The sequence below is a fragment of the Acidisoma sp. genome, assembly GCF_965199065.1.
GTDB lineage: Bacteria > Pseudomonadota > Alphaproteobacteria > Acetobacterales > Acetobacteraceae > Acidisoma.
The window spans coordinates 1-55,836 of sequence record NZ_CBDAQN010000003.1 but is presented as its reverse complement, the minus strand read 5'-3'; the positions used below and the strand labels follow the sequence as shown (position 1 = coordinate 55,836).

Sequence of the window (55,836 nt, the reverse complement as noted above, 5' to 3'; positions counted from 1 at the left end):
ACTGAAATCCGAATTCAAGCGCGGGTTCGAATATTCCGATTGCTGGGTGGAAGATTCACGTCTCGTCGTACTCAACGCGATGGCGGCGGCCGAACTCGGCGCCACCATCGCACCCCGCACGAACTGCATTTCGGCCGAGCGCCGCGACGGACTATGGAACGTGGTTGTGCGCGATGAGGAGACAGGACAAGCCACCACGATCCAGGCAAGGGCGTTGGTGAATGCGGCGGGTCCCTGGGTCGGGGACGTGGCGCAGGCCGTCATGCGCAGCAACAGCCGTGCGCCCGTCAGGCTGGTTCAAGGCAGCCACATCGTCGTTCCAAAACTATACGACCACGCGGGCTGCTACATTTTCCAGAACGAAGACAAGCGTATCTTCTTTGTAATTCCCTATGAGCAGGATTTCACGCTCATCGGTACGACCGATCAGGACTACAAGGGCGATCCGGCGCTTGTGCATGCGACGGCGGAGGAGGTGGATTACCTCTGCCGTTCCGCGAACGACTATCTGCGTGTCCCGGTCATGCCCGACGCGGTTGTATGGGCCTATTCCGGCGTTCGTCCGCTTTATGATGAAAGCGGTGAAAGCGCGGCGCAGGCCGCCACGCGTGATTATGTGTTGAAGCTGGATGTCGAAGGTGGCGCGCCGCCTCTACTGTCCGTGTTCGGCGGCAAGATCACGACCTACCGGCGTCTCGCGGAAGCGGCGCTCGCGCAGTTGTCTCCGCATCTGCCTGCGGCAACCGGCAAGGCGGCGGGCTGGACCGGCAGAACGCCCCTGCCTGGCGGAGATTTCCCGATGCAAGGGTTCGAGGTGACGCTGAGAGCCGCCGCGGCGCGCTATCCCTTCCTTTCGGAGACCCATCTGCGCCGGTTGCTTCGCGCCTATGGCACGCGCATCCACGGCATGCTTGCCGGGGCTCGGGGCGCGGCCGACCTTGGTCCGGTCTTCGGCGCTGATCTCACCGAAGCCGAACTGCTGTATCTCGTCCGTTCTGAATGGGCTCGCACAACTCAGGACGTGCTTTGGCGGCGCAGCAAACTCGGCCTCCGGCTTTCCAAGGCTGAGGCAAGCCGCGTGGAGGACGCCCTGCGGCGCATCGTGCCGACGCAGGAGCCTGTCTCGTGAGCCTTCAACTCGATCATGTTGGTCTCAAGCTCGGGCAGGATGTCATCATCGATGACGTGACCCTGACCTTCGAGCGCGGCACCATGAACGTGCTGCTCGGCCCCACTCTCTCCGGCAAGACGACGCTGATGCGGCTGATGGCCGGGCTCGACAAGCCAAGCACAGGAGCGATCACGGTGGATGGCGTGAACGTCGGCGGCGTGCCGGTGCGCAAGCGATCCGTGGCGATGGTCTACCAGCAGTTCGTGAACTATCCGTCGCTGACGGTTTACGAAAACATCGCGTCGCCTTTGCGCGTCGCCGGGCTCCCGAAGGCCGAGATCGAGAACCGGGTCCGCGAAGCCTCCCGCGTGCTGCGGCTCGACCCCTATCTAGCCCGGCTGCCTGCCCAGCTTTCGGGCGGCCAGCAACAACGGACGGCGATTGCCCGCGCCCTGGTCAAGCACGCCGATCTGGTGCTGCTCGACGAACCGCTGGCGAACCTCGACTACAAGCTGCGCGAGGAGTTGCGGGAGGAGTTACCCAAGCTCTTTGCGGCGACCGGCACCATCCTTGTCTACGCAACCACCGAGCCGGCCGAGGCTCTGCTGTTGGGCGGCACCACCGCCACGCTGTGGCAGGGCCGGGTGACGCAGATCGGCTCGACGCCCGCCGTCTACCGCCGGCCGGCCAATATCGATGCAGCGCGCGTTTTTTCGGACCCGCCGCTCAACGAGATGGCGGTGACGCTTCAAGGCGGCGAGGCCATCCTCCCTGACGGCCGGCGGATGTCGGCTCATGCGTTGCTCCCCGGCTTGCCCGATGGCTCGTATCGGATCGGCTTCCGTGTCGAGGATGCCAGCCTTGGGCAACCCTCGAGTAATCGCGATGTCTTCGGCGGGAAGGTTGCCGTGACCGAGATCAGCGGCTCCGAGAGCTTCGTGCATCTCGATGTGGGCTTCGCGGTGTGGGTGAGCCTCGTTCTCGGCGTGCACGACTGGCAGCCGGGTGCAGCGGCAGAGATCAGTATCGACCCTCGGCGCCTTTTCGTCTTCGACACCGTCGGAACCCTTGTCCGGGCTCCCGAAAGCTTCGCCGCCCGTCCCTTGACCGCGATGGCCTGAGGAAAACCCGATGGCAAGTATCACTCTCGATCACATCGCCCATGCTTATCCGGGGCCGGCCGGAATGTCGCCTCAGTACGCGCTGAAGCCGATCGATCATGTCTGGCGCCAGGGCCGCGCTTACGCGCTGCTCGGTCCTTCGGGCTGCGGAAAGACCACGCTGCTCAACATTATCTCGGGACTCGTCATCCCATCCGAAGGGCGGCTGCTTTTTGACAATCGGGATGTGACTCAACTCTCGACCGAGAAGCGCAACATCGCTCAGGTCTTCCAGTTCCCGGTCATCTACGACACGATGACGGTCGCCGAGAATCTTGCTTTCCCGCTTAAGAACCGGCGCATGGATCGCGCATCCATCGAGCGGCGCGTGAGCGAAATCGCCGATTTGCTCGATCTCCGGCCGGTGCTGAACCGCCGTGCGCGCGGCCTCACCGCCGACGCGAAGCAGAAGATTTCGCTCGGGCGTGGTCTTGTCCGCGCGGATGTGTCAGCGGTGCTCTTCGACGAGCCGCTGACGGTGATCGATCCGGCGCTGAAGTGGGAACTGCGCTCGAAGCTCAAGGCGGTGCATCAGGCGCTCGACATGCTGATGATCTATGTGACGCATGACCAGGTGGAGGCGCTGACTTTTGCCGATGAGGTGGTCGTCATGAAGGATGGCGCGGTGCTGCAGATCGGCACGCCGGCGGATCTTTTCGAGCGGCCGGCTCACAGCTTCGTCGGCTATTTCATCGGCTCGCCCGGCATGAATTTCCTGCCGGTTGTCGTCTCGGGCAGCCGCGCGGCCGTCGATACCGAAGTGTTCGAGCTCGGTGTCGGGTACGCCATTGCGGCGGCGGGGAAGCGCGTGGAACTCGGCTTCCGGCCTGACTATGCCACGGTTCTGCCCAGCGGCGGAATGCCTGTGCGTATTCTGAAGGTCGAGGATCTCGGTCGCCGCCGACTGGCGCGCGTGGCGCTCGGGGCGCATGAGGCGGTCGCAACGCTGCCGCCGGAGGTCGACCTCGCACCCGGCGAGACAGGCGGCCTGCATGTTCCGCCGGAGCATTTGCACGTCTTTGTCGATGAGGTAAGGGTCGAGGGTCGCGCAGCATGATGGATAAACCTTGGAGCAACCGCGCCTGGTTCTTGGTGATCCCGGTTCTGGTCGTCGTCCTGTTCTCGTCGCTGCTGCCGATGATGACCGTCGTGAATTACTCCGTTCAGGATACGATGGGACAGAACAGCTTTTTCTGGAACGGCGTCGCCTGGTTCCAGAACCTGCTCGATCCTACAACCGACATGGGCGGACGCTTTGCCAGCGCGCTGGTGCGAAACCTCATCTTCTCACTCGTCGTGCTGTTGATCGAATTGCCGCTCGGCATCGCGGTCGCCATTTGCATCCCGCGTCACGGCTGGAAGGTGGGCGCGACACTCGTGCTCATCGCGCTACCGCTGCTGATCCCCTGGACGGTCGTCGGCACGATCTGGGAGATCTTCGCGCGCCAGGATATCGGCCTGTTCGGGGCCGCGCTCAACGGCCTCGGGGTACACTACAACGATACGGAAGATGCCACGTCCGCCTGGGCAACCATCGTCGTCATGGATGTCTGGCACTGGACGGGCATGATCGCGCTTCTCTCCTATGCGGGGCTCAAGGCCATACCCGACGCGTTCTATCAGGCAGCGCGCATCGACGGCGCCAGCCGCTGGTCTGTCTTCCGGAACATCGAACTGCCGAAACTGCAGAAGGTGCTCGTCATCGCAATTCTGCTCCGCTTCATGGAAAGCTTCATGATCTATACCGAGCCATCGGTCGTCACCGGTGGCGGCCCGGGTGAGGCGACGAGCTTCCTCTCACTTGACCTTGTCAAGATTGCACTCGGTCAGGTCGATCTCGGCAATGCGGCGGCGATGTCGATCGTTTATTATCTCATCACGCTCACGATCTGCTACGTCTTCTTCACGATCATGACGCAGCTCGACCAGAGGAAGGGTTTGTGATGCGGTTCCAAGGGCGCAACATCGGGATCGCGGTGTACCTGATCATCTTGTTCTTGCCGATCTACTGGCTCGTGAACATGAGCTTCAAGACCAACTTCGAGATCACGAGCCGGCTGAGCTTCTGGCCGCACCAGTTCACCCTCGGCAACTACGCGCATATTTTCTTCAGCCCGGTTTGGCGCGGCGGGTTCATTCATTCCCTAACCTACACCTGCCTGAACACGGTCATCTCGGTGACGTTGGCGCTACCCGCCGCCTACGCGTTCAGCCGCTACCGCTTCATTGGCGACAAGCATCTGTTCTTCTGGCTGCTGTCCAACCTGATGGCGCCCCCTGCGGTCTTCGCAATGCCGTTCTTCAACCTCTATTACTCGGTCGGCCTGTTCGATACCGTTTGGGCAGTAGCGCTCGCCCATTGCCTGTTCAACGTTCCACTCGCCGTTTGGATTCTCGAGGGTTTCATCTCCGGCATCCCACGGGAGATCGACGAAACGGCGGCGTTGGACGGCTACTCGTTCCCGCGTTTTTTCGTGAAGATCTTCCTGCCTCTTATCGCCAACGGCATCGGCGTGGCGGCCTTCTTCTGCTTCATGTTTTCCTGGGTCGAACAACTGCTGGCGTCCACGCTCACCACGATCAACGCCAAGCCGATCGTCTCGGTAATGACGCAGATTTACTCCGCGGCGGGAGAGGATTGGGGCTTGCTCGCGGCTGCCGGGGTGTTGACGATGATACCCGGCGCCATCGTCATCTGGTTTGTCCGCAACCACATCGCCAAGGGCTTCGCCCTTGGGCGTGTCTGACGAGGGAGACGGACATGTTCGCGTGGATGGCCTGGACATGGGCGACGGCCGGTTTCTTCGCGGTCATTCTGCTGCTTCTGGTGCTGATGACGGTGCTGGCGGTTTATCGGCCGGAAACGCCGAAGCGTGGCGTGCTGGGGTTTCCGACGACGCGTGGCGACCGCCTGTTCGTATCTCTGGTCGGTAGCGGCATCATATTCATTATTTGGATTCGCATAACAGGCGGCGACAACCTGTGGTATCCTACAGGCATCGCGCTTCTCTACGGAGCTGCGATGTTCCGCTTTGCCTGATGATTAGCAGTCCGGTTAAACGATCACGCGTGATGGCACGCGTGGCGCCGGAATTAGGGAGACAAGAAAATAATGAAAAGACGTGATGTAATGAAAGGTGGCGCGGCGGCAGCAGCAAGCGCCGCCATCCTCCTTCACTCCGCTCCCTCTCACGCGCAGCAGGTGGATGCGGCGAAGAAATGGATCGACAACGAGTTCCAGCCGTCGACGCTGAGCAAGGATCAGCAAATGGCGGAAATGGAATGGTTCATCAATGCCGCCAAGCCATACGCGGGCATGACTCTCAATACGGTGTCCGAGATCCTGAATATCCATCAATACGAGTCCTCGGTTCTGACCAAGGCCTTCGCTGAGATCACCGGCATCAAGGTCAATCACGACCTGATGGATGAAGGGCTGCTCGTCGACAAGATCGAGGTCGAGATGCAGTCGGGACACCCGATCTACGATTTCTGGATGAATGACTCGGACTTCATCGGGACCCATCCGCGGTACAACGACATCGTCGATGGTTCCTTGACCGACTTCATGGCGAATAACGGCAAGGACGTCACGAACCCTAACCTGGACCTGAACGATTTCATCGGGCTGTCCTTTGGCAAGTTCACCGACGGCAAGCTCTACCAGCTGCCGGATCAGCAGTTCGCGAACCTCTACTGGTTCCGTTATGACTGGTTCAAGCGTCCCGAGCTCAAGGCGCAGTTCAAGGCCAAGTTCGGCTATGAGCTGGGCGTTCCCGTGAACTGGTCCGCCTACGAGGACATCGCCGACTTCTTCACCAATGACGTAAAGACGCTCGACGGCGTGCGCGTCTATGGCCACATGGATTACGGCAAGAAGGACCCGAGCCTCGGTTGGCGCTTTACGGATGCATGGCTTTCGATGGCTGGTGCCGGTGATCGTGGCCTGCCGAATGGCCTGCCGGTCGATGAGTGGGGTGTTCGCAACGAGGACGGCCGTCCACGCGGTTCCTCCATCACGCGCGGCGGCGACGCGAACGGCCCGGCTGCCGTCTACGCGCTGACGAAGTACGTCGAGTGGCTGAAGAAATATGCCCCGCCTGAAGCTGCCGGCATGGACTTCCTCGAAGCCGGTCCGGTTCCTGGCCAAGGCCACATTGCCCAGCAGATCTTCTGGTACACGACCTTCTCCGCCACCATGAACCAGCCCGGCTCGCCAATGATGAATGCGGACGGCACGCCGAAGTGGCGCATGGCGCCATCACCCCATGGCCCATACTGGAAGCAGGGTATGAAGCTCGGCTACCAGGATTGCGGCTGCTGGACGATGCTGAAGTATGCGCCGATGGAGAAGATCAAGGCCGGCTGGCTCTATGCCCAGTTCAGCGTCTCCAAGACTGTGACACTGAAGAAGTCTTTGCTCACTCAGCATCTCATCCGCGAGAGCGACATCCAGAGCCAGGCGATGACGGATGCGGCGCCGAAGATGGGCGGTCTCGTCGAGTTCTATCGTGGGCCGGCCGTGAAGCAGTGGACGCCGACCGGCGTCAACGTGCCAGACTACGGCAAGATGGCACAGGTCTGGTGGCAGAACGTCTCCAACGCAATCGCGGGCTCCGTGACCCCGCAACAGGCGATGGACGGTCTGGCGCGCGACCAGGATGCGATCATGACGCGCATCCAGCGTTCCGGCGTGCAGGGTGATCGCGGGCCGCTGATGAACAAGCCGCAAAGCGCCGAATACTGGTACCAGCGGGCCGAAAAGGACGGCAATCTGGCACCGCAGCGCAAGCTTGCGAATGAGAAGCCGCAGGGCGAGACAGTGGATTATGACGAGCTGATCAAGAGCTGGTCGGCGCCCACCACCAACAAGACCTGACCGACGCCTGATGACGGGGGCTCGGCGACGGGCCCCCGTCATGACAACCTGAACGGCATCACTCATGGCTTCGCATATACTCGTCATCGACCAAGGCACGACCTCCACCCGCTCCATCGTCTTCGATGAGGCGCTCAAGCCCATCGCCAGCGCCCAGGAGGAGTTTCCTCAAATCTTTCCCCAGCCGGGCTGGGTCGAGCACAATCCTGAAACCCTCTGGGCGACGGCGCTCGGCACAGCGCGCGGGGCGCTGGCCCAGGCTGGACTGGAGGCCGCGGATATCGCCGGCCTTGGCATCGCCAATCAGCGCGAGACCACCCTGATCTGGGAGCGTGCGACCGGTCGGCCCATCTGCAACGCGATCGTCTGGCAGGATCGCCGCACCGCTGATGTCTGCGAGGCGCTGGAGGCAGCTGGCCACGCGGAGATGGTGGCTGAACGCACCGGGCTCCGCCTCGACCCCTATTTCTCCGCCACCAAGATCGGCTGGATGCTGGACCATGTGCCGGGTGCCCGAGCCCGCGCCGAGGCCGGGGCACTGGCCTTCGGGACGGTCGACAGCTTCCTGATTTGGCGCCTGACAGAGGGCGCTGTCCACGCCATCGACGCCACAAATGCCTCCCGCACGCTCCTCTGCGATATCCGAACGGCAACCTGGGATGACGAGTTGCTGCAGCTCTTTCGTGTCCCTGCGTCGCTACTGCCTGAAATCCGTGACTGCGCGGGGGATTTTGGGTCGACCCGCCCCGATCTGCTGGGCGGCGGCATTGCCATTCGCGGCGTCGCAGGGGACCAGCAGGCGGCGCTCATCGGACAGGCCTGTTTCGCGCCTGGCACGGTCAAAGCCACCTACGGCACAGGCGGCTTTGTGCTGCTCAATATAGGGGCGGAGCCCAAACGCTCGCGGCACCGGTTGTTGACGACCATCGCCTGGCAGCGGCGTGGAGAGCGGCGTTATGCGTTGGAGGGCTCGATCTTCTCCGCTGGCGCCAGTGTGCAATGGCTGCGGGACGGGCTTGGCCTCGTCGAGAACTCGGCAGAGACCGGGCGGCTGGCCGAAGCCTCGGACCCGGCCCAGCCGGTTTATCTGGTGCCGGCCTTCACGGGCCTCGGCGCACCCTACTGGAATAGCCACGCCCGCGCCCTCGTCGCCGGTATCACCCGCGGCACGACAAAGAAGGAATTCGCGCGCGCGGTGCTGGAAAGTGTCGGCTATCAGACGCGGGACCTTCTGGAAGCGATGCTGGCCGACCACGGGGAGCCGATCGCGGATCTGGTCTTCCGTGTCGATGGCGGCATGTCCGCAAATGACTGGACCATGCAATTCCTCGCGGACATGCTGGAGGTCACGGTCGAGCGCCCCGCCTTCCGAGAGACAACGGCAATGGGCGCCGGCTATCTTGCGGGCCTCGATGCCGGGCTTTATCCGGAGCCCGAGGATTTTGCGCGCAGCTGGTCGATGGACCGCCGCTTCGAGCCGGCGATGAACGAGCAGACGCGGAACCAGAAATATCGCGGCTGGCAGAGAGCGGTGCGGCTGGCGACGATGCCGGATGAAGGTTGAGCCGGCTACAAGGGCGCGATGCGAATTATTTTCCGCTGCGATCCGGCTCTTTCCGAGTTCATCCCAAAGCCGGTCCCTGCACGGCAGGCCTTGCCCGACTGGTTGCGGTCCATGCCCCGGCACGCCTTCTCCGATGTGCATGGCGAGGATGTGCGGACCGTCAAGCAGTGCCCACCCTTCGTCGATGCCATGGGGCAGGGTTTCATCATTCCGCTTCCGTGCGACGTAACGGTGGATGCCGGCCGGCTAAGCTGGAATTGGGATATTCCTGCGCTGGCCGCCGGGCATCATCCGCGCGCGCCGATCAGCTTCCACGCCCCCGCGCAGGTCGAAGGGACGCCCTTTGCCCGGCCGGATCAGGTCATCGTCAAATTCAACAGTTTCTGGACGATCGAGCTGGAGCCTGGCTGGTCCTTGTTCGTGACGCATCCGGTCAATCGCGACGATCTGCCGTTTCGGCTGCTCAGCGGCCTCGTTGATGCCGACCGCTTCCACGATGTCGGCATTCTGTTTCCCGCCGTCTGGCTCGATGCCGGCTTCTCTGGCACGCTGCCGCGCGGCATGCCCATTGCCCAATGCATTCCCATCCCGCGCCAAGCGCCAAGCTTTGAGTATGCCACCTTCGATGCTGCCGAAGCGCGCCGCTACGACGAGACAGCGAACCGCCTGCTGAGCGGCCCCGGCGTCTACCGCCGCGCGTTCCGAGCGTCGCGCTCAGCGGCGGGTGAGGGCGAGGCGGAGGTCGGAGGGCCGGAGCCATAGCGTTCCGGTGCGGCCGGAGACGAGAGCTTGGGCGATCCGCCCGAAGCTATCCGGTTTCAATCGCAGCGCTTCGGCATAGGCATCCATGGCCGCGTCAATTCGTCCGGCCTCTTGCAGAACAATGCCCCGATTGAAGGCGGCCTCATGAAAAGCGGGGCTGAGACGCAGGGCGTTGTGATACGCTTCGGCGGCCTCCGCGTAATCTCGTAAGTCCTCCAGCGTGAGACCAAGACTATACCAGCCGGCGGCGAAATCCGGGTCAAGCGAGAGCGCTTTCCGAAATGCCATGACCGCCATCGCACTGTCCTGCAGTTCGACAAAGAACTGGCCGATGCGGTGAGCGAGCGCGGCGGAAATGGGCCGTCCTTGTAGCGCACGACCAAGCGCCACAGCGGCGGCATCGCGCCGTCCAGACCGGCACAAGGCATCCCCGATCAAGAGCCAGCCTGGCGCATAATCCGCGTATCGCTCCAATGTCGGAAGCAGGGCCGAGGCCGCCGGGTTTCCCGTCGTCAGATACTGCGCCGCCTGCTTGAAGAGAGCCGATGCCGGGGAGTTAGCCAGGAGGGGCAACGCCTTCTTTGACACAACCTGCAAAGCCTTGCTGTGGACCATGGAAACTTGCGATTTCGCCGGAGGCGACCATCGCTTCCTCAGTTATCTGCGCTCGGCTCAATGGCGCCAACCAGTCGGTAGTCCCTCTAGCGCACTTGCGAGATCAGTGGCGTGTTCAAAGTTTCGGCAGAGGTGTAGCTGAGTGGATGCGCATCCGCAGGGTAGCCGTTGCGCTGCAAGATGTAAGCCATGACGACGGCATAGTTCTCCTTCGTCAGGCTGGCCGGGGCGCCCGCCGGCATCTCGAAGGCGATCACGTTGAACATAATCGAAATAGTCGTGTGGTCGCGGGCTGATCCTAAACTTGGCCCGACCAAGGCCGGGCCGATCTTGCCGCGCAGATCTTCCCCGTGGCAGGCGGCACAGTGCTGTTCAAACACGATGCGCCCTTGATCCGCTTCGCTACTCGTGAAGAGTGTGGGAAGTGCGCTGCTGGAAGTCGTATCCGATGCGGCAGCGGCGGCGGCGAAAGGTGCACAAAGCAACATAAACGTAGCCCCTGCACGAAAGACGATTTGGCGCCCCGCCTGCCGCCGGCTTCTCACGTTGCCAATCAGTGTCATCATGTGCACTTCCATTCAGGGCGTGCGAGACTTACGCCGAAGCAATCACGGCGTTTGTAGCATTATACGCATTTCCGGATACTCGCCATTCTCAAAATGCAATTTGTGCCCGGGAAGCTATCAGGCCTTCTTTCAGCAGCGTAGCGCCGGTGCAAGACGAGCGCATCGACGATCGTCCGGGAGTCTCTCGTGTTCACCAACAGCGAGATCAAAGTCCCGGATGCTCCGGGACTTGGCCTTGAACTGGATGAGGAGGCCTGTGCTCGGCACCCGATCCGGCAGTTCGACCCCAGCTTTACATCCGATCGCCCCGAAGGTGCGACACCGTTTGTGAAAGCGTCCGCGGCAGGCTGCCGGGTACCGGTCAGCTTGCCGCGACAGGCGTAGTCCGTTAGTCGAAGATGCCATATCCTGGCACGGCGTGGCGCCGCACGCCCTCCATGTTCAACTCAACGCCGATGCCTGGAGCGTCAGACAACGCGATATGCCCGTCTTTCACAATTGAGCGGGCACCGTTCGGCGCGCGAACATAGCTGTCCCAAGCCTCACGTTCTTCCAGCGCGTGCCACTCCAGAACAAGGAAGTTAGGGACAGCAGCACAAACATGGCTCGTCGCCATAGTTCCCAGGGGTGTCGACACCAAATGAGGCGCGAAGGGAATGTAGTAGATTTCAGCGAGGTTGGCGATCTTTTTGCTTTCGGCGAGGCCGCCGCATTTCGGGACATCCGGCATGATAACGTCGACGGCCTGTTGCTGGAGCAATTCCCTAAAGCCCCAGCGGAGGTAGAGATTTTCTCCAACGCAAATCGGTGTGCGACTGCGCGCGCGCACTTGTCGGAGAGCGTCCACATTCTCGGCCGGGATCGGCTCTTCCAGCCAGAGAAGGTCGAACGGCTCCATGGCCCAGGCAATCCGACAGGCACTCGGCACATCATAACGGGCGTGGAGATCAATGCAGAGATCAATGCCTGGACCGACCGCGTCCCGGACAGCGGCCACGCGCTCGACCATGGATCGAAGCTCGGCTCCGTTGATCGTGTGGTTGGCGGTGTCGAATTTCTCCGGGTGGCTCAGGTCGTCGATGTCGAATTTGATGGCAGTGAACCCATCGGCGACGACACGACGGGCGCGAGCGACACAACCTTCCGTTGAGCCCGAGGGATCATCGCCATCCCCGCAATCTGCATAAAGCCTGACCTGGTCACGGAACTTGCCGCCCAGCATGCGGTAAAGCGGCTGACCGGCGGCCTTCGCCGCCAGGTCCCACAACGCTATCTCGATACCACTCAAGGCAATGAGGAAGATGCCGCCTTGCGGTCCGGCAAAGACATGGCTACGGCGAAGCTTCTCCCAGCAATGTTCAACATTACGTGGATCCTCTCCTATGAGCCCGTGCTTGAGCTCGGAGATGAGGCCGACGATGGCAGCGGCACCCGCGTCAGGGTTAGCCTCGCCAAATCCCGACAGACCCACATCCGTGTCGATACGCACCAGCGTCGCCTTGCCGTGATAGGCGACCACAGCCGTTTTGATGTCCACGATCTTCATTTTTGTCTCCTACCCTGTTGCGTCCGCGCAGTTCCCGCGCTTCCCATCGCCACCCACTCATGCGACAACTTGTCCGATAAGTATATAAGATGATGAGCGGGAAGTTAAGGGGTATTCGCCACGATCTGCAGTGCGGCTCGCGGGGCTAGAACTACGCGCCGGTTGCAGGGAGGGTTGCCCGTGCAACAGCGTCGCGTCGGCTCATGACCGGTTTCTGTTTCGGAAGTCGGCAGCCCAGGCCACTCTTGAATTAAGCTGTGCCCTGTTCAGGCGCCGTGGGTTCATAGAGTGCGTCGGCTTCGCCAACCTTCGACAGAAGCGTGTTTGCCTTGAGGTGCTCCCGCATGGCTCCCTCGGCACGTTCCGGATCGCGCGCCGCCAGCGCCGAGTAGATCACCCGATGTTGGACGGTGGCGCTTGGCAGCGCTTGGGGCGCTTGGTTGCTTATGCGTCGGCTTGCAGACTGCCACCAACGAGATGAGTACATGAAGCGATCAAGGATGCGATTCCGTGTCGCCCTGCAGATCTCCATGTGAAACTCAAGGTCGAGTTCCAGATAGCGATCCTGATCATGCTCACTGGCCGCCATTGCTTCGACCGTGTTGCATAGGCTGTTCAGGTTCTCGGCCGTGAGGGATTTCGCAGCTTGTGCGGCGATCGCCGGCTCCAGAATGAGCCTGGCGTGATGCAGTTCGGCCAGTAATTGGCGCACCTGATGCGACGGCAACCAGTCGATAAGCAGTGGGTTCATGTAGTCCCACTCGGCCGCCTTCCGGAGCGTGACGCGCCGGCCCTGCGCGATGTCGACCATGTCGAGGGAGCTGAGGATTTTCAGGGCTTCCCGTGCCACGGCGCGCGACACACCAAACTCAACCGTTATCTGCCCCTCAGAGGGTACCAGGCCGTCGGCAAACTCGCCGCACGCAATCCGGCCGGCGAGTGCGCGAGCAACCTGTTTAGGCAAGGTGAAGAGCTTGACTTCCATGTGGGTGCTACATACCATGAGCCTGACTGACAAGTCGACAAGTAGATAAGTGCAGCAAAGCACTTGCGCCCAGCCTGCTCGGGAGGTGGGATACCGATGTTCAGACCGCATTTCGCGACAGTATTGCGCCGCCGCTCTAGCGCGGTTCGACCGCACGAGACTTTATCTATTCTCGTGTTTATGCCAGCGAGCAGCGAAGTTCGCTGAAGCAATCGTAAAGCATTGCCCGCATTCAAATGCGCGTCCGGTGTTAGCACCGCTGTGGATGAAACATCCGCGCCGACATAGTGCACGCCCAGGGTATCGAGAGCGGTCCAACGAAGATGAAAAGACTTGTAAAGAGCAGGTTGAAGAAGGTGAGGCATCCCATCAGCTTTGGTTGCCGCCGGTATGGCCTAGGGTTTCCAATGGCTCCCAACGTTTCGGCGAGTCTTCGCATGACGATAAGCAGCCATCCCATCCTGGGCCGGCGCCTGCCCTGATCCGCGCCCCTAAAATTGCTTGGAGATTAGAATGACCTTCAACTTCGATTACAAGGATATCGCGCGGCCGCCGCGCGAACTGGTGGATGCGCTTGCGAAAATCGGTTCGGCGACGTTGAGCAGTGAGTTGAGCCGACATATGGGGATCCGGGACGCGCACATCCGGGGTCCAAAGCCCCTTAAAAAGGGCCGGACCATTGCCGGGCCTGCCTTGACCCTTCAGTGCATGCCAAAGCGCGAAGATCTTTACGGCGATGCGGAGTATGACAACCCCGAGCAGCAGTTGCATCGTCACGTACTTTATCCGACAAAACCGGGCGACGTTGTGGTTGTCGATGCACGCGGTGACCTTGGCAGCGGCATATTCGGCGAGATGATGCTTACATTCTTTGCCGGACGCGGAGGTGCCGGTGTAGTCATCGACGGCTGCATCAGAGACTCAGCCGCCGCTGCCGAGTTGGACCTCGGTATCTGGGTGAAGGACGTAACGCCCAACTATCACGCGCAGACAAACATCATCCCCTTCGCGGTCAACGTGCCGATCGCTTGTGCGAACGTCCTCGTCATACCCGGCGACATCATCGTAGCAGATGACGACGGCGTCGTGCTGGTGCCGATCGGGCTCGCTCCCAAACTGGTCGAGATTGCCGGAGAGCATGCCGAATGGGAAGTGTTCTCGCGGCTCCGCTTGGCGGAAGGCGGTGATATGCGGAAGTACTACCCGCTGAACGCTGAAGGCGAGGCCGAGTACAAGGTCTGGCAGCAAGCCCGCGGCCGTTCCGCGTGAGGCTGTCCGTCCGCCATACAACAGTGCGTCATCGAGAGGCGCCGTCCAATCCGTTGAATTAACAACTCGTCGAGGCTGTCGTGCCGTGCGGCAACGCAGGAGGTCGTCATTTCTGATACCACAACAGGTTTGTCACCCCGGCGCTGGCTGAGGCTGCTCCCGGCCATCTTCATCACATACAGCATCGCTTATGTTGATCGCGCCAACTACGGCTTCGGCGCCGCCGCTGGCATGGCGCACGACCTGCACATCGGTCCCAGCACCTCGTCGCTGCTGGGGTCGCTGTTCTTCCTCGGCTACTTCCTATCCCAGGTACCCGGCGCTGCCTATGCCGGTCAGCGGAGCGCCAAGCGGCTGATCTTCTGGAGTATGATCGCCTGGGGCGTGCTCGCCGCGGCCACCGGCCTCATCCGAGACGTGCCGCTGCTCTTCGCCGACCGTTTCCTGTTGGGCGTCGTCGAGAGCACGGTCTTTCCTGGGCTGCTGATCCTTCTATCTCATTGGTTCACCGGCCGTGAACGGTCGCGCGCCAACACAATCCTCATCCTGGGCAATCCGATCACTGTGCTGTGGATGTCGATCGTCTCCGGCTACCTGGCCAGCAGCATCGGCTGGCGCGGTATGTTCATCGCCGAGGGGATACCGTCCGTGTTGTGGGCCGTGGTCTGGTGGCGGCTGATCGACGACGCGCCCCGAGACGCGGCTTGGCTCAGCCCGGCCGAGCGGGACGCGATCGAGGCTCGGCTGGCATTGGAACAGCAGCACATCGTGCCGGTACGAAGCTATCGCGAGGCGTTCCTGAGTCGCCCGGTCATCCTGTTGTCCCTGCTGTACCTGTTCGCCAGCATTGGGGGCTACGGCTTTATCCTCTGGCTACCGTCGATGCTGAAAAGCGGCTCGAAGCTCGGCATGGTGGACATCGGGTGGTTGTCGGCCGGACCTTACTGCGCGGCAGTGATCGTGATGCTGATAGTCTCGTTCGTCTCGGACCGCTGGCAAGTGAGGAAGGGCGTCGTGTGGCCGTTCGTGTTGCTGGCATCGCTTGCCCTTTCTGCGTCCTACCTGCTCGGACCCAATCATTTCTGGGGCTCGTACGCGTTGCTGGTAGTGTGCGGGGCGGCGATATACGCTTTCGTCGGGCCGTTCTTCGCCTGGATCACAGAGTTGCTTCCACGCAACGTCGCCGGGGCGTCGATGGCCCTGATCAACAGTAGCGGCGCGTTGGGTTCCTTTATCGGCACCTATTTCGTGGGCTACCTCAACGGCGCCACTGGTGGCAACGGTGCGTCCTTTCTTTTCATGGCGGCAAGCATGCTGATCGCCGCGGGCCTTACGCTAACGGTCCCACGGCCGAGCGTGGCCTCAATGCGCGCGAGGGAGCGGTCCGCGCCCACCCGCGCTGAGCGCGCGTTGTAACCAGTCAAAATATCGCCGCCGAAAGGTTCTCGCCCGTCACCTGGAGGTCGACGCCCCTGGTGCCGTGTCAGGTAAGCTCGAGCACATTGAAGTTGCGTTCGGCCAATTAATCTAGTTTTATGAACGAACGTAAGCGGGTATCGACTGCTCAAGTAGAGGACATTTCCGATGGCGAGGCTGGCGCTACTTGTTGAGTTGCAGGCTAAACCAGGAAAGGAATCCGAAGTCGAGGCCTTTTTAGAAAAGGAGGCTTCCCTGGTACGAGGCGAGCCAGGAACGCTGTCTTGGCATGCGGCAAGAGTTGAAGGGCAGGCGGGCGCTTATCGTATCTTCGATACTTTTGAAGTTGAAGCTGACCGTGAGGCTCACCTGAACGGCGAAGCTGGCAGGGAGCTTGTAGAGAAGGCGGAGGAGTTGTTCTCAGCGGCTCCCAAAGCTTACCGGCTTCAGGTGATTGCCCAGAAGTAAAGCCTCACAAAGGCTCCCCGTTGTCCAACGGACGATAATTGTGGGGGAGTTTATTTTGCCGCGAGGCTAAGCCGCAATCGGCAGGTTGCATCGAGCAGTCGGAGGCACTTGCATGGCTATCGACACATCAAAGCCTACCATAGTGCTCGTGCACGGCGCCGTCGAAGATTCGTCGCTCTGGACCCATGGCGTGATCCAGGGGCTCCAGCGCGACGGCTACCCCGTTAAGGTCTTCTCCAATCCCTTGCGCGGCGTTGCCAGTGACGCGGCCTATTTGCAAAGCCTGTTGGACACGATCGAGGGGCCTGTGCTCCTCGTTTCCCACGCCTATGGCGGGGCCGTTATCACCCAGGCCGGGGACGATCCTAAGGTCAAGGGCCTCATCTACGCGGGTTCCCCTATGCCCGCGGTGGGGGAATGTGCAAATGACTGTCTCACTCGGTTTCCCGGCGGCGACTTCGCCACCTCCGCCGATCTGATCCCTTTCACCTTGCCGGACGGCACTACCGGCACGAATATTCTCATCAAGCCGGACAGATACGCCTACCTCCTTGCCGCTGATGTGCCTGAGGACAAGCTCGCCCTCATGATCGCCACCCAACGCCCCATTGCCGCAAGCGCCCTCAGCGACGTGCTGACATCAGCGGCATGGACCACCAAGCCAAGCTGGCAAATCAGACCTCTGCTTGATCCGGTCATTCCCCAGGAAGAATTCCAGTTCGAAGCGGATCGTGCCCGGTCTCACGTGACCGAGGTGCGGTCTTCGCACGCGATCCCCGTCTCTTCTCCAGACGTCGTGCTCGATGTGATCAAACAGGCTGCCCAGGCAGTCTCTTCCTGAGGGCGGTCGCCACCTCAGCGATCAGTCCTTCGCCGCCAGCCGAGGCTCCAGTAGCCCGATCGTTGGCGCGAGGGCGTCATCGACGGTGTCGAGCCAAATAAACCGGAGCGCCGCCTGGGCTCCGCTGGGAATGTCCTCGTAATCGCGGCGGTTGCGCGCCGGAAGCATCACCGTCTTGATGCCCGCCTGAGCCGCGGCGATGACCTTCTCGCGAATGCCACCTACCGGGAGGACAAGCCCGCGGAGGCTGATTTCGCCGGTCATGGCAATCGTCGGCGGAACCGCACGCCCTGTCATAACGGAAGCCAGCGCCACGAACATGGCGACGCCGGCAGACGGGCCATCCTTCGGCGTGGCACCAGCAGGCACATGCACATGCACATCTTTCTGGGTGAAGAGGTCGGCGTCGATCCCCATCGCGGCCGCGCGCGTTTTCAGAAGACTCATCGCCGCCTGTGCGCTTTCCCGCATGACCTCACCCAGCTGTCCCGTCAGGATCAACTTGCCGCTGCCCGGCATGCGGCTCGCTTCGATGAAGAGAATGTCGCCGCCAACCGGGGTCCAGGCTAGTCCGGTTGCGACACCTGCGATCGAGGCCAGCTGCGCCACCTCCGCGTCGAAGCGCCGCGCCCCGAGGATGCGCTCGACTTCGGCCGCATCGACATGGACGCGCGTGACCTCGCCCTCCGCCACCCGGACGGCGACGTTTCGCATAACGGCTCCGATCGTTCGTTCCAGGCTCCGCACCCCGGCCTCTCGGGTGTAGCCCTCGATGATGAGGGCGAGGGCGCCATCGTCTATGTCGACGGCCGTAGAGGTGAGGCCGTTCTCCGCCAGCTGGCGCGGGATCAGGTGGCCGCGCGCAATCGTCGCTTTTTCCTCGGCCGTGTAGCCGGACAGGGAGACGACCTCCATCCGATCTCTTAGCGGGCCGGGGATTGTGTCCAGCACGTTGGCCGTCGCGATGAACAGAACGCGGCTGAGGTCGAAGGGCACGCCAAGATAGGCATCTCGGAAGGTGGCGTTTTGCGCCGGGTCCAGAACTTCGAGCAGAGCAGAGGCCGGATCGCCCTGGAACCCTCCGGCGCCGAGCTTGTCGATCTCGTCGAGCATCACGACGCAGTCCCGCTCGCCGACGCGGCGTATCGCCTGGATGATGTTGCCCGGCATCGCGCCGACATAGGTGCGTCGATGCCCGCGGATTTCCGCCTCGTCATGCACCCCGCCGAGGCTGACCCGGACGAACTTGCGGTCCATCGCCCGAGCGATGGACTGGCCGAGCGAAGTCTTGCCGACGCCCGGCGGCCCGACGAAGCACAGGATCGGGCCCCGTCCGTCCGGATTGAGTTTCCGGACGGCGAGGAACTCCAAGATGCGCCGCTTGATCTTCTCCAGGCCGAAATGGTCTTCGTCGAGCACGCGACGGGCGACGGTTATATCGATCGGCGGCTTGTCCTCAATCCCCCAGGGCAACTCCGCCAGCGCTTCGAGGTAGGACCGGACCATGCCGGATTCGGCCGCACCCTCCGGCATCCGCTTCAGGCGCCGCAACTCGCGGTTCGCCTGGACGGCGACATCCTCGGGCATCCCGGACTGGTCCAGCTTGCGCTTGAGGTCTTCAAGCTCCGGCGCCTCGTCGTCGGATTCGCCCAGCTCCTTCTGGATAGCCTTCAGCTGCTCCCGCAGGAGAAACTCCCTCTGCCGTCCCTCCATGGCCGCACGGGTCTGCTGACCGATATCGCTCGAGAGCCGCAGCACCTCGTAGCGGTAAGCGAGGCGAGTGATCACTCGGTCCAGCCGCGGCAGAAGTGCCACGGTTTCCAGGATCTCCTGCTTCTCAAAAGGCGAGAGGTCCAGCAGTCCGGTCACGAAGTCCGCCAGCGCACCTGGAGGCTCGAGCGAACGCACCACGTTGGCGATTTCTGCGGGAGCCTGGTCGACCAGCTTGAGGAGGTCGAGCGCGCGCTCACGAAGTTGGTGCGCGCGGGCATCGATCTCCGGCGTCCGTTCGGTGGGCTCCGCCACAGGCTCGAACGCAAGGGATGGGAACGGCTCGGTGGCGAAGAAGGCCTGTGGCCGCAGCCGGCCGATCCCCTGAACGATGGCATTGTGAGAGCCGTCCCGCCCCGTGAAATAGCGGAGCAGGCGAACCTCCGTCCCGAAGGAATGGAGATCGCGAAAGGCGGGCGTCTCCGGAAAGGGCTCCCGCAACAGCACCACGGCGAGGTGCCGGTCCGTGCGCGCGGCCTCCTGCAGAGCCGCCGCGGCGCTTGGGCGACCAATGGCCAGCGGAACGACCGTGCCCGGCATGATAACCGTGTCCGTGACGGCCAGCAGGATCAGCGTACCGGCGGCGCTTGTCGCGTCAGCCTGAGCGGTGTCCGAAATATCCATCATCCGAGTTTCCGCATTGTCAGGATAAGGCAGCCGTCCTTGTGCTCCTGTCCCGCGAGCTTGTAGGCCCCCGGCGGGAGAGGCAGGCGGCGTTCGAAGCGGCCGTGGGGCAGTTCGACCCGATAGACGCGCGCGGGGCGCTGCAGGCAGGGCCAGCGGCGAGTGCCGCGGACAGTCAGTTCGCCGTTACCGAACAGAACATCCACGTCGTCCGGCGCCACACCAGGAAGCGCAATGACGATAAGGAGATCGGTCTCGGTCTCCAGCACGTCCACGGGAGGTTCCCAGGCGCCTGTCGTCGGGCCGAAACCCTCCCGATGAAGCCGGTCCGTGCGTGCGAGTATGGCCAGCATATCCGACAGGATCTCGTCGCGGTCAGGGCGAGGCATGACAAAACTCCATTCCCGACTGCACTTTGCCCGCTTCAAGGCGCGTAGGCGAACGCCGCTGAGAGGGTCCTAGGCTAGCAGTTGCTGCCGATGATCGGCGGCTCGATTGTAGCGTGGTAAGCAGGTTCTCGCATCACGCCTAGCTCCCGAACCTTACTTCGGCACCGTTCCATTGTCTTTCGGCTGGCTGGGATTGCCGGAAGCCGTGGCATAATTGTGACTAGGCGTGGCCTTGGTCACCGATCTGCTCGAGCCGGCATCACCGGATTTCGGCGGCTGGGTTGCCGTTTGCGCAAGGGCCAAGCTGGTAGCGGCCAAGAGGATGAGCCCGGAGGCCCCGGGAAGAACGTGAAGATGGCGCATTGTGCGGCTCCCTGAGTAGCGAGTGGTTACTCTCGCCCACAGACTTGGCGAGCCGTTACAGCCTTTCTCGTGGCTCATATGATCAAGTTTTCGAACCGGGGTGACGAGGCCACAAACGGCTGTAGACGGGCGCTTCCAGGAGCCGCCGCCGTCGGCGCTCATCGCCAAAAACAGCACAGCCGCCACACCATGCGCTACAGACGCCTCGCCAGAAGGCGCTTCGCCGGGATCGGAATTCCAAATCATCGGCTCCAAAAAGCGATCTGAGATGAGGACCGGCCGCTCAAGCCCCTCGTTACCGCCGTAATCCGTCGACGGTAAAACGTCATCAGAGAGAAGCGCGCAACCGTCAAACGAAGGCTCATAACGACGGAGTAAATACGATGATTGAACAGGTGAAGTCGGCTAGGCCGGCCTACATCGATCCAGTTGGCGATGCGATGCCGGTAGTCGGGTCGGTCCGCCGCAACGTTCTGAAGGTGCTGTTCCAAACGCTTTGCAACGGGATCTATCTCCACTGGTGTCGTACCCAATCCCGCAAGGAACTTAACGCTATGAGTGATGCCGCACTTCGAGATATCGGCCTCTCCCGGTGTCAGATCGACTACCTCGTCCGTTAGCCTCTGTTCAGAACTGTCATCCCGGCCGTGGCGGCAGAGACCCTCCGCCGCATGGTGCATCCCGACCCCGATCCGCGGTAACATGTCTTCAAGCGCTGGACGATCGCTGATGGAGAAGTAACTTCGGCGATTGTCGATCAACGAGCCGCGCGACTTGCGGCTGGCAGGAGGCTCCATGATTGTTTCTCACCCATATCTCCGGGCCGCGTTTGTTCTTGCAGTCGCAGCCGGCTCCGCTGAGGGAACGATCGCCATTCATAGCGCCTTTGCAGGCTCTGCGTCGGCAGTTTCGGCAGAGGCTCCATTCCTGGCCCAGAACCAGATTGCGATGGACAAGATGATGGAGGCCATGACAATCAAGCCTTCAGGTGATGCCGACAAAGATTTCGCGGCTATGATGATTCCTCATCATCAGGCGGCGATCGACATGGCCAAAGCGGAACTCCTCTACGGTCACAACGAGCAACTGCGTCGTATTGCGCAGAAGATCATTGTGGATCAGCAACAGGAGATCGTGGCAATGCGGCTGGCGATCGATCAACCTCTTCCCTTTGCAGAGCCCGCGCCCGACCGAAAAGGCACTCCAGGAGCTGCCTTGTCTCCCTAGTTCCTAAATTCGAAGTTTCGCGTGCAGAACGCGATACGGGGGTTGCTTGATTACAGTCGTGTTGATGTAGCAGGGGGCTGAAGCAAAAAGGTAGTTTGTCCCCGCTAAATCTCCATTTATCAAGTGGAGATTCTAAGTATGAACGCTTTTATTTTGACAGTGTTTTTCGTGATTGGCTCTTTGGTTTCATTGGCCGGGGGAGCTTGGATCGCTGGCGCCGCGGTTGTACACGCAAGCCAAGCTGCAGCGAACAACCTGTGCGAAGACTTACAATCGACCAACTATAGCCTCTTGTCCAATCTGCACTGAAGGGCAGCTCATATCCTGCTGGCATTGTTCCGACTGACATGAGCCGCAATCCTCAACTACAGCGTTCCGTAGGTGATGCCGAGCTCCCGGAGCCAGCGGCGATATTCGACGCCCAGCCGGTCCGTACGGTGGTGCATCTCGTCGCGCAAGTCAGTCGGGATGCGCTCCGGCCGCTGCGTCTCGACGATTTCGCTGTCCTGAGTGTAGACGACGTCCTGGCGCGGCAGCATATCCGCCTCGGTCAGATGCGGCGCGAAGTTGATGGCAAAGAGCACCCGCGCAATGCAGTTCACCTCATCGACAGGCTGCACGGTGAACAGCGTGGTGAAGCGGTCTTCAGGTGAGCCCAGTGAGGCGCGGGCAGGGTCGGCAATCTCCAGGCGCTTGGAGAAATAGGCGACGAGCGGCCGGAACGCTCGGTAGCTGTAGCCAGCGCGAACCGGCACGCCGCGAAAATCCCCCCTCTTCACGTCATCTGAACGAAGAAAGACATCATCCATGGCAATGAGCGACTCTGACATGGTCCAGGCCTGGACCAAGGTTCTGACGCTCTGCAAGCTCAAGCAAGGCGAGGTAGTGACAATCCTGACGGCGCCCGACACGAACCAGCAGACGCTGGTAACCGCCAGTATCGCCGCGGATGCGCTTGGCGCTGTGGTGAACCGCCTCGAACTTCCTCCCGTCAACGGCGAGCGTTCGCTCAGCCGCGACAAGCTGGCCTTTGTCGGAACAACACCGCTGACCGGCAACCGCGCCGCGCTTGCGGCGCTCAAGGCGAGCGACCTCGTGCTTGACCTGATGACCTTGCTTTTCTCGCCTGAGCAGCTGGAGATATTGCAGGGCGGCACACGCATCCTGCTTGCGGTCGAGCCGCCCGACGTGCTCGCTCGCATCGTGCCGACGGAGGCCGATCGCACGCGTGTGCTTGCGGCTGCAAGCAAGCTGAAGGCCGCGAAGGAGATGCACATCACGTCGGGGGCCGGCACCGATTTGCGTTGCGCGCTCGGCGAATACCCGCTGCTGGAGGAGTATGGCTTCGCCGATGCTCCAGGCCGCTGGGACCACTGGCCGAGCGGCTTCATCGCGACCTGGCCGAACGAAGGCGGAGCCCACCGCCGTGTTGTGCTCGATCGCGGCGACATCCTGCTGCCGATGAAAACCTATCTGGCGGCGCCAATCGAAATGGAGATCGAGGGCGGCTACGTCACCTCCATCGCCGGCGCCCTCGATGCCGAGTTGCTACGCGACTACATCGAAAGTTTCGCCGATCCTGAGGCTTTTGCCGTATCGCATATCGGCTGGGGCCTGCAACCCAAGGCACGATGGTCGACCCTTGGCCTGTATAACCGCGAAGCCACTATCGGTATGGATGCTCGCGCTTTCGAAGGTAACTTCCTGTTCTCCCTCGGGCCGAACACAGAGGCGGGCGGCACGCGCGATACCCCCTGCCACATCGACATTCCCATGCGCGGCTGCACGGTGGCGCTCGATGGAGAGGCCGTCGTGGCGCGAGGACAAACCCGTGACACGAATATCGCCCGGGCAGAGGCCGCCGATTGATGGGTCGCCTTTGATGCAGGGCGACAACGACGACCCGCACGACGGCAGTCGCGCGTCTTCGGCGTGTTACCTTGGAGACCGGCCCCGGTTCCAACCGCGGCCGCCATCTCCGAAACCGACCCAGCCGCTGTCGGTCACGGCGACGGTGTCCTCAAGCTTGATGTATCCGCGCGACGGGTGAAGCATGGTGGTCTCGATCGAGATGACCATTCCCGTCTGCAGCGGACGGTCCTCGTCATAGCCTGGATAGGGCACAAAGCCAGTGCTGGTCAGCCGTGGCGCTTCGTGGCTGATGATACCCATCCCATGCGCTGTGAAGTGCGTGAACGAACTGATTTTCGAGCGCTCGAGCAATGCCAGAGCCGGGTCGAAAATGTCTCCACCACGAGCCCCGGCCTTGATCGGCTTGCGGGCAGCCATCTGGATCGCGTCGATCTCGCCAAGTAGGTCGACAAGCTCGGTGTCGGGTTCCCCAAGTATCCCCATGCGGCAGACGTCACCGATGTAGCCTTTATAGTTGCCGCCGGAGTCGACCGACAACACATCGCCCTCGCGCAGCGCCTGGTCGGACGGTGCGCGATTGTGGCTCGCTCCAGCAGTGATCAGGCAATATTCGAACGTCATGCCGCGAGCGACTTCCTCACGCTTCAGCGCCTCGACCATCTGCCGCTTCGTGTCGCCCGGGCCATGGGTAGAGATGACGACCATCATCGCTTCAACGACCTTCTCTGAGGCCTCACGCAATAGGGTCAGCTCCTTGGGTGTCTTAATCGCCCGAAGCCGCTCGAGCGGAACCAGGGCGTCGTCGAATGTCGCGTCGGGCAGCGCAGCCTGAAGGGCAAGGTAGGCATCAGCGGGCAGGAACGCCATCTCCACACCGATCCGCTTCCCCGCCAGGCCGAGTTGACGGATGTGGTCGGCAGCGAGCTGCGCGGAGGTTTGGCTGCTCCAGCTCTTCGTCTGAACGGACGGCATCCAGAACTTGCCCAGGTCTCGTTCGTATGACTCCATTGCGTTGCCGATGTAGCCGCTATCGTCGAGCCGGCCCTTCGCATAGACGATCACAGGAAGGTATCGGCTGACGCCGATCGCATCCATCCCGTCGAAGAAAAAGAACCTGTAGCCACCCAGGAGGTACTGCACGTTGTGCTTGCTCGTCAGAACCAGAACGTCGAGCCCCGCCTCGTCCATCAGCCGATCGAGATGGTCGGCATCGAACGGGAGATTTCGACGATTAACGGCTCTATCCGAAGTTGCTCCCGCGACGTCCATGGCTGTTTACCCACCGTTTGTTATTATGAAGTCATTGACAGTCTGGTTTGCCCGCGTGTCAACCGCAATCCCAAGCAGTTGAAACGTGCGCCGTTGCGGCGATCCGCAGGTCGCGCTGGTGCGAGGTCATGCCGACAACCGTGGTTGGCGGTCAGTCCAGCGCCATGACCTCGCCGCTGCTCGTTGCCACGTTGACGTGCTGTCCGCTGACGATCGGCAACGTGACCACGGCTTCGGTGCTGTAATCCCAGAGCGGCTTGCCGGAACTCGCGTCGAAGGCGCCGATCCTGTGGTCGCCGATTTTCAGGACCACAGCCTTTCCATCCTGCCATGCGACTGGCGGTGAAAACGGCGTCCCGTCGAGATTGGTCTGCCACACGAGTGTTCCCTTTGCGGCATCAAGCCCGATGAGCTGTCCTGCCCGATTGTCGACCACCACAAGGTGGCCCAACAGGATCGGCGCATGTTCTGCGTAGTCATCCATCGCGTACTGCCAGACCGTCTGGCCGTTCTTGATGTTGAGCGCGTAGAGATTGTGATCCTCCGAGACGGCGTAGGCGACGTTGCCCGCGGTTACGGCGGCGTCGTCGATCGCCCCGCTCGCTCCGAAGTTCCACAGCTGCTTGCCGGTCTTCAGGTCAAACCCGTCGATATTGCCGCCCTGGTCGCCGATGACGACGACGTCTCCGGTGACGGCCGGGGCGGCGGTGAACGCGTAGCCGGTTGTGCTGGTCCAGAGCGTCTTTCCGGTCTTCGCATCGAGGCCATAGATGTTCCGGTCAGAGGAACCGACGACCACGACGCCATTTGCCGCTACAGGTTTCGTCAGCAGGGCGCCGTCGCCGTCGAAGGCCCAGAGCCGCTTGGACGGCGCCGCGCCGTTTGGCTCGAAGGCATACAGGCTGTGCCCGTCGGTCTGCGCAAAGAGCAGGCCGCCCGAGAGGGTCGACTGGTAGCTGCACATGCATTCCGGCGGCTGGTCACGCGTGTATTTCCAGATCAGCGCACCCGTTTTCGCATCGATCGCTCGCATGAAATGCATGCTGCCGACGTCGGACGCAACGAAAACCTGCGTTGGGCCCACGGTCGGCGGGATAGCGATCGAACCCTGCGTCGGGAAGGACCAAAGCGGCTTTCCCGTACGGCCGTCGATGGCAAAGACATTAGGCCCGCTGGACTGTGTGCTGGTCAGGTAGACTTGGCCATCCCGTTCCTGCGGCGTGTTGTAGACCGGGACTTTGATCGTGGTCGACCAGACGGTCTGCGGCGCGGAGGCGGCATGTGCAATGGTCACGAGACCAGGAGCTATCAGGAAACCCATCAACAGAGACTGCATCAAGCGAGACATGGCCGGTTACTTTCCGTTCGTTGCGTGTTGCCGTGAGAGCGGTCAGGGCGACATCTTTGTGCTGTCCGTGGCGTCTGCCGGTGCGCCGGCCGTCATGGGTTGCACGGTCACCGTGGTCGTGATGCGGGTGCCGTTGGCGAAGGTGAGCGTGAGCGGGAAGGTCTGCCCCACCGAAAGTGGCTGCATCATGCCTACGAGCATGATGTGATAGCCACCGGGGCTGAACCTGATCGGTGAACCCGGCGCGACAGCGAGCGACTTGACCGGCAGCATTTCCATCATGCCATTCTGCATCAGGCTCTGGTGCATTTGGGATTGTGCGGCAACAGGCGTGCTGACGTTCACAAGGCTTGTGGGTGCGCCGCTATCCGTGATCGTCACGTAGATGACCCCTGCCATGGCGGCTGACGCTGTCGGCCGCGACCAGGCGCTGGAGGCCATCAGTGTCATGGCATCGGCTCTGGCGGCCGTGAATGAACCTGGAGAGAGTAGGGTGGCGCCAAAAAGAAGTGGACTTAAACCCCCCAAACTTCGGCGCATCCTGCAGGTCCTTGGGGGCTGGTTGTCAGGTAACATCATGAGGGAGATCTGCCTCGGTGACGGCAGCAGCGCCAGGAGGTGACCGTCAGGCGCCATCAGGTAGAGGACGAGACTGTGGTTGATCCCCTACGGGTCCGCCTCCTGTGGAAGAGGCAACGGGCAGCGTAGCGCCGAGTGCCAAACGGCTCGCCAGGCCAGAACCCATCAACGCCAGGAGCAGCAGGCGGCGACTGGGGCTCGAGCGGGTGGAACAACCGCGTCATGGCTCGAGACATATCACGTCGCAGCCAAACACCAAGCTTTCGACCCGCCTGCGCGAAAGTGTTATCGTGAGTGTCTCCGGCTAGAGCGCTTCATGACCGTGTCCTTGGCCACCGGGCTCATGGCTGTGACGATGCTTCGTCACTTTTGCCGGGATCATGTGCAGGTTGGCGTGGCGCACCCCGCGTTGTGCCGTCAGGCCGTCCGCCAGCCTCTGGATGGCATCTGCGCGGCCACGCAGAATGCTCACCTCGAGACAGCTGTCATGATCGAAGTGGATGTGCGTCGTGGCGATACCAAGCTCGTGATGATCATGCTGCGCCGCAACAATCCGCTGTGGCAGGTCGCGGATGGAATGGTCGTATACATAGGTCAGGGTGGCCACACAGAGCGAGTGTCCCTCGGCGGCATGGTCCCGCTTCGCCGATTCGCGGAGAAGTTCGCGGATGGCCTCGGAGCGACTTGGGTAGCCTCGTTTGTCGACGAGCGCGTCGACCGTCGCGAGCAGCTCATCGTCGATCGTGATTGTGATCCGCTCCATTTCGCCGCTCCATCAGGCGTGATGCTTAGTATGATTAACCTGTATTTACATCATACCCAGGCATCGCTAGGGGTGCAAACGACGGTAGCGAAGTGGATGCCATGTTGGAGGTCATCAGGCGCGTGACCATTCATGCGGGTTGGAGCACGCGCGGCAGGATCGGCGGCATGTACTTGCTTCTCGGTGCTGCTAACGTCGGGTTATGGGTTCTCGCCTTGGCGACGTTCCGCCATTACCCCGTCCTCCTCGGCACAAGTTTCCTGGCCTACAGTTTTGGTCTTCGCCATGCGGTCGATGCCGACCACATCGCCGCCATCGACAACGTGACCCGCAAGTTGATGCAGCAGGGCCAGCAGCCGGTCGGGGTCGGTTTCTTTTTCTCCCTCGGTCATTCGACGATCGTGTTCGCCCTTTCGGCCCTGGTCGCGGCGACGGCGATCGAGGTCAAATCCCGGTTCGGCGCGTTCGAAAACTTCGGCAATATTGCGGGCACCCTGATCTCGGCGTTCTTCCTGCTCGCGCTGGCTGTGATGAACATCCTGGTCCTGGTCTCGATCGTGAGGACCTTCCAGAGGGTGAAGGCCGGCGGCGTTTACATCGACGAGGATCTCAACCTGCTTCTTGGCCGACGCGGCTTTTTCGGACGCTTGTTCCGCGGGCTGTTCCGCCTGGTCAGCCATAGCTGGCAGATGTATCCGGTCGGTGTCCTGTTCGGGCTTGGGTTCGATACAGCCACCGAGGTCGGGCTGCTCGGCATCTCGGCCGCCGAAGCCTCTAAAGGCCTCCCGATCTGGTCCATCATGGTCTTTCCCGCGCTGTTCGCCGCGGGCATGGCGCTGGTCGATTCCACCGACAGCATTCTGATGCTCGGTGCCTATGGTTGGGCCTTCGCCAAGCCGTTGCGAAAGATCTACTACAACATCACGATCACGACGGTGTCGGTGCTGGTTGCGCTGATCGTGGGAGGCCTGGAAACCCTCGGGCTGATCCAGGGCGAGTTCGGTCTCTCAGGATCTTTTTGGGAGCCAGTCAGGTCGCTGAACGACAACTTCGGGATGCTGGGCTACGTGATCATCGGGATCTTCGTGGCGAGCTGGATACTGTCTGTCGTGCTTTATAAAGTCAGACGCTACGACGAGATCGAGGTCACCCTGGCTGAATAGTCTGGTCGGTCGGGGGAGGCGCTGCAGAAATGGCTCGCGCGTTAATTGTCGGTCTCATCTCCGATACCCACGGGCTTCTCCGGCCCGAGGCGCTCGACCTGCTCAGAGGCAGCGATTTTATCTTACACGCGGGGGATGTCGGCAATCCGCAGATCCTGGAGGAACTTGCACGCCTCGCGCCTGTGACGGCTGTGCGCGGTAACATAGATTCGGCCGGCTGGGCCCAATCGCTACCGGAACACGATGTTCTTGAGGTCGACCCTCGCACGCGCCTCTATGTTCTCCACCGGATCGAGGATCTCGATCTCGAGCCTGCAACGGCTGGCTACCATGCCGTCATCTTCGGCCATTCCCACAAGCCGAGCAATTATCGGAAGGACGGCGTTCTCTACGTGAACCCCGGCAGCGCCGGTCCACGTCGTTTCGCGCTGCCGATCTCGGTTGGTCGTCTTCACGTGCAGGAAGGAGGCGTCTCCGTGGAGCTGATCGAAATCGAGCGAAAGGGCTAAAACTCTAGCTTAACCGGTTCGTGTTTCGCGTCCTTCGACTTCCAAGACACGGGCCGCTCCATCCGCCGCATCGCGTAGATTGCACCGACCAGAACCAGGAGAAGAACCCCGAGCAGCGCCAACTCCACCATCGACGCTCTGAAGAGGCTGGCATTGAGCGGCGTCCAGGCGCCGGGCTTGGTCATCTGGGAGGTTCCCAAGGTGATCACCAGGATCCGCCGGATGCAGGCAATGATGGCAACGATGAAAAAGGGCTCGGCGACGATCGCGCCTTCCTTGATGGACGCGCCGACCGAATGGAGAAGCTCCACCAGCATCAGCACGAATAGAAGCCGGTCGATCACGTTGAAAATCGGGGTCGAGCCGCCGCCGCCGACGATGCCCGTAAACAGAAGAACGACCGCCTCGACCAGCGTCACAACCGCCGCGACCGCAAGCAGTGCCGCGACCGCGAGATAAATGCCCCGCTCGGCGAGGCGGATCACCTTGGCGCCAGGCGGAACTTCATTCTCGCTCATTAGGACCGGACCCTCTGCCCTGATTGCCGCCCAGTGTGCCTCAGCGTGCTGGCTGAGGAGCCTTAGCGGCTTCCATTGGCGAAAGGACAGGAAGAAAGCGCTTCTTTTCGGAAAAAGAAGCAAAAACTTTCACCGGCTAGTCTGCGGCGACCTTCTGCTGCTTCTTATGCTTCGCCTTTCCGGACAGCCGCTCGGTAATCTTCTCGGAAATCACGAACAGCGGCGGGATGAACAACACGCCCACGAACGTCGCCAGGATCATGCCGCCGAACACCGTTGTCCCGATCGACCGGCGGGCGCCCGCGCCGGCGCCTGTCGCAATCACGAGCGGAACAACACCTATGATGAACGCCAAGGCTGTCATCATTACCGGCCGGTAGCGTGTCCGCGCGCCTTCCTCGGCTGCCGCCTCGATGGTGCCGCCGCCCTCTTCCAAACGATCTTTCGAAAACTCGACGATGAGGATGGCGTTCTTCGCGGCAAGTCCGATCAGCAGCACCAGGCCCACCTGCCCATAAACATCCAGCGGCATGTTGCGGACCCACAAGGCCATCAAGCCCCCTAACAGGGCGAAGGAGACCGGTAGGATCACGGCGAAGGGCAGGAACCAGCCCTCATACAGCGCCACCAGAAACAGGAAGGAGAAGACGATCGCGAAGAGGAAGGCCGAACCCTCCTGACCTGCCGCCAGCAACTCCTGATAGGTCATGCCCGTCCACTCATAGCCGAAGCCCTTGGGCAGGTGCTTGGCCGCCGCCGCCTCCATGGCCGCGATCGCCTGGCCGTCGCTGTAACCTGAATTGGCCTTGGCGTTGATCAGGACGCTGGGATAGAGGTTGTAGAGGACCAGCGCATTCGCCCCCTGCACCACCTTCACCGTCGCGATGCTGGTGATCGGAACCATGGCACCGCTGGTGCTCGGCACGTAGAGCTGGTCGATGTCGCTGATCTTGCTGCGGAACTGCTGGTCCGCCTGCACGATCACCTGAAACACGAAGTTCTTGTAGTTGAAGTCGTTCACGTATTGCGAGCCTAGGTAGGCCTGCAGGGTGTTGTAGGCTGTCTCGGGCGAGACGCCCAACAACTCCGCGCGGTCCGGATTGACGGTCACCATGACCTGCGGCTCGCTGTCGGAGAAGCCGGAGAAAGCCGAGCCGATCTGCTTGCTCTGGTTGGCCGCCAGGATCAGGTTGCGGGAGACAGAGGCCAGCTGCTGGTAGGATCCGCCGTTCTTCGCCTCCAGCACGAAGCTGATGCCGCCTGTGGCGCTGACACCCGGAATCGAGGGCGGGTCGAAGGCCGAGACATCGGCCGACGGCAACGCCGCGAGCTTCGGCTTGATCTCGGCCATGATGGCAGAAGCGGACTCGCTCGCGCCGCGCTTGCTCCAGGGTTTCAGGATCGCGATCATCAGCCCGCCATCCGCTTCCTGCGCGCTGGTGACGATGCTGTAGCCAGATACGCCGATGACATTGGCGACGCCGGGCGTCTTGCGCAGCATGGTGCTGACCGTGTCGATCACGCTGTTCGTGCGCTCCAGGGAGGCGCCATTCGGCAGCTGCACGTTCAGGAAGAAATAGCCCTGATCTTCGGCCGGCAGAAAGGCCGAGGGTGTTACCCGGAAGAAGAGGTAGGACGCGCCGAAGACGACGAGGAGGCCGACCACGGGGATCAGCAGCTTGCGCGACAGAAATCCCACCGTATCGCCATAGCGGTCGCGTGCGTAGTTGAAGCCGCGGTTGAAGACCTTGAAGCCGACGAAGCGGGTCGGCTTCGGACGCCGCAGCATAAGAGCGCAGAGCGCCGGGCTCAGCGTCAGGGCATTGATCGCGGAGATGACGACGGAGACCGAAATCGTCGTCGCGAACTGGCGGTAGAGCGCGCCGGTCACACCCGAGACGAACCCCACCGGTGCGAAGACCGCGACCAGGATGAGCGTGGTCGCCACCACCGGGCCGGTGATTTCCGCCATCGCCTTCTCGGTCGCCTGGGCTACCGAGAGGTCTGGATTCTCATCCAGATTGCGGGTCACGTTCTCCACCACCACGATGGCGTCATCAACCACCAGGGTAATGGCGAGCACGATGGCGAAGAGGTCGATCGTGTTGGCGGAATAGCCGAGCACGTAGAGGATGGCGAAGACGCCAATGAGCGAGACCGGTATGGCGATGGTCGGGATGATGGTCGCCCGCCAGTCCTGCAGGAAGAGGAACACCACCGCCACGACAAGCACCAGGGTGATGGCGAGGGTCCGCAGGATCTCCTCGATATCCGCGCTCACGAAATTCGTCGCGTTATAGACGACGGTGTATTTCATCCCCTTCGGGAATTCGCTCGCCATGCCGGCCACGGTCTTTTCCACCTGCGAGGAGACGGCGAGGGCGTTGGCGGTCGGCGATTGATAGACCGCCAGTGTTGCCGACGGGAGATTATCGAGTTGCGAGCCCGTGTTATATTGTTGCGATGCAAGTTGCACGCGGGCGATGTTGAAGAGGTGCACGATGCCGCCGCTGGCGTTCGTCCGGATGACAATATTCTTGAACTGCTTGACGCTGGTCAGTTCGCCGGGCGCCAGCACGGTCAGCTGCTGTTGCTGATCGTTCGGCCCCGGCGGTTCTCCAATTTGCCCGGCCGAAACTTGAATGTTCTGCGCCTCAATTGCCGCGATCACCTGCGCCGTGCTGATGCCGAGCCCCGTCATCTGGATCGGGTTGAGCCAGATCCGCATCGCATATTCGCGCTCGCCGAAGATCTGGGTGTTGCCGACGCCGGGGATGCGCGCGACGATCTGTTGCAGATGCATATAGGCGTAGTTCGAGATCGTCAGCTGATCGAGCGATTTGTCCGGCGAATATAGATTGACTGCCAACACGAATGTGCTCGAGGCGGCACGGACGGTGATGCCTTCCGACTGCACCTCGCCGGGCAGCTGCGCCTCCGCGATCTGGACGCGGTTCTGCACGTTGACTTGGTCGATGTTCGGGTCGGTCCCGAGGGCAAAGGTGACGGTCAGTGAGTAGGTGCCGGAGCTCGCACTGGAACTTTGCATATAAAGCTCGCCGGGCGCGCCGTTCACCTGCTCTTCTATTGGCTCGGCGACCGTGTTGACGATCGTCTGGGCGCTGGCGCCGGGATAGGTGACGCTGATCGTAACCTGGGGCGGTGTGACGTTCGGGTACTGCGCGACCGGGATCGCGGAGAGCGAGACCAGACCCGCGAGCGTGATGACGATCGCGATGACGATCGCGAAGTTCGGCCGATAGATGAAGAAGCTGGAAAACATGATTACTGGCTATCGGCGGACGTGGCTGAGCTGTCATTGGACTGGCTCGGCGACGCGTAGGTGACGCTGACTGTCGACCCTACCTTGACCTTCTGGATACCGTCGACGATCACGTCCTGCCCGACGGTGAGCCCGGACTTGACGATGTAATTCTGGTCGATCTGGTCGCCGATCGTCACGGTCTGCTGCGTGACCTTCTTGTCCGGGCCAACAACGAGCACGAACGAACTGTTCTGGTCGGTCTGAATGGCCGCAACGGGCACCAGCAAGGCTTCCTTCGGCTTTGCGGGCGCGACCTGGACCGAGACATAGGCGCCCGGCAGGAGCAGTCCGCGCGGGTTGGGGAAGTCTGCGTAGATATTGACGGTGCCGGTGCCGGTGTCGACCTGATTGTCGAAGAAGGCGATCCTCCCGGTCTGCGGATAAGGCTTGCCGTTCGGCAGGTCGAGGTTGACCTTGAAGTTCGGATCGCCACGCTCGTCCTGCTGTATTACCGAGGAATGTGTGGAGTAGAGCAGCGGGCTATCGGTGCTGACCGCGAAGACGACCCGGATCGGGTCGAGCTGGTTGATGGTGGCGAGGGCCGAGGTGCTGGGCGTCACCAGATTGCCCTTGGTCAACGAAATATCGCCGATGCGTCCGTCGATCGGCGCCGTGATGGTGCAGTAGCTGAGATTAAGCTGCGCCAGCGCAATGGAAGCTGTCGCAGAGAGAATGTTGGCCTGATCCTCGTTGCGCGTTGCGAGATTCTCGTCGAGCGTTGATGTGGGCGAGAAGCCGCTATTGTTCAGATGAAGCGCCCGCTCATAGGTCACGTTGGCATTGGCGAGAGCTGCCTGCGCCGAGGCGAGATTGGCTTCAGCCGTCTGCAGAGCCGCCTGATATTGCGCCGTCTGCAGCTTGAACAGAACCTGGCCGGCTTTCACATCACTGCCTCGCTTGACCGTTACCTGATCGATGAACGCGGTGACCCGCGGCACCAGCTTGACAGACTGGATAGCGATGACGTGTCCGATGTAGCCCAGGCTGGTTGAGACATTGCTCTGGACGACGGGTGTCACGACCACCGATGGCGGTGGGGTCGATGCCCGCGCCTGCACGCCGATGCTTACCGCCGCCAGCGCCACTGCCACAAAAGCCGCGCGCGGCGATCGATTCGTTACCACAACTCTCTCGTCCCGTTCGCTTTGATGGTATCTCGACATTTAGACGCGTCACGCAGGGAGCGTCACAGCCAGACGAGATCGAGGCACAAGCGCCACTTAACATAGAGGCCGGCGGGGTGCTTCTGGAGAAACGTAACAGACTGTCTCTGACACGATGCCGAGCAGGAAGACTCTATCAGCACGAGCCTTCAGTTCCCGAAAACGTGATGCCGGACATCTCGCTTTCGGTAGTTCATGACATAGCTGTGAACATTTTCCTCAGACAACCATCTTAGATTGCCGCTGGCCACCAAACGATCTTCGGTAACCGGCTGACGCAGCAAGGCGGCTTTGAGACCGCGCGAGCGTATGACCACTGTGCACCGTTCGCGGATTGTGGGGTTGTGCTGTAACACGCGTAGGGTCCACCGCATCGGTTGCCCCGGCTGGGCGCAAAGCGTGCTTCTTGAACGTTCACCTGGGAGAGAATGCTTTACGCATAATACTCATAACTTCGGACGAGGAAGCGGCGCTGGGGGTGTTCGTGCACAAGATGGTTAGTTCGAGTTCTGCCACACACGGCGAGACTTCCGGACAGGAGAACGGATCATCGTGCTGAACGATCCCACGCCCACTACGTCATCAAACACGTTTTCGCCGGCTTTCTCACCGCTTGCGGCTGACGGACAGCTTACGTCACTGGTTGGTCATACGGTGATCGCCGCTAACGGACTTGTGAGCGCATGGGCACAGCTTTACGCGGCGATCTCGGGGCATAGCCTGCCGTTCGTGGCCTCGCTTTTCGACAAATGGGCCCGAGAGAATGTCCAGCGTGAGCGAACGTCCAAGCTCGCACGCGAATTCCTTCAGAAACTCCCGCGTGAACTTGAGCATGTGGAAAGTTTATTGACGGAAGCAGAAGCACTGGGGCGGGAGCGTGATCTTCTTGTGAGCCAGCCCTGGAGTCTTGGGCGGCTGGATGAACCTGCCGGGGAAGGCGCGATTCCGGTGGTGCAAAGCGATGTCGCTATCGAGCGAGAGGTTCAGTTCGCGGCGCTCCTCAGCGGCCTGCACAATCTGCACGCCGAATTGTTGCGGACAGTGGAAGACTTCAAGCGGTCGCGAGACCTGGAAAAAATCCGCGTTCTAAACCGCAGCGCAGTTGTGGCGGCTGAATTCAAATTCGGCCGGAAGACCGCCCGGCCAAAGTCCGGCCCGCGGCACAAGGAGTGGCGGCAAGCGCTGGTGGCCTAGTCGTTCAGGTATTACGCCGGTAGAGATCGCCGCTGAGAAACGTCGCGAAGCTGACCCAGCCGAGCAACGGCAGCGTCATGGCAGCGGCAGGCTTGTCCACATGACTTGCATTGAGGGCTGTGCCGGCAGCGGCGGCTAGCATCGCGGCGGACGCCATCGTGCTCTGGCCAAGGCGCCTTTTCCCGAAGAACAGATATGGAAAAGCCGCCAGACCGATGAGGGTGCAACCCCACGCGCCCAGCGCCTTGTTTCGTGATGGCACAGGTGGCTGACGCAGCAGCCGGTAGCCGGTTGCGACCAGCAGGCTCTCCAGCACTCCCCAGGCCACGCCTATGACCGGTCCAGGCGGTGTGTAGCCGGGCTTGCGGAGGCGCGCATACCAGAACGCCGTGCTTGGCCGTTGCGGCCCGTTCTGGGCCCCGAGAAGGGCGGCGGCGAGAACCGCGGAACTGGCTACGATTGCAGCGGTGCTTCTGTTCATTCGTCGCAGGTTGGAGCGGCGACTGGCTACCACAAGGCCCGCGGCATCCGGAATGGCAGCATCAACTGCGTCCATGGAGCGGCGAAACGCGTCAGATCGACACTTTCATGAATGGCCTCGGCGTCCACGCCCAGCAGGCGCGTTTGCACCACGGACCGCGCATAGAAGGGCGCGTCGGTCAGCGTCCGGGCCACACGCGCCGACCCGCTCTCCGCTCGCGTGAACCGTGGAAGCCGCCAGCGCGTTCGAGGCAGAGCGACCAGCGGTGGCGAGGCGATCGGCGTTACGCCGCCGTTGCGAGCGATATGGATGGCAATACCTCGATCGCCGCCTGTGCGCGGAAACGTGTCGTAGAGGATTGCAGTTTCACCGTCCGGCATCACCGCGCGCGACCAGTCCCAGCGGTGAAAGCCTGCTTCCAGCGGCTCGTCGCCGTCATTGCTGTCGAGGTAGCCGGTGCCCGACCAGCGTAGGGACGGCTGGTCCAGCACCACCTCCACCCGCGCACGCGGCGCCATCGGCCGCCAGCGATGCCGGCCGCCGTCATCGAGGGTCGCCGAGAAGCCGGTCAAGGCGTCCGGCGTTACCCGCACCTCGCCCCGGATCGGTCGTGGCAGAGGGACGCCGGTTTCGCGGATTTCAATGACGAGGCTCGTCCCGTCCCAGCGCAGGTTGCTTGGCCCAATCGCCAGTGAGCCTGTGTCACGGCGGACCGAGGCGCTGCCGCGCTCGGTCATCGCCCAGCGCCCGGGTCGCCCGTAAAGCGCGACGTTCAGGGCTGCATGCGCGAGAGGGTTGGCCATCGCGCCACCCCGCCTGGCGAGGGAGCGGCGGCGGAACGCGTAGTAGGGTGAGAAGACGCTGCCGAGAAAGGCGATGAGCGTGATGCCGTGCTGGCCATCGTCGCTCAGTGCGTCGACGTACCACCAAACATAGCCGTTCAGCGGGACTTCGCGGTCAAACCGAGGTCCGCCATCAGCGCCGACGCCGCCAGCCGGCCCGAAAGTGCCGCCATCGGCACGCCCGGGCCCGGATGGGTGCTGCCCCCCGCCAGGTAGAGGCCCGGCAGCTTCGTCCGGGCTCCCGGGCGGCGGAACGACGCCGCCCAGCCATGGGCGTTCGGCCCGTACAGCGCGCCCCCTGTCGCCGGAAACAAGGTCCCGAACTGTGCCGGCCCGGTCGTCACCTCCCGTTGAGGATCGAAGCTCAGTCTCAGGCCGCAGCGGCGCAACTGTTCCAGGGTCTGCTTTTCGCATTGGACAATCTCCTCTCGGGTGGGTTTGCCGGCATCGCCGGTGGCAGGGGCATTCACAAGGCACAGCAGCCGCTCGGGTGCGGCCGACGGTGCGACATCCGCATCCGCCCGGTCCTGGGCGCAGACATAGACGGTCGGCATCGTCGGCAGCCGGCCGCGCTTCAGCGTGTCGAACTCAGCGCGGTAGTCGGCCGAAAAGAAGACGCTGTGGCGCAGCAGCGGGAAGCCCTCCGGCACGGCTTGCACTGCCCAGGTCAGCGCGGAAAGCGAGCGCTCCGCAGGCGGCGTCGGCCTCACCAGGCTGCCTAACTCGCCAAATAGGCCGGTTGCCACGGCGTTGCTGTCGCCGTTGCAGATGACGGCATCGGCTTCGACCGGCTGCCCATCGGCCAGCACGACGCCAACGGCGCGCCCGCCGCGCCGGATAATGCTCCGAACACCGGTGCCGTACTGCAATCGCGCGCCCAGTCGCTCGGCCAGAGACGCTAGCACCACCGCGAGGCGGTGCATCCCGCCCTCTACCAGCCAGACACCCTCGCTCTCCACATGCGCCACAAGCATGAGCGTCGCGGGCGAGTCGTAGGGCGACGAGCCGCAATACGTCGCGTAGCGGCCGAACAACTGGCGCAGCCGTGGATCGCGGAAGTGCTCGCCCAGCGCACGGTCGAGCGTCGTGAAGGGGCTGATGCCCATCAGGTCGCGGGCGCCTGTTTTCGCCACGAGGTCGAACACGCTCGGCCGGTCCTCGCGGATAAAGCTGCCCTCCAGCGTGCCCCAGATGCGTGCGGCCCGGGCTGCGAACGCTTCGAACCCGCGTGCCTCGGAAGCCCCTGCGAACCGGCTGATAGCTTCGGTCGACTCTGCCCGGTCGGCAAACAGGTCGAGCCGGCTGCCGTCCATCCAGGCATGGCGCGCCAGCACACGGGAGCGGGTGAGGGTGAGATGCTCATCGAGGCTTGCCCCGGCCGCCGCAAAAATCTCCTCAAAAACCCATCGCATGGTGAAGACCGTCGGCCCGGCGTCGATCCGCGCCGACCCTGCCGTCACCTCGCGCAGCTTGCCGCCGGGCGTCGCCTCCTTCTCGACCACCAGCACGTCGAGCCCCCGCGCGGCCAGCAGCAGCGCGGCCACCAGCCCGCCGACGCCCGCCCCAATGATCACGACACGCTCAGTCATCAACCACCCTCAGATCTCGATTGACGCCAACGTCCATTATGGTTGACAGTCGCATGTGACAAGTCAGATTGACAGTTCTGGAGGGGCGTGGCGATGAAATCCCTACCTCAGATTGAGGGAGCGCTTCAGGCGGCTCTCGCGACCGTGAATGCAGGTTGTCCTCCTGGCTTGGCCGCAGCCTTGCGTCATGCAGTCTTCCCCGGCGGCATGCGTGTGCGCCCGCGGCTCTGCCTGGCTGTCGCCAAGGCCTGCGGCGGTGGCGACGATCGCGTGGCGGAGGGCGCCGCCGCCGCAATCGAACTGTTGCACTGCGGTTCGCTGGTGCATGACGACCTGCCCTGCTTCGACAACGCCCCCATTCGCCGCGGCCTGCCCTCGGTCCACCAGCAGTTCGGCGAGCCGCTTGCTGTGTTGGCCGGTGACGGGCTGATCGTCCTGGCGGTCGAGACGCTTGTGCGTGCGGCATCTCATTCGCCGCATCTGGGGCAGCTCGTGCTGCTGCTCACTGAAGCCGCCGGCACGCCCGGTGGCCTGATTGCCGGGCAGGCCTGGGAGTCGGAGCCCCGCGTGCCACTGGTTGCCTATCAGAAGGCGAAGACGGCGTCGCTCTTCACCCTCGCCACGATGTCCGGCGCGCTTGCGGCCAACATGCCGGCGGAGCCTTGGCGCTTGCTGGGCGACCGGCTCGGCGAGGCCTACCAGATTGCCGACGATCTCCGCGACATCGCGATGACCCCCGAAGAACTCGGTAAGCCGGCGGGGCAGGATGCGGCCCTCGGCCGCCCGAGCGCTGCGGCGCAGCACGGCATGGTCGGAGCGATCGACAAGGTGGAGGGTCTTGTGCGTGGCGCGATCGCCGCCATCCCGCCCTGCCGTGAGTTCGGGCTGTTAAAGACGCTCATCCTCGCGGAACTCACCCGCCTGTTGCCGAAAGAGCTGGTTTTGCTCGCCGCCGCATGAGGATGCTGGCCACCCCGATGACGACCTCGCTCACCGCCTGGGCGCGCGACCGGATCGCGCGCCTGCAGGCGACGGAGGGCTTTCGTCGTGCCGCCGGTGCGTTTCCGCTAACGCGCCCGGTTGCCCGGCGACAGGCGCGGGCGCTCTTCGATCTCTGCGCCGGCTTCGTCTACTCGCAGGTGCTGCTGGCGGTCGTCCGGCTGCGTCTGCCGGAGCGGCTGATGGCGGGGCCGCGTTCCACCGCCGCTCTCGCGCTCGAACTCGAGATGCCAGAGCCCGCGACGGAGCGGCTGCTCGTCGCTGCGGCCTCGCTCCGGCTGCTGGCGCTGCGCGGGCAGGATGCCGGTGGGCGGACGCTCTATGGATTGGGCTCGCTCGGGGCGGCGCTGATCGACAATCCAGGTGTGACTGCGATGATCGAGCACCACGGTCTGCTCTACGACGATCTGCGCGATCCGGTCGGGCTGCTGCGGGGCGAGACCGCGCAGACGGCGCTCGCCAACTACTGGCCCTACGCCAAAGGGGCGGGCGAGGGAGCGGCAACGCCCGACGGCTATTCTGCGCTTATGGCGGTGAGCCAGCAGTTCGTTGCGGAGGAGGTTCTCGGGTCATATCCGCTGCGCCGCCATCGGCACCTTCTGGATGTCGGCGGCGGCAGCGGCGCGTTTATCATGGCCGCTGGCGCCCAAGCGCCTGATCTGCGGTTGACGTTGTTCGACCTGCCGTCCGTCGCGAACATCGCGCGTGAGGCCCTGGCGGCGTCGCCGGTCGCCGGTCGCTGCAACGTGGTCGGCGGCGATTTCACCGCTGACGAGCTACCGAGCGGCGCCGATGTGGTGAGCCTCGTGCGTGTGCTTCACGACCATGAGGACGATGTCGCGCTCGTATTGCTACGCGCCATCCGCCAGGCGTTGCCGCAGGGAGGCACACTGGTCGTTGCCGAGCCTATGGCGGGGACGCGCGGGGCCGAGCCGGTGGGGGGCGCCTACTTCGGCTTCTACTTCCTCGCAATGGGTGGCGGCCGCGCCAGAACGCCCGAGCGGATCAAACAGATGCTGTCTGACGCTGGCTTTTCGCGCACGCGTCTGCTGCGTGGCCGGATGCCGATGGTCGCACGCGTCATGGTCGCGCAATGACATCGAACTCAAATCATGGAGTGTCCATTTCAGTTGACTCTCTAGAGTGTAATGCTAACGTGACACCCAATGAATGGCCGAAGCGAGAGATTCGCGGGCCGCGCTCAGGGGTGACAGCGACCATGCAGACGGTTGCCGTAGTAATGGATGGTCCAGGTCAGGCAGCGCTTCGCACCGTCACGCTGACGGAGCCCGGGCCTGAGGATGTCGTCGTCGATATCCAGTGGACCAGCATCAGCGCCGGCACCGAGCGCCTTTTGTGGTCAGGCCGGATGCCGCCGTTCCCCGGCATGGGCTACCCGCTGGTGCCGGGCTACGAGTCGGTAGGCCGCGTCATCGATGCCGGCGCAAAGTCTGGCCTGCGCGGCGGCGAGTTCGTGTTCGTCCCTGGTGCCCGCTGCTTCACCGAGGTTCGCGGCCTGTTCGGCGGCGCTGCGGCGCGGCTGGTGGTGCCCGGCGTTCGCGTCTCCGCCATCCATGCCGATCTCGGCGAACGCGGCGCGCTGCTTTCGCTGGCCGCCACCGCCTATCACGCGCTGTCGGATGCGAGGCCACCTGAACTCGTTGTCGGCAATGGCGTGCTGGGTCGTCTTTTGTCGCGCGTGACCGTGGCACTCGGGCATCCGGCGCCGACCATCTGGGAAAGTCAGGCCTGCCGCCGCGTCGGCACTTCCGTCATCGCACAGGAAGATGACGACCGACGCGACTACGGCACAATTTATGACGCAAGCGGCGACCACGCGATTCTCGACACGCTGGTGACGCGGCTGGCGCGCGGCGGCGAGATCGTGCTCGCCGGATTTTACCACGCGCCGCTCAGTTTCACCTTCCCGCCCGCCTTCATGCGGGAGGCGCGGTTCCGGATCGCCGCTGAATTCCGGCCTAATGACCTTGCGGCGGTGCAGACGCTGATCGGTTCGGGTGCGTTGTCGCTCGACGGCCTGATCACGCATCGGAGCCCGGCTGCCGAGGCGGAAGCCGCCTACACCACAGCATTCGGCGATCCCGACTGCCTGAAAATGATCATGGACTGGAGAAGCCTGTCATGACCGAAACCCAAATTATCGCCATCTACGGCAAGGGCGGTATCGGCAAGAGCTTCACGCTCGCCAACCTCTCCTACACGATGTCCGAGCAGGGCAAGAAGGTGCTGCTCATCGGCTGTGATCCGAAAAGCGACACCACGTCGCTGCTCTTTGGCGGACGGTCCTGCCCGACGATCATCGAGACGTCGTCGCGGAAGAAGGCCGCCGGCGAGAAGGTTTCGATTGGCGATGTCTGCTTCAAGCGAGACGGCGTCTTCGCCATGGAGCTGGGCGGCCCCGAAGTCGGTCGCGGATGCGGCGGGCGCGGCATCATCCACGGTTTCGAGCTGCTCGAGAAACTCGGCTTCCACGAATGGGGCTTCGACTACGTGCTGCTCGACTTCCTGGGCGACGTGGTCTGCGGCGGCTTCGGCCTGCCGATCGCCCGCGACATGTGCCAGAAGGTCATCGTTGTCGGCTCCAACGATCTGCAATCTCTCTACGTCGCCAACAACGTCTGCTCGGCGGTCGACTACTTCGCCAAGCTCGGCGGTAATGTTGGGGTGGCCGGTCTCGTCATCAACAAGGACGATGGCACGGGTGAGGCGCAGGCCTTTGCCGACGCCGTCGGCATTCCCGTGCTCGCAGCGATCCCCGCGCATGACGACATCCGCCGCAAGAGCGCCAACTACGAAATCGTCGGCAGCAAGGGTTCTCGCTGGGAGCCGATGTTCTCGGCGCTCGCGCAGGAAGTGGCGATCGCACCGCCGCGCCGGCCGAACCCGCTGACGCAGGATGGGCTGCTCGCGCTGTTCAAAGGCGAGGCGGTCGGCCGCGGCGTGACGCTCCTTCCGGCGACGATGGAGGATATGGGCGGGCTCGCGGCGGCCGCCGCCCGTCCGTCGCTCGAAGTTGTCTACGAGGGCGTCTGATCATGGACGGCATGCAAACGCCGACAATTCCGCCCGACACCGGGAGCGGCTGCCATGGCGGGCGGGAGACGATGCTCGCCGCCGCCACCGCCGCCGGCAAAGGTGAAGTGCTGGAGCGCTTGATCGCGGATTATCCGCGCGGGCCGCATGACCAGCCGCAATCGATGTGCCCGGCCTTCGGCAGCTTGCGCGTCGGCCTGCGGATGCGCCGGGTGGCGACGATCCTCTGCGGCTCCGCCTGCTGCGTCTATGGCCTGACCTTCACCTCGCGCTTCTACGGTGCGCGTCGCAGCGTCGGCTATGTGCCGTTCAACTCCGAGACGCTCGTGCGCGGTCAACTCTACGAGGACATCCGCGAGGCCGTATTCGAGACTGCCAAGCCGGCGGATTACGACGCTGTCGTCATCATCAACCTCTGCGTCCCCACCGCTTCTGGTGTGCCGCTCGACCTGTTGCCGAAACAGATCGACGGCGTGCGCATCATCGGCATCGATGTGCCGGGCTTCGGCGTGCCGACCCATGCCGAGGCTAAGGACGTGCTGGCGGGGGCGATGCTGCGCGCCGCGCGTTCCGAGATCGAGGCCGGTCCCGTGGCACGGCCCCGTGGTCCGGCAAGCGCGCTGCCCACCGTCGCCCTCATCGGCGAGTTGTTCCCCGCCGACCCGATGAGCATCGGCGGCCTGCTCGCCCCGATGGGTCTCGGCGTTGCGCCGAGCATCCCGGCGCGCGAATGGCGGGACCTCTACGGCGCGCTCGACTGCGACGTGGCGGCGGCGGTGCATCCCTTCTACACGGCTTCCATCCGCGAGTTCGAGGCGGCAGGTCGCCCGGTCGTCGGTTCCGGGCCCGTCGGTGTCGAGGGCACGGATGCCTGGCTGACGGCCGTTGGCCGTGCGGCGGGTTTGCCTGGCAGCCGCATCGAGGCGGCGCATCAAGCATCTTTGCCGGCGTTGCGCGGCGTGCTCGCGGCGAACCGGATCGATGCGCGCATCAACGTCTCCGGCTACGAGGGCTCCGAACTTCTGGTGGCTCGTCTGCTGATCGAGGCCGGGGCCGAGGTGCCTTATGTCGGCACAGCCTGTCCGCGCACAGCCTGGAACGAGGACGACCGTGCCTGGTTGATCGCGCACGGAGCCCACGTGCAGTTCCGCGCCTCGCTGGAGCAGGACCTCGCGGCGATGAAGGAGGTCAAGCCCGACCTCGCCATCGGCACGACGCCCGTTGTGCAGAAGGCCAAGGAGAACGGCATCCCCGCTGTGTACTTCACAAACATCATGTCCTCTAGGCCGTTGTTCGGCATTCCTGGCGCCGCCGCGCTCGCAAGCTCGATTGCCGCGCAGACCCGCGGTCGGGACCGCTTCGCTCGCATGGTGAGCTTCTTCGGCACCGCGCCCGAGGCAGCACCGGTCGCGGCACCGGCTGAGCCGGTCAAGATCAACAGCCTCGCCGCTTCGATGGGGACCTGAGCATGTTGGTCATCGATCATGATCGCGCCGGCGGCTATTGGGGCGCGGTCTACGTATTCTCAGCCCTCCGTGGCCTGCGCGTCATCATCGACGGTCCGGTCGGCTGCGAGAACCTGCCCGTCACCGCCGTGCTGCATTACACGGACGCGCTTCCGCCGCATGAGTTGCCAATCTCGGTGACGGGCCTTTCCGAGGACCAGCTGTCACGCGACGGCACCGAAGAGTCGATGAAACAGGCGAACAGCGTCGGCGACCGGCGTATGCCGGGCGTCGTCGTCACCGGCAGCATCGCCGAGATGATCGGCGGCGGCGTCACGCCGGAAGGGTCCGGGCTGCTCCGCTTCATCCCGCGCACGATCGACGAGGACCAGTGGCAGTGCGCCGACCGTGCGTTGTTCTGGCTCTATAACCAGTTCGGCGGCAAGAAGGCGGCCAAGGGCGTCCGCGTCACCAAGAACTCCAAGGATCCGAACGCGGTCGCGTCCGGCGCCCCGAAGAAGCCGCTCGTCAACATAATCGGCGCCATCCACGGCACCTTCAACATGCCGTCGGACCTCGCCGAGATCCGTCGTCTTGTCGAGGGCATCGGCTGCGAGGTCAACCTCGTCTATCCGATGGGCGCGCATCTCGATGACACGCCAAAGCTCGCGGACGCCGTCGCCAATGTCTGCCTCTACCGCGAGTTCGGCCGCCTCCTTTGCGAGGAGCTGGGGAAGCCCTATCTGCAGGCGCCCATCGGTCTTTTTGCGACGACGAATTTTCTCCGCGCGCTAGGGCAGATCGTTGGCGTCGATCCCGAGCCCTTCATCGAGCGCGAGAAGCAGGCGACGATCAAGCCGGTCTGGGACCTGTGGCGCAGCGTGACGCAGGACTTCTTCGCGACTGCCAGTTTCGCCGTCGTTGCGACCGCCACCTACGAGCACGGTCTCCGCCAGTTCCTGACCGAGGAGCTCGGTATTCCCTGCACCTTCGCGCATGCTCGCCGTCCGGGCGTTAAGCCGGACAACCAGGGCGTGCGCGAGGCTCTGAAAAAGAGCCCGCCGGTGGTGCTGTTCGGCTCCAACAACGAGCGCATCTACGCGGCCGAACTCGGCCTGCGCTCGATCTACATTCCGGCCTCGTTTCCGGGTGCGATCATCCGTCGCGCCACGGGCACGCCCTTCATGGGCTACGCCGGAGCCACTTACCTCGTTCAGGAGTTCTGCAACGCCCTGTTCGACATGCTGTTCAACATGCTGCCGCTCGGTCGCGACCTCGATCAGGTTGAGCCGACGCTGGCACGTGGCGAGGACGCCCCTCCGGTCTGGGAACCGGAGGCGCGCGCCTTGTTCGACGATCATGTTGAGACCGAGCCGTTCCTCATCCGCATTTCCGCCGCCAAGCAATTGCGCGAACGGATCGAGAAAGATGCGCGGCGTGAGGCGGAGCCGTGCGTCACCGCTGCCCGCGTTTCTGCCTCGCTGGCTGCGATGGCCATGTCGTGACCAGCGACTTAACCGACTTCATGAGGAGACAAATCCATGGCGAGCGATCTTGAAAGGCGGTCGACCCTCTCGGGTCTGACAGAGGGGGAGGCGAAGGAGTTCAACCGAATCTTCATCATCAGCTTCCTCATCTTCGTGGGCATCGCGATCGTTGCCCATATCCTGGCATGGGCCTGGCGGCCTTGGCTGCCCAGCGTGCATGGCTATCAGACCGGCATGTTGCTGGATCATCCGGCACTGCATGGCCTGGCGGCCCTGGGCACCCATGCCGCTTCTGTCCTGCTGACCTGAGGGGAGGGCGCCATGTATCGCGTCTGGATTCTCTTCGACCCGCGGCGGACGCTGACGACGCTGTTCGTGTTCCTGCTGATCCTCGCTCTGGTCATTCACTTCATCCTGCTGAGCACCAGCCGCTTCAACTGGCTGGATGGCCCGAACGCGGATCGCTACGGCGGCCCGTCCCAGGTGCAGCAGATGACGCCTATGCCAAGTACGAAAACACCCTGAACATGGGTTCTGTTGGGGGCCGGTGAGAGCCGGTCTTCAACGGAGCGGGGAGACGCCTCAATGGCCATGATGAATTTCGAATACAAGTACCGCATACGTGGCGGTACGCTGATAGGCGGGGACCTGTTCGACTTCTGGGTCGGACCGTTCTACGTCGGCTTTTTTGGCGTCACCACGATCTTCTTCACGGTGATCGGCACCGCCTTGATCGTCTATGGCGCCGCGATCGGACCCACCTGGAATGTCTGGCAGATCAACATTCCGCCACCGGATCTAAAATACGGGCTGGGCTTCGCGCCGCTTGCGAGCGGCGGATTGTGGCAATGGATCACCTTCTGCGCCATCGGTGCTTTCGTGTCCTGGGACCTGCGCATGATCGAGATAGCGCGCAAGCTCGGCATGGGGCTGCACACGCCAATCGCCTTTGCCTGTGCCATCGTCGCCTACATCACACTGGAGGTCATCCGTCCCGTGATGCTCGGCGCCTGGGGCAACGGCTTCCCGTACGGGATCATGGCCCATCTGGATTGGGTCAGCAACGTCGGCTACCAGCATCTCGAGTTCCACTACAATCCGGCGCACATGATCGCCGTGACGTTCTTCTTCACCACCACCCTCATCCTCTCGATGCATGGCGGCGTGATCCTCTCCGCGCTCAATCCGGGCGGCGACGAGCCGGTCAAACCGTCCGGCTATGAAGACAGTTTCTTCCGCGATCTGATTGTCTATTCGATCGGCCCGCTCGGCATTCATCGGCTAGGCTGGTTCTGCGCCATGAACGCCGGCTTGTGGAGCGCCGTCTGCATCGTCATCAGCGGCCCGTTGTGGACGCATGGCTGGCCGCAGTGGTGGAACTGGTGGCTTAACCTCCCGATTTGGGGATAGAGCGCGATGTTCGATTACCGCACTGCATTCGGCTTACAGTACCAGAACATCTTCAACCGCGTTCAGATACGCGGCCCGGTGGACGAGGGCGCGCCCCTTAAATGGGGCGAGGAGAACCGGATCGTTAAGCCGTTCCACTCCTACCTGATGGGGTTGATCGGGGCGGCCCAGGTCGGGCCGTTCTACCTCGGCACTTGCGGCCTCATGTCCATCGTTTGCGGCTTCATCGCCTTCGAGATCATCGGCCTCAACATGCTGGCCTCGGTCAACTGGGACCCGGTGCAATTCATCCGGCTGCTGCCCTGGCTCGGGCTGGAGCCGCCGGCGCCGTCCTGGGGTCTGCGCATTCCGCCCTTGAATCAAGGCGGCTGGTGGCTCATGGCTGGGTTCTTCCTCACCGCCTCGATCATCCTGTGGTGGTTCCGGGTCTATCGTCGTGCCCGCGCGCTCGGTTTGGGAACTCATGTCGCCTGGGCCTTCGCCGCCGCCATCTGGCTCTATCTTGTCTGCGGCTTTCTGCGGCCGCTGCTCATGGGGTCGTGGGGCGAGGGCGTGCCCTTCGGCATCTTCCCTCATCTGGATTGGACCGCGTCGATCTCCATCCGCTCCGGCAACCTCTATTACAACCCGTTCCACATGCTCTCGATCGTCTTCCTCTATGGGTCGACGCTGCTCTTCGCGATGCATGGCGGCACCATCCTGGCCACCAGCCGCTATTGGGGCGAGCGTGAGCTCGAGCTAGTGACGGATCGCGGCACGGCCGCGGAGCGCGGCGCGATCTTCTGGCGCTGGACAATGGGCTTCAACGCGACCTTCGAGTCTATCCACCGTTGGGCGTGGTGGTTCGCTGTGCTCTGCCCGCTCACCGGCGGCATCGGCATTCTGCTCACCGGCACCGTCGTCGATAATTGGTATCTCTGGGGCGTGAAGCACGGCATCGCGCCGGTTTATCCCGCGGTCTATCCGTACATCCCCACCCCGCCGAGCGATCTTACGGGGGTCCTGAAATGAACCCCTTCCTGGCCCCGTTCCGCCTCACGGGATGGCTCATTTCAGGATTGTTCAACGGCGCCCGCTACCATCCATACAAGGCTGCCGGGTGGGCCGCCGGCATTATCGTGGCCCTTGTCGTCTGGGGCCTGGCGAGCACGCTGCAGACCCTGCCGATGGCAAGTATCCAGCTAGGGCCACGCGGCACGGGAATGATCGAGCAATATAACCTGGCGGCGAGCAAGGTGAACATGCCGCTGAATTCGCCGACCGGCGAGTATCCTGCGGTCACTCCCGCAGGCAAGCCGGCTGCCGCTGTCTATAAGAACATCCAGGTGCTGAAGACGGTCGATGCCAACGACTTCCTGCGGGTGATGGCGTCGATGGCGCAGTGGGTCGCGCCGCAGGTCGGCTGCGCCTACTGCCACTCGGTCGCGAACATGGCGTCCGACGTGATCTACACGAAGGAAATAGCGCGCCACATGCTGCTGATGACGCAGTATATCAATGAGAACTGGCGGAGCCACGTCGGCGCTGCAGGCGTCAACTGCGGCACTTGCCACCGCGGCGCCGGCGCACCGCAATATACGTGGACCTTCCAGCTGCCGCCGGGCGGCCTGCACGGCGTTGCCGCGACGACGACCGGCGAGAATTACCCGTCGCCCGCCGCAGATATGTCGGCGCTGCCTTCCGATCCTTACACGCCCTTCCTTTTGAACGCCGATCCGATCGACGTTCAGGGGTCGACCGCTTTGCCGGCGGGCAACCGCACCTCGATCGAGCAAACCAACTGGACCTATGCCCTGATGATGCATTTTGCACATTCGCTGGGCGTCGGGTGCAACTACTGCCATAACAGCCGGGCCTTCTCGATTTGGGACCAGGGTACGCCGAACCGCCTGACCGCCTGGTATGGTATCCAGATGGTGCGCGACCTTAACAACAACTTCATGGTTCCGATCACGAATATCTTCCCCGCCGGCCGCCGTGGCCCGATGGGCGATGTTCCGAAAATCAACTGCCAGACTTGCCACCAAGGCGCGTATGCCCCCTACTATGGTGCGCATGTCGTGGACACTTACCCGGCGCTTACGCACCCCACGAACGGAAGCGGTACGACGGCGCAAACAATCGTGCGGCCTCCCTTCGCCCTTCCGCCTGTGATGAGGTCTTCATCGCTTCAGCCTGCGACCGGCCCTAAGGAGGCAAGTTTGTCTGCACCAGTGTTGTCTGGTACCGTCGCTCAGTCGGGAGGTGCGACACCATGAACAAGAAACTACTCGGCGGGGCGCTTGGCATCGTGCTGTCGGCCGGTGTACTCGCGGCTCACGGCTGGGGCGCGACGCAGGTGCCCTTGCAGACAGCGGGGCAGGGTCCGTCCCAGGCTCCGTCCACCGATGCCGCGCTCATCGCCAAGGGCAAATACCTGACGACCATGGGCGACTGCGTCGGCTGTCATAGTGCGAACGGCGGGAAAGAGTTTGCCGGCGGCCAATACATGGCCATGCCCTTCGGCAAGATCTCGACGCCGAACATTACGCCCGACGTGAATACCGGGATCGGCTACTATACGGATGCCGGCTTCATCCGCCTGATGCGCGGGGGCATCACGCCGAAGGGGCAGTACATTTACCCGGCGATGCCCTATCCTTGGTATACGACCTTGCCGGACGACGACATCCTGGCGATCAAGGCCTATCTCTTCTCGCTGCAACCAATCCACGCGCCGCGCTTGAAGAACTACATCTGGTTTCCGTTCAACCTGCGACCTGCTGTTGCTGGCTACAATCTCTTTTTCCTCGGTAGCCGCTATCACCCCGATCCTCACCTGACGGCGCAGCAAAATCGTGGCGCCTATATCGTCAACGGACTCGAGCATTGCGGCGAGTGCCACAACCACCGGAACTTCCTCGGCAACACCGCGGTAGCACTGAACGTTCTCGGCGGGCCGATCACGCAGTGGTACGCGCCCAGTCTGCGTTTCGATCCCACGACCGGCATCGGGCGCTTCAGTGACGCCGACATCGAGGAGTTCCTCAAGGACGGCGATTCTCCCTCCATGGGCACCGTCGCCGGACCCATGTCGGAGGTGATCGACTACAGCACCAAGTATCTGACCGACTCTGACCGCGCGGCGATCGTCGCCTATCTCCACACCCTGCCGACGACGCCCGCCTACTACGAATGGAAGCGTGGGCCGAACAACGCAACGGTGCTCGCTGGTCAGCAGGTCTATCTCAGCCACTGCGCAGCGTGCCATCAGCCGGACGGCCAGGGGATCAAGGGCAACATCCCGGCGCTCGACGGCAACGGGATGGTAACGGCAACCGGCCCGCAGAGCGTCATCCGCGTCATCCTCGGAGGGCTTGAGGCGCGTGGAAGCTACGCATTGATGCCCGGGGTCGGAGCCACGATGACCGATGAACAGGTTGCCGAGGTTGCCAATTACGTCCGCCAGGCTTGGAGCAATGTGGCTCCGATGAGTGCGACGCCCTTGCTCGTCAACATCATCCGCAAGGACACTCACACTTTCACCAACGGTCAACGGCCCGACGGCTGCCCGACGCTGGAGCAGGACCAGCTGAAAACGGCGCTTGCGGACAACTCAAACGGGCTTGAGGATCTGCTGAAGTCCACCACCATGCCGAACATGCTTAACAACGTGAACGCGATCGTGCAAAAGCTGCATAGCGTGGCGCCCACGGTCTCGAGATCGGACGCGGTCAATGGCCTCACCATTGCCTACTGCCCGATTGTAAATGGCGATGACACCATTCCTCCTGACCAGCGGGCCTGGCAGCTGACCCACTTTGCCGACCGCCTCTTCACGCAGCTCTCTAATAACGGGAGTGACTGAAAATGTACATCGGGTGGTTCGTCCTCATCTTCGTGATCTGGGCCTGGCTGACCGGCGGTTCGATCTATGGGTGGCGCGAGCATAAAATCGGCGCGTGGCTGACTGCCGGATCGGTCGTTGTCTGGACAGGCGTCGCCGGCTTGTTCGTCCTTTTCGCGCTGCCGTACTGGAAGGTCGTCTACCTGGTGCTGCTGCAACCGGGCTGACCAAAACTTTTTGGTTCTTTTTTAGAAAAAGAACCGCTTGCTTCTTGCCTACCGGGCGTCTTCCTTGAGCAGCGTCTCCACCACCTTGGCCGAGGTCAACACGCCCGGCAGTCCGGCCCCAGGATGGGTGCCCGCGCCGACGAGATAGAGGCCGCGAACCTCCTCCGACTTGTTATGAAACCGGAACCACGCGGACTGCAACAGACGTGGCGAGACAGAGAATCCAGCCCCATGCCGGCTCCGGTATTCCTCGCTGAAGGTTTGCGGCGTCATCCAGCTCTCGGTCACGATCGCGGCGGAAAGCTCTGGCAGTTCGCGCGCTTCCATCATCGCGACAAGCCGGTCTCGCAGGCGAGGGGCCGCGACTGCCCAGTCGATCCCGGAACGAAGATTAGGCACTGGTGCGAGCACGTAGAAGGCGTCGCAGCCGGGCGGCGCCATGTCGGGGTCGGTCGCCGTGGGACGATGGAGATAGAGGCTCAGATCGTCCGGCACCTCGACGCCACGGCCGAAGATTTCGTCGAGCAGTTCGCGGTAGCGCTGACCAAGTAGGATGGTGTGGTGCGCGGTCGTCTCGTAGCGGCGATTGGTCCCGAAATAGAAGACGAAGAGACCCATGGAGTAGTCCAGCCGGTCGAGCTTCCGGTCGGTCCAGCGCCGTCGTTTCAGGCTTGGAAGAAGATCGGCGTAGATTGCAGGCGCATCGGCGTTGGCGATGACGGCGTCCGCGGGTAGCGTCTCCCCGGTTGCAAGCGCCACGCCTGTGATCCGGCCGTTTTCGTGCAGAAGGCGGGCGACATCGGCTTGCAGGCGGACGGCGATGCCCTGGCGCCGCATGAGCGCGCCCAGCCCCGCCACCAGGGCGCCTGTTCCGCCTTTCGGAAACCAGACGCCGTGCGTTCGCTCCAGGTGCTGGATGAGAGCGTAGAGCCCACTGGTATGAAAGGGGTGCCCGCCGACGAGAAGCGGTTGCAGCGAAAAGACGCGCCGCAGGCTGTCGTCTCGTAGATAGCGCCGCACGATGCTGTAGACGCTCCGGTGGCCCGAGAGCCTCACGATCTCCGGAAATGCCGTCATCATCGTTGCGAGCTTGTGGAACGGCTGAGCGCTGTAGCGTTCATAGCCAACACGGTATAATTCCGCCGAATGCCGCTGCATTTTTTCGTAGCCGGGAAGATCCTGCTGGCAGAACCGGACGACCTCGCCGCGCATGGCGTCGGCGTCGCCGGTCAGGTCAAAGTGCCGCCCGTCGACAAACCGGACGCGGTAGAAGGGGGTCACGGGCAGCAGAGGCACATGGTCGCGCCTGTCCTCGCCGAAAAGCGCGAAAAGTTCGTCCAGGAGGAACGGCGCGGTGATCACCGTCGGTCCTGCATCGAAGTGAAAGCCGTCGTGCCGCACAACACGTCCGCGACCGCCCAGCTGATCGAGACGGTCCAGGAGCGTGACCTCAAAGCCGAGGGCGCGGGCGCGCAACCCGGCAGCGATACCGCCGAAGCCGCCGCCAATGACGATCACCTTCCGCCCGGCCGCCAAATTCGCTCGAGGCGCGGCCATTAGTTATTTGACATTCGTGTCACGGGCTCGAAAGATGATTAAAATACCACAAGACCTGATGGCGTACGTCCTGCAGGTCCCCCATCTCCAGTAGTCTGGAACGGGACGCGGGATAGCGAACACGGCGGGCGGTAGGATGACGAATGGTCCATACGGCGATCTGTTTGAGACGTCACCGCATGATCACGACAACGATCGATGGTGGCCTTTGCTTGGCAAAAATCTGAAGCGAACGCATGCCTTGGAGAGCACGACCGTCACGGCGTTGCTGCTGCTCTTCGTCATGGCGACAGGTGACCGGAAAGACGCGCTTCCTGCTACTGGAGAGGTTCTCAACCTCGTCTTCGCCCTGCAGAAACCTCGTGACGGGGCGGAGACGGATGCAACGCAACGTGCCTCACTCGTTGCGCGTCTCAGCGCGGTTCTGAGTGATCTCCGCCACGATCTCGACTGAGTTTCCGGCGGCCCTGAACGAGCCATCACGCAAAGACCGATGCGGGTGCTTCTGCCTTCAGGCGGGAACCCAGCTCCGCGCCCATGCGGGCTGCATCGACGGCACTGCCCTCGATCTCGGCCCGGCGCAGGAAGGTGCCATCCACGGAGGCGAGCAACCCGCTCAGCCGCAGGCGATTGCCGGTCAGAAGCTGCCCAAAAGCGCCGATCGGTGTGGAGCAGGAGCCGTCCAGGGTGCCGAGCAACGAGCGTTCCGCCGTCGCCGCCACGCGCGCTGCGCGGTCCTCGACGATCTTGAGCAGTTCGCGCAGTTCGGTTGCGTCCTCCCGCGCGGTGATGCCGACGATGCCCTGACAGGCGGCGGGCAGCATGGTCGTGGGCGCAAGTGCGACCGAGGCTTCCGCTTCCAGGCCCAGCCGCCGCAGGCCGGCCATGGCCAGCAGGCTTGCGGCGCAATCGCCGTGACGGATCTTGTCGAGGCGCGAATGCACGTTGCCGCGCATCATGGTGATCCTGAGGTCGGGCCGCGCATGCAGCAGCTGCGCCTGGCGACGGACGGAGCAGGTGCCGATGACAGCGCCCTGCGGCAGGCAGGCGTAAGGATCGTCGTCATCCAGGGCATCGCAGCTGTCGCTGAGGATGAGCGCGTCCCGCACATCCTCGCGCGGCAGGGTGCAGGCGAGCACGATGCCGGGCGGCAGCGTCGTTTCCAGATCCTTGAGGCTGTGGACCGCCAGATCGATACGTCCATCCATCAGCGCCTCGTGGATCTCCTTGGCGAAGAGGCCCTTTCCACCGATCTCGGCGAGGCGCCGATCCTGCACGGCATCGCCCGTGGTGCGGATGATGTGCTCCTGGAACACGTCCATCTGGTGCAGCACCGGGCAGACGCGGGCGAGGAGCGTCAGGAAGCTGCGAGTCTGCTGCAGGGCGAGCGGAGATGCACGGGTACCGACCCGCAGCGGCAGCTGCGGATGGTGCCGGGGAACTGACGCCGGTGCTACAGCGGGCGCCGTGCGCGTCCGCGTCAATGCGGCAAGGAGGTCCGTCTGCAGCGCCGCGGCGTCCATCAGCTTTGTCCTTTGACGAGCCCGCGATCCGCTCGTCCCATGAACGGCCCATTGAGGCGGACCATGGCGCGGTTCAGAACGGAGGCAATGCTAACCCAGATGAGGTAAGGCACGAGAAGTGCGGCCGCCAACGGCGAGCGCGGATAGAAATCCAGGATCAGCGCCAGGACCGAGAGCCAGAGGAACGCGACCTCGATCAGTGCCCAGTCCGGGCGCTTCAGCTTGAAGAAAAAGAGGCTCCAGAGAATGTTGAAAACGGCATTGATGGCAAAGAGCCCGAGCGTGACGGTTTTGTCCCAAGGTGTTGGAGAGGCTCGCCAGATGAGTACGGCGGCAATGCAGGTCAGAACTCCGATGGTGCTCCAGACCGGACCGAACGCCCAGTTCGGCGGCCGCCAAGGCGGGCTGCGCAGGCTGTGATACCAGGGGCCGATTTCGGTCAGAGCGCCACCGGCGCCGAGCACGCAGATGGTCGCCACCGCCGCAATGATGATCGTGACGATCACGCGGACAGGATCCCGGTCAGATGGCCCATGCTCTTGCAGAAGATCCGCAGGTGGACGAGCGGCTTGGCTCGCACCAGCTCCTTGGTCATGTAGGCGGCCCAGGTCAGCCGCTGCACATCCTGGTCGCGGCAGATGGTGACGAACCGCTCACGCCGCCCGTCGCTGATGTACCAGTAGCGCTGCATGATGCCGAGCACGGCAAACACCTGCCCGTGGCTTTTCATGAACCGGCGTCGCGCATCGCGAAGCGCGCTCGTTTGACCGGTGGCGAGAAAGCGCTCCACGGCCTCGCCGGCGAGCTGCCCGCCGAGCATAGCGTAATAGATGCCCTCGCCCGAGGCCGGGGCCACGACCCCCGCCGCGTCTCCGGCGAGCAGCACGCTCTCCCCGTCATCCCAGCGCCGCAGTGGCTTGAGCGGGATCGGCGCGCCTTCGCGGCGGATTGTTTCGGCACCGGCAAGCCCGGTCGCCTCGCGCAGCTCGGTCGTCGCACGACGGAGCGCGAAGCCTTTGTTGGCACTGCCGAGGCCGACGCTCGTTGTCGGGCCATGCGGGAACACCCAGCCGTAGAAGTCCGGCGATACCTTGGCTTTGTAATGCACCTCGCAGCGCGCGGGATCGAATGATCCGTGCGTGGGCGAGCGGACGATCTCGTGGTAGGCGAAGACGTAGCGCATGCGGTCGGCGCCCTTCACGCCGGCGGCGCGGGCGACGCCCGAGCGCGCGCCGTCGGCGCCGATCACCGAGCGGGCGCGGAGCGTGAACGGGGCGCCGTCGCTGCCCTTCTCCCGGCACTCGAGGGTGACAATGCCATCGGCATCGCGGCTCAGTCCCTCGAACAGGCCGGTGCGCAGCACGGCGCCATCGGCGCCGGCGCGGCGGCGCAACCAGTCGTCGAACTCCTGCCGGTCGACCATGCCGACGAACCCGTTCTCGATCGGCATGTCGGCAATTCGGTCGGAGGGGGCGAACATCCGGGCCGAGGTCACGCGCGCCGCCAGCAACTCGTCGGGGATCGCGAAGTCCTGGATGAGGCGGGGCGGGATGGCGCCGCCGCAGGGTTTGACGCGGCCCCCGCGGTCGAGCAGCAGCACGGAGCGTCCGCTTTTGGCGAGGCTTGATGCGGCGGTAGCCCCGGCCGGGCCTCCGCCGACGACAACCGTGTCGTAGATCGTTTCGCCGTTCATGACACTGCTCCGGAGAGGGTGAGGGCCGTGGTCATCACGGCGCCAAGGCGAAGGCGGTTACGAGCATGCCGAGCACATAGAGCGTGGTGCCGGTCGCATTGTACCAGGGGGCGCGGCCGCGAGGGTCTTCCAGCAGCCGGACCATGAGGGCGAGCTGCGCTGCCAGCAGAGCCACCACGATGCAGGCATGGATGGGCATCCGCCAGACCAGGAGCAGCACCACGATGGCGGCCTGGGCCCCGCCCATGGTGATGCAGGCGAGGCGGCAGGCGCGGTCCGGGCCGAGCCTCGCGGGCAGGGAGCCGAGCCCCATCTGCCGGTCGCCCTCGATCGACTTGAAGTCATTGAGCGTCATGATGCCGTGGGCGCCGAGGCTGTAGATCAGCGCCACCACGATGACGGACGCCGAAGGCATCGCCCGCAGGCACACCGCGGCGCCCGCGAA

The 55,836-nt window shown here is 63.0% G+C and carries 55 protein-coding genes (1 of these 55 only partly in view); 33 read left to right on the top strand and 22 right to left on the bottom strand.

Features of this window, described 5'->3' with window-relative positions; all coding sequences use genetic code 11:
* From glpD to ACOEQ1_RS08430, 9 genes are all read left to right on the top strand, one after another.
* Positions 1-1,129 carry the 3' portion of a glycerol-3-phosphate dehydrogenase gene (gene glpD / locus ACOEQ1_RS08470; RefSeq protein ID WP_419758823.1) on the top strand. 416 nt of this gene lie to the left of the window's left edge, so only the last 1,129 of its 1,545 coding nucleotides appear in the window; its start codon lies off the left edge, out of view; it ends in the stop codon at positions 1,127-1,129.
* The gene (locus tag ACOEQ1_RS08465; RefSeq protein ID WP_419758822.1) at positions 1,126-2,232 is read left to right on the top strand and encodes an ABC transporter ATP-binding protein; all 1,107 of its coding nucleotides are present in this window, start codon (positions 1,126-1,128) and stop codon (positions 2,230-2,232) included. Before glpD ends, ACOEQ1_RS08465 begins: the two co-directional genes overlap by 4 nt.
* A 10-nt stretch (positions 2,233-2,242) precedes the next feature.
* Complete coding sequence (locus ACOEQ1_RS08460; protein ID WP_419758821.1) at positions 2,243-3,328, top strand: ABC transporter ATP-binding protein; 1,086 nt, start codon at positions 2,243-2,245, stop codon at positions 3,326-3,328.
* Positions 3,325-4,215, top strand: a complete 891-nt coding sequence (locus tag ACOEQ1_RS08455) for a carbohydrate ABC transporter permease (protein WP_419758820.1) — start codon at positions 3,325-3,327, stop codon at positions 4,213-4,215. Before ACOEQ1_RS08460 ends, ACOEQ1_RS08455 begins: the two co-directional genes overlap by 4 nt.
* Complete coding sequence (locus ACOEQ1_RS08450) at positions 4,215-5,018, top strand: carbohydrate ABC transporter permease (RefSeq protein ID WP_419760662.1); 804 nt, start codon at positions 4,215-4,217, stop codon at positions 5,016-5,018. Before ACOEQ1_RS08455 ends, ACOEQ1_RS08450 begins: the two co-directional genes overlap by 1 nt.
* A 14-nt stretch (positions 5,019-5,032) precedes the next feature.
* Entirely contained in the window at positions 5,033-5,311 is a 279-nt protein-coding gene (locus ACOEQ1_RS08445) for a DUF2160 domain-containing protein (RefSeq protein WP_419758819.1), read from the top strand.
* Between the two features lie 72 nt (positions 5,312-5,383).
* Positions 5,384-7,150 (top strand): ABC transporter substrate-binding protein, encoded by a 1,767-nt coding sequence (locus tag ACOEQ1_RS08440; RefSeq protein WP_419758818.1) that lies wholly within the window; start codon positions 5,384-5,386, stop codon positions 7,148-7,150.
* A gap of 64 nt (positions 7,151-7,214) precedes the next feature.
* Positions 7,215-8,714 (top strand): glycerol kinase GlpK, encoded by a 1,500-nt coding sequence (gene glpK, locus ACOEQ1_RS08435; protein ID WP_419758817.1) that lies wholly within the window; start codon positions 7,215-7,217, stop codon positions 8,712-8,714.
* Between the two features lie 111 nt (positions 8,715-8,825).
* Positions 8,826-9,476, top strand: a complete 651-nt coding sequence (locus tag ACOEQ1_RS08430) for a hypothetical protein (protein WP_419758816.1) — start codon at positions 8,826-8,828, stop codon at positions 9,474-9,476.
* On the opposite strand, the gene ACOEQ1_RS08425 is transcribed toward ACOEQ1_RS08430, so the two are convergent.
* The 4 genes from ACOEQ1_RS08425 to ACOEQ1_RS08410 all read right to left on the bottom strand — a co-directional run bounded on the left by ACOEQ1_RS08425 (position 9,429) and on the right by ACOEQ1_RS08410 (position 13,188).
* Positions 9,429-10,049: a tetratricopeptide repeat protein gene (locus ACOEQ1_RS08425; RefSeq protein ID WP_419758815.1), complete on the bottom strand. Its 621-nt coding sequence runs from the start codon at positions 10,047-10,049 to the stop codon at positions 9,429-9,431. The two genes, ACOEQ1_RS08430 and ACOEQ1_RS08425, sit on opposite strands and share 48 nt — an antisense overlap.
* Before the next feature lie 128 nt (positions 10,050-10,177).
* Positions 10,178-10,657 (bottom strand): c-type cytochrome, encoded by a 480-nt coding sequence (locus ACOEQ1_RS08420; protein WP_419758814.1) that lies wholly within the window; start codon positions 10,655-10,657, stop codon positions 10,178-10,180.
* Positions 10,658-11,045: 388 nt separating this feature from the next.
* A complete protein-coding gene (locus ACOEQ1_RS08415) occupies positions 11,046-12,203 on the bottom strand; it encodes a mandelate racemase/muconate lactonizing enzyme family protein (protein ID WP_419758813.1) in 1,158 nt (385 codons plus the stop codon).
* A 250-nt stretch (positions 12,204-12,453) separates the two neighbouring features.
* Positions 12,454-13,188, bottom strand: a complete 735-nt coding sequence (locus tag ACOEQ1_RS08410) for a FadR/GntR family transcriptional regulator (RefSeq protein WP_419758812.1) — start codon at positions 13,186-13,188, stop codon at positions 12,454-12,456.
* Positions 13,189-13,701: 513 nt separating this feature from the next.
* Here ACOEQ1_RS08410 and ACOEQ1_RS08405 point away from each other — a divergent pair.
* The 4 genes from ACOEQ1_RS08405 (at position 13,702) to ACOEQ1_RS08390 (ending at position 17,182) form a co-directional block, all read left to right on the top strand.
* Entirely contained in the window at positions 13,702-14,457 is a 756-nt protein-coding gene (locus ACOEQ1_RS08405; RefSeq protein WP_419758811.1) for a ribonuclease activity regulator RraA, read from the top strand.
* 129 nt (positions 14,458-14,586) lie between these two features.
* Complete coding sequence (locus tag ACOEQ1_RS08400) at positions 14,587-15,873, top strand: MFS transporter (protein WP_419758810.1); 1,287 nt, start codon at positions 14,587-14,589, stop codon at positions 15,871-15,873.
* Positions 15,874-16,041: 168 nt separating this feature from the next.
* Positions 16,042-16,341, top strand: a complete 300-nt coding sequence (locus ACOEQ1_RS08395; protein ID WP_419758809.1) for a putative quinol monooxygenase — start codon at positions 16,042-16,044, stop codon at positions 16,339-16,341.
* Positions 16,342-16,453: 112 nt separating this feature from the next.
* Positions 16,454-17,182, top strand: coding sequence for an alpha/beta hydrolase (locus ACOEQ1_RS08390; RefSeq protein ID WP_419758808.1), 729 nt, complete (start codon positions 16,454-16,456; stop codon positions 17,180-17,182).
* Positions 17,183-17,203: 21 nt separating this feature from the next.
* Here the strand turns inward: ACOEQ1_RS08390 and lon are convergent, their stop codons facing one another.
* The gene (lon, locus tag ACOEQ1_RS08385) at positions 17,204-19,579 is read right to left on the bottom strand and encodes an endopeptidase La (RefSeq protein ID WP_419758807.1); all 2,376 of its coding nucleotides are present in this window, start codon (positions 19,577-19,579) and stop codon (positions 17,204-17,206) included.
* Complete coding sequence (locus tag ACOEQ1_RS08380; protein ID WP_419758806.1) at positions 19,576-19,965, bottom strand: Hsp20/alpha crystallin family protein; 390 nt, start codon at positions 19,963-19,965, stop codon at positions 19,576-19,578. The genes lon and ACOEQ1_RS08380 overlap by 4 nt, the downstream gene beginning before the upstream one ends.
* Before the next feature lie 746 nt (positions 19,966-20,711).
* Between ACOEQ1_RS08380 and ACOEQ1_RS08375 the strand changes: the two genes are divergently transcribed.
* Together ACOEQ1_RS08375 and ACOEQ1_RS08370 are read left to right on the top strand one after the other, a co-directional pair.
* Entirely contained in the window at positions 20,712-20,948 is a 237-nt protein-coding gene (locus tag ACOEQ1_RS08375) for a DUF1127 domain-containing protein (protein WP_419758805.1), read from the top strand.
* 130 nt (positions 20,949-21,078) lie between these two features.
* Positions 21,079-21,555: a DUF305 domain-containing protein gene (locus ACOEQ1_RS08370; protein WP_419758804.1), complete on the top strand. Its 477-nt coding sequence runs from the start codon at positions 21,079-21,081 to the stop codon at positions 21,553-21,555.
* Positions 21,556-21,920: 365 nt separating this feature from the next.
* Here ACOEQ1_RS08370 and ACOEQ1_RS08365 read toward each other — a convergent pair whose 3' ends face one another.
* Complete coding sequence (locus ACOEQ1_RS08365) at positions 21,921-22,310, bottom strand: hypothetical protein (protein ID WP_419758803.1); 390 nt, start codon at positions 22,308-22,310, stop codon at positions 21,921-21,923.
* A gap of 58 nt (positions 22,311-22,368) precedes the next feature.
* Here ACOEQ1_RS08365 and ACOEQ1_RS08360 point away from each other — a divergent pair, with 58 nt between their 5' ends.
* Positions 22,369-23,424 carry a 2,5-dihydroxypyridine 5,6-dioxygenase gene (locus ACOEQ1_RS08360; protein WP_419758802.1) on the top strand — a complete coding sequence of 352 codons (1,056 nt, stop codon included), beginning with the start codon at positions 22,369-22,371 and terminating at the stop codon, positions 23,422-23,424.
* Positions 23,425-23,490: 66 nt separating this feature from the next.
* Here the strand turns inward: ACOEQ1_RS08360 and ACOEQ1_RS08355 are convergent, their stop codons facing one another.
* The 4 genes from ACOEQ1_RS08355 to nikR all read right to left on the bottom strand — a co-directional run bounded on the left by ACOEQ1_RS08355 (position 23,491) and on the right by nikR (position 27,386).
* Positions 23,491-24,696: a M24 family metallopeptidase gene (locus tag ACOEQ1_RS08355; RefSeq protein ID WP_419758801.1), complete on the bottom strand. Its 1,206-nt coding sequence runs from the start codon at positions 24,694-24,696 to the stop codon at positions 23,491-23,493.
* A 151-nt stretch (positions 24,697-24,847) separates the two neighbouring features.
* On the bottom strand, positions 24,848-26,017 hold the full coding sequence (locus ACOEQ1_RS08350) for a PQQ-binding-like beta-propeller repeat protein (RefSeq protein WP_419758800.1): 1,170 nt from the start codon (positions 26,015-26,017) through the stop codon (positions 24,848-24,850).
* A gap of 69 nt (positions 26,018-26,086) precedes the next feature.
* The gene (locus ACOEQ1_RS08345) at positions 26,087-26,494 is read right to left on the bottom strand and encodes a copper chaperone PCu(A)C (RefSeq protein ID WP_419758799.1); all 408 of its coding nucleotides are present in this window, start codon (positions 26,492-26,494) and stop codon (positions 26,087-26,089) included.
* 433 nt (positions 26,495-26,927) lie between these two features.
* On the bottom strand, positions 26,928-27,386 hold the full coding sequence (gene nikR, locus ACOEQ1_RS08340) for a nickel-responsive transcriptional regulator NikR (RefSeq protein ID WP_419758798.1): 459 nt from the start codon (positions 27,384-27,386) through the stop codon (positions 26,928-26,930).
* 101 nt (positions 27,387-27,487) lie between these two features.
* On the opposite strand from nikR, the gene ACOEQ1_RS08335 reads away from it, so the two are divergent.
* Both ACOEQ1_RS08335 and ACOEQ1_RS08330 read left to right on the top strand, forming a co-directional pair.
* On the top strand, positions 27,488-28,549 hold the full coding sequence (locus tag ACOEQ1_RS08335; RefSeq protein WP_419760661.1) for a HoxN/HupN/NixA family nickel/cobalt transporter: 1,062 nt from the start codon (positions 27,488-27,490) through the stop codon (positions 28,547-28,549).
* Positions 28,550-28,578: 29 nt separating this feature from the next.
* The gene (locus tag ACOEQ1_RS08330) at positions 28,579-29,058 is read left to right on the top strand and encodes a metallophosphoesterase family protein (RefSeq protein ID WP_419758797.1); all 480 of its coding nucleotides are present in this window, start codon (positions 28,579-28,581) and stop codon (positions 29,056-29,058) included.
* Here the strand turns inward: ACOEQ1_RS08330 and ACOEQ1_RS08325 are convergent.
* From ACOEQ1_RS08325 to ACOEQ1_RS08315, 3 genes are all read right to left on the bottom strand, one after another.
* The gene (locus tag ACOEQ1_RS08325) at positions 29,055-29,576 is read right to left on the bottom strand and encodes a phosphate-starvation-inducible PsiE family protein (RefSeq protein WP_419758796.1); all 522 of its coding nucleotides are present in this window, start codon (positions 29,574-29,576) and stop codon (positions 29,055-29,057) included. The two genes, ACOEQ1_RS08330 and ACOEQ1_RS08325, sit on opposite strands and share 4 nt — an antisense overlap.
* A 136-nt stretch (positions 29,577-29,712) precedes the next feature.
* Positions 29,713-32,859, bottom strand: coding sequence for an efflux RND transporter permease subunit (locus ACOEQ1_RS08320; RefSeq protein ID WP_419758795.1), 3,147 nt, complete (start codon positions 32,857-32,859; stop codon positions 29,713-29,715).
* A gap of 2 nt (positions 32,860-32,861) precedes the next feature.
* Complete coding sequence (locus tag ACOEQ1_RS08315) at positions 32,862-34,025, bottom strand: efflux RND transporter periplasmic adaptor subunit (protein WP_419758794.1); 1,164 nt, start codon at positions 34,023-34,025, stop codon at positions 32,862-32,864.
* A gap of 591 nt (positions 34,026-34,616) precedes the next feature.
* On the opposite strand from ACOEQ1_RS08315, the gene ACOEQ1_RS08310 reads away from it, so the two are divergent.
* Complete coding sequence (locus ACOEQ1_RS08310; RefSeq protein ID WP_419758793.1) at positions 34,617-35,258, top strand: hypothetical protein; 642 nt, start codon at positions 34,617-34,619, stop codon at positions 35,256-35,258.
* 4 nt (positions 35,259-35,262) lie between these two features.
* Here ACOEQ1_RS08310 and ACOEQ1_RS08305 read toward each other — a convergent pair whose 3' ends face one another.
* The 3 genes from ACOEQ1_RS08305 to crtD all read right to left on the bottom strand — a co-directional run bounded on the left by ACOEQ1_RS08305 (position 35,263) and on the right by crtD (position 38,170).
* On the bottom strand, positions 35,263-35,739 hold the full coding sequence (locus ACOEQ1_RS08305) for a TspO/MBR family protein (RefSeq protein WP_419758792.1): 477 nt from the start codon (positions 35,737-35,739) through the stop codon (positions 35,263-35,265).
* A gap of 26 nt (positions 35,740-35,765) precedes the next feature.
* Positions 35,766-36,542, bottom strand: coding sequence for a carotenoid 1,2-hydratase (locus tag ACOEQ1_RS08300; RefSeq protein WP_419758791.1), 777 nt, complete (start codon positions 36,540-36,542; stop codon positions 35,766-35,768).
* Positions 36,543-36,679: 137 nt separating this feature from the next.
* On the bottom strand, positions 36,680-38,170 hold the full coding sequence (crtD, locus tag ACOEQ1_RS08295; RefSeq protein ID WP_419758790.1) for a 1-hydroxycarotenoid 3,4-desaturase CrtD: 1,491 nt from the start codon (positions 38,168-38,170) through the stop codon (positions 36,680-36,682).
* A 93-nt stretch (positions 38,171-38,263) separates the two neighbouring features.
* Here crtD and ACOEQ1_RS08290 point away from each other — a divergent pair, with 93 nt between their 5' ends.
* The 13 genes from ACOEQ1_RS08290 to ACOEQ1_RS08230 all read left to right on the top strand — a co-directional run bounded on the left by ACOEQ1_RS08290 (position 38,264) and on the right by ACOEQ1_RS08230 (position 50,618).
* The gene (locus tag ACOEQ1_RS08290; protein WP_419758789.1) at positions 38,264-39,130 is read left to right on the top strand and encodes a polyprenyl synthetase family protein; all 867 of its coding nucleotides are present in this window, start codon (positions 38,264-38,266) and stop codon (positions 39,128-39,130) included.
* A gap of 17 nt (positions 39,131-39,147) precedes the next feature.
* Positions 39,148-40,266 carry a methyltransferase gene (locus tag ACOEQ1_RS08285; protein ID WP_419758788.1) on the top strand — a complete coding sequence of 373 codons (1,119 nt, stop codon included), beginning with the start codon at positions 39,148-39,150 and terminating at the stop codon, positions 40,264-40,266.
* A 122-nt stretch (positions 40,267-40,388) separates the two neighbouring features.
* Positions 40,389-41,315 carry a chlorophyll synthesis pathway protein BchC gene (gene bchC / locus ACOEQ1_RS08280; protein ID WP_419758787.1) on the top strand — a complete coding sequence of 309 codons (927 nt, stop codon included), beginning with the start codon at positions 40,389-40,391 and terminating at the stop codon, positions 41,313-41,315.
* Positions 41,312-42,223: a chlorophyllide a reductase iron protein subunit X gene (locus ACOEQ1_RS08275; protein WP_419758786.1), complete on the top strand. Its 912-nt coding sequence runs from the start codon at positions 41,312-41,314 to the stop codon at positions 42,221-42,223. The genes bchC and ACOEQ1_RS08275 overlap by 4 nt, the downstream gene beginning before the upstream one ends.
* Positions 42,224-42,225: 2 nt before the next feature.
* A complete protein-coding gene (gene bchY, locus ACOEQ1_RS08270) occupies positions 42,226-43,689 on the top strand; it encodes a chlorophyllide a reductase subunit Y (protein WP_419758597.1) in 1,464 nt (487 codons plus the stop codon).
* A 2-nt stretch (positions 43,690-43,691) separates the two neighbouring features.
* On the top strand, positions 43,692-45,173 hold the full coding sequence (gene bchZ, locus ACOEQ1_RS08265) for a chlorophyllide a reductase subunit Z (RefSeq protein ID WP_419758596.1): 1,482 nt from the start codon (positions 43,692-43,694) through the stop codon (positions 45,171-45,173).
* 36 nt (positions 45,174-45,209) lie between these two features.
* Positions 45,210-45,464, top strand: a complete 255-nt coding sequence (pufB, locus tag ACOEQ1_RS08260) for a light-harvesting antenna LH1, beta subunit (RefSeq protein WP_419758595.1) — start codon at positions 45,210-45,212, stop codon at positions 45,462-45,464.
* A gap of 12 nt (positions 45,465-45,476) precedes the next feature.
* Positions 45,477-45,680 (top strand): light-harvesting antenna LH1, alpha subunit, encoded by a 204-nt coding sequence (gene pufA, locus ACOEQ1_RS08255; RefSeq protein WP_419758594.1) that lies wholly within the window; start codon positions 45,477-45,479, stop codon positions 45,678-45,680.
* Positions 45,681-45,740: 60 nt separating this feature from the next.
* Complete coding sequence (pufL, locus tag ACOEQ1_RS08250) at positions 45,741-46,565, top strand: photosynthetic reaction center subunit L (protein ID WP_419758593.1); 825 nt, start codon at positions 45,741-45,743, stop codon at positions 46,563-46,565.
* A 6-nt stretch (positions 46,566-46,571) separates the two neighbouring features.
* Complete coding sequence (gene pufM / locus ACOEQ1_RS08245; protein ID WP_419758592.1) at positions 46,572-47,576, top strand: photosynthetic reaction center subunit M; 1,005 nt, start codon at positions 46,572-46,574, stop codon at positions 47,574-47,576.
* Positions 47,573-48,823, top strand: a complete 1,251-nt coding sequence (pufC, locus tag ACOEQ1_RS08240) for a photosynthetic reaction center cytochrome PufC (RefSeq protein WP_419758591.1) — start codon at positions 47,573-47,575, stop codon at positions 48,821-48,823. The genes pufM and pufC overlap by 4 nt, the downstream gene beginning before the upstream one ends.
* The gene (locus ACOEQ1_RS08235; protein WP_419758785.1) at positions 48,820-50,412 is read left to right on the top strand and encodes a c-type cytochrome; all 1,593 of its coding nucleotides are present in this window, start codon (positions 48,820-48,822) and stop codon (positions 50,410-50,412) included. The genes pufC and ACOEQ1_RS08235 overlap by 4 nt, the downstream gene beginning before the upstream one ends.
* 2 nt (positions 50,413-50,414) lie before the next feature.
* Entirely contained in the window at positions 50,415-50,618 is a 204-nt protein-coding gene (locus ACOEQ1_RS08230; protein ID WP_419758784.1) for a hypothetical protein, read from the top strand.
* Between the two features lie 48 nt (positions 50,619-50,666).
* Here ACOEQ1_RS08230 and crtI read toward each other — a convergent pair whose 3' ends face one another.
* Positions 50,667-52,175 (bottom strand): phytoene desaturase family protein, encoded by a 1,509-nt coding sequence (gene crtI, locus ACOEQ1_RS08225; RefSeq protein WP_419758783.1) that lies wholly within the window; start codon positions 52,173-52,175, stop codon positions 50,667-50,669.
* Between the two features lie 241 nt (positions 52,176-52,416).
* Between crtI and ACOEQ1_RS08220 the strand changes: the two genes are divergently transcribed.
* Positions 52,417-52,629, top strand: coding sequence for a hypothetical protein (locus ACOEQ1_RS08220; protein ID WP_419758587.1), 213 nt, complete (start codon positions 52,417-52,419; stop codon positions 52,627-52,629).
* A gap of 25 nt (positions 52,630-52,654) precedes the next feature.
* Here the strand turns inward: ACOEQ1_RS08220 and hemC are convergent, their stop codons facing one another.
* The 4 genes from hemC to ACOEQ1_RS08200 all read right to left on the bottom strand — a co-directional run.
* On the bottom strand, positions 52,655-53,698 hold the full coding sequence (gene hemC / locus ACOEQ1_RS08215) for a hydroxymethylbilane synthase (protein WP_419758782.1): 1,044 nt from the start codon (positions 53,696-53,698) through the stop codon (positions 52,655-52,657).
* Complete coding sequence (locus tag ACOEQ1_RS08210) at positions 53,698-54,204, bottom strand: TspO/MBR family protein (RefSeq protein WP_419758781.1); 507 nt, start codon at positions 54,202-54,204, stop codon at positions 53,698-53,700. Before ACOEQ1_RS08210 ends, hemC begins: the two co-directional genes overlap by 1 nt.
* Complete coding sequence (locus ACOEQ1_RS08205) at positions 54,201-55,391, bottom strand: geranylgeranyl diphosphate reductase (RefSeq protein ID WP_419758584.1); 1,191 nt, start codon at positions 55,389-55,391, stop codon at positions 54,201-54,203. The genes ACOEQ1_RS08210 and ACOEQ1_RS08205 overlap by 4 nt, the downstream gene beginning before the upstream one ends.
* A gap of 34 nt (positions 55,392-55,425) precedes the next feature.
* A partial coding sequence (locus ACOEQ1_RS08200) for a UbiA family prenyltransferase (RefSeq protein ID WP_419758780.1) occupies positions 55,426-55,836 on the bottom strand: 411 nt, incomplete at its 5' end.

Excerpts from the sequence above, each read along its gene's own strand:
- ACOEQ1_RS08430 (WP_419758816.1), top strand. The coding sequence starts at position 8,826 with ATGCCCCGGCACGCCTTCTCCGATGTGCATGGCGAGGATGTGCGGACC.
- pufL (WP_419758593.1), top strand. The coding sequence starts at position 45,741 with ATGGCCATGATGAATTTCGAATACAAGTACCGCATACGTGGCGGTACG.
- pufA (WP_419758594.1), top strand. The coding sequence starts at position 45,477 with ATGTATCGCGTCTGGATTCTCTTCGACCCGCGGCGGACGCTGACGACG.
- bchY (WP_419758597.1), top strand. The coding sequence starts at position 42,226 with ATGGACGGCATGCAAACGCCGACAATTCCGCCCGACACCGGGAGCGGC.
- ACOEQ1_RS08420 (WP_419758814.1), bottom strand. The coding sequence starts at position 10,657 with ATGATGACACTGATTGGCAACGTGAGAAGCCGGCGGCAGGCGGGGCGC.
- crtD (WP_419758790.1), bottom strand. The coding sequence starts at position 38,170 with ATGACTGAGCGTGTCGTGATCATTGGGGCGGGCGTCGGCGGGCTGGTG.
- hemC (WP_419758782.1), bottom strand. The coding sequence starts at position 53,698 with ATGGACGCCGCGGCGCTGCAGACGGACCTCCTTGCCGCATTGACGCGG.
- ACOEQ1_RS08460 (WP_419758821.1), top strand. The coding sequence starts at position 2,243 with ATGGCAAGTATCACTCTCGATCACATCGCCCATGCTTATCCGGGGCCG.
- ACOEQ1_RS08390 (WP_419758808.1), top strand. The coding sequence starts at position 16,454 with ATGGCTATCGACACATCAAAGCCTACCATAGTGCTCGTGCACGGCGCC.
- ACOEQ1_RS08380 (WP_419758806.1), bottom strand. The coding sequence starts at position 19,965 with ATGCCTCGCCCTGACCGCGACGAGATCCTGTCGGATATGCTGGCCATA.
- ACOEQ1_RS08275 (WP_419758786.1), top strand. The coding sequence starts at position 41,312 with ATGACCGAAACCCAAATTATCGCCATCTACGGCAAGGGCGGTATCGGC.
- ACOEQ1_RS08320 (WP_419758795.1), bottom strand. The coding sequence starts at position 32,859 with ATGTTTTCCAGCTTCTTCATCTATCGGCCGAACTTCGCGATCGTCATC.
- crtI (WP_419758783.1), bottom strand. The coding sequence starts at position 52,175 with ATGGCCGCGCCTCGAGCGAATTTGGCGGCCGGGCGGAAGGTGATCGTC.
- ACOEQ1_RS08450 (WP_419760662.1), top strand. The coding sequence starts at position 4,215 with ATGCGGTTCCAAGGGCGCAACATCGGGATCGCGGTGTACCTGATCATC.
- ACOEQ1_RS08440 (WP_419758818.1), top strand. The coding sequence starts at position 5,384 with ATGAAAAGACGTGATGTAATGAAAGGTGGCGCGGCGGCAGCAGCAAGC.
- ACOEQ1_RS08445 (WP_419758819.1), top strand. The coding sequence starts at position 5,033 with ATGTTCGCGTGGATGGCCTGGACATGGGCGACGGCCGGTTTCTTCGCG.
- ACOEQ1_RS08290 (WP_419758789.1), top strand. The coding sequence starts at position 38,264 with ATGAAATCCCTACCTCAGATTGAGGGAGCGCTTCAGGCGGCTCTCGCG.
- ACOEQ1_RS08345 (WP_419758799.1), bottom strand. The coding sequence starts at position 26,494 with ATGACACTGATGGCCTCCAGCGCCTGGTCGCGGCCGACAGCGTCAGCC.
- ACOEQ1_RS08230 (WP_419758784.1), top strand. The coding sequence starts at position 50,415 with ATGTACATCGGGTGGTTCGTCCTCATCTTCGTGATCTGGGCCTGGCTG.
- ACOEQ1_RS08285 (WP_419758788.1), top strand. The coding sequence starts at position 39,148 with ATGACGACCTCGCTCACCGCCTGGGCGCGCGACCGGATCGCGCGCCTG.
- ACOEQ1_RS08360 (WP_419758802.1), top strand. The coding sequence starts at position 22,369 with ATGAGCGACTCTGACATGGTCCAGGCCTGGACCAAGGTTCTGACGCTC.
- ACOEQ1_RS08410 (WP_419758812.1), bottom strand. The coding sequence starts at position 13,188 with ATGGAAGTCAAGCTCTTCACCTTGCCTAAACAGGTTGCTCGCGCACTC.
- ACOEQ1_RS08405 (WP_419758811.1), top strand. The coding sequence starts at position 13,702 with ATGACCTTCAACTTCGATTACAAGGATATCGCGCGGCCGCCGCGCGAA.
- ACOEQ1_RS08415 (WP_419758813.1), bottom strand. The coding sequence starts at position 12,203 with ATGAAGATCGTGGACATCAAAACGGCTGTGGTCGCCTATCACGGCAAG.
- glpK (WP_419758817.1), top strand. The coding sequence starts at position 7,215 with ATGGCTTCGCATATACTCGTCATCGACCAAGGCACGACCTCCACCCGC.
- ACOEQ1_RS08325 (WP_419758796.1), bottom strand. The coding sequence starts at position 29,576 with ATGAGCGAGAATGAAGTTCCGCCTGGCGCCAAGGTGATCCGCCTCGCC.
- ACOEQ1_RS08375 (WP_419758805.1), top strand. The coding sequence starts at position 20,712 with ATGATTGAACAGGTGAAGTCGGCTAGGCCGGCCTACATCGATCCAGTT.
- ACOEQ1_RS08205 (WP_419758584.1), bottom strand. The coding sequence starts at position 55,391 with ATGAACGGCGAAACGATCTACGACACGGTTGTCGTCGGCGGAGGCCCG.
- ACOEQ1_RS08330 (WP_419758797.1), top strand. The coding sequence starts at position 28,579 with ATGGCTCGCGCGTTAATTGTCGGTCTCATCTCCGATACCCACGGGCTT.
- nikR (WP_419758798.1), bottom strand. The coding sequence starts at position 27,386 with ATGGAGCGGATCACAATCACGATCGACGATGAGCTGCTCGCGACGGTC.
- pufM (WP_419758592.1), top strand. The coding sequence starts at position 46,572 with ATGTTCGATTACCGCACTGCATTCGGCTTACAGTACCAGAACATCTTC.
- lon (WP_419758807.1), bottom strand. The coding sequence starts at position 19,579 with ATGATGGATATTTCGGACACCGCTCAGGCTGACGCGACAAGCGCCGCC.
- ACOEQ1_RS08235 (WP_419758785.1), top strand. The coding sequence starts at position 48,820 with ATGAACAAGAAACTACTCGGCGGGGCGCTTGGCATCGTGCTGTCGGCC.
- bchC (WP_419758787.1), top strand. The coding sequence starts at position 40,389 with ATGCAGACGGTTGCCGTAGTAATGGATGGTCCAGGTCAGGCAGCGCTT.
- pufB (WP_419758595.1), top strand. The coding sequence starts at position 45,210 with ATGGCGAGCGATCTTGAAAGGCGGTCGACCCTCTCGGGTCTGACAGAG.
- ACOEQ1_RS08335 (WP_419760661.1), top strand. The coding sequence starts at position 27,488 with ATGTTGGAGGTCATCAGGCGCGTGACCATTCATGCGGGTTGGAGCACG.
- ACOEQ1_RS08350 (WP_419758800.1), bottom strand. The coding sequence starts at position 26,017 with ATGGGTTTCCTGATAGCTCCTGGTCTCGTGACCATTGCACATGCCGCC.
- ACOEQ1_RS08305 (WP_419758792.1), bottom strand. The coding sequence starts at position 35,739 with ATGAACAGAAGCACCGCTGCAATCGTAGCCAGTTCCGCGGTTCTCGCC.
- ACOEQ1_RS08300 (WP_419758791.1), bottom strand. The coding sequence starts at position 36,542 with ATGGCCAACCCTCTCGCGCATGCAGCCCTGAACGTCGCGCTTTACGGG.
- ACOEQ1_RS08395 (WP_419758809.1), top strand. The coding sequence starts at position 16,042 with ATGGCGAGGCTGGCGCTACTTGTTGAGTTGCAGGCTAAACCAGGAAAG.
- ACOEQ1_RS08355 (WP_419758801.1), bottom strand. The coding sequence starts at position 24,696 with ATGGACGTCGCGGGAGCAACTTCGGATAGAGCCGTTAATCGTCGAAAT.
- pufC (WP_419758591.1), top strand. The coding sequence starts at position 47,573 with ATGAACCCCTTCCTGGCCCCGTTCCGCCTCACGGGATGGCTCATTTCA.
- bchZ (WP_419758596.1), top strand. The coding sequence starts at position 43,692 with ATGTTGGTCATCGATCATGATCGCGCCGGCGGCTATTGGGGCGCGGTC.
- ACOEQ1_RS08455 (WP_419758820.1), top strand. The coding sequence starts at position 3,325 with ATGATGGATAAACCTTGGAGCAACCGCGCCTGGTTCTTGGTGATCCCG.